At 66.1% G+C, this 55,729-nt stretch carries 53 protein-coding genes, 4 tRNA genes and 2 pseudogenes (1 of these 59 cut by a window edge); 29 read left to right on the plus strand and 30 right to left on the minus strand.

Annotated elements, in window-relative coordinates; all coding sequences use genetic code 11:
- A partial coding sequence (locus AB1346_00540; GenBank protein MEW6718919.1) for an efflux RND transporter permease subunit occupies positions 1-1,648 on the plus strand: 1,648 nt, incomplete at its 5' end.
- Between the two features lie 15 nt (positions 1,649-1,663).
- Here the strand turns inward: AB1346_00540 and AB1346_00545 are convergent.
- The 3 genes from AB1346_00545 to AB1346_00555 all read right to left on the minus strand — a co-directional run bounded on the left by AB1346_00545 (position 1,664) and on the right by AB1346_00555 (position 5,132).
- Entirely contained in the window at positions 1,664-2,095 is a 432-nt protein-coding gene (locus tag AB1346_00545; GenBank protein MEW6718920.1) for a hypothetical protein, read from the minus strand.
- Positions 2,096-2,136: 41 nt separating this feature from the next.
- Entirely contained in the window at positions 2,137-3,228 is a 1,092-nt protein-coding gene (locus AB1346_00550; GenBank protein MEW6718921.1) for a class I SAM-dependent methyltransferase, read from the minus strand.
- Positions 3,229-3,323: 95 nt separating this feature from the next.
- Entirely contained in the window at positions 3,324-5,132 is a 1,809-nt protein-coding gene (locus AB1346_00555) for a phosphoenolpyruvate carboxykinase (GenBank protein ID MEW6718922.1), read from the minus strand.
- Between the two features lie 185 nt (positions 5,133-5,317).
- On the opposite strand from AB1346_00555, the gene AB1346_00560 reads away from it, so the two are divergent.
- Genes AB1346_00560 through AB1346_00570 form a run of 3 tightly spaced genes read left to right on the plus strand, consistent with a single transcriptional unit; the run spans position 5,318 to position 7,120 of the window.
- Positions 5,318-5,965: a hypothetical protein gene (locus tag AB1346_00560; GenBank protein MEW6718923.1), complete on the plus strand. Its 648-nt coding sequence runs from the start codon at positions 5,318-5,320 to the stop codon at positions 5,963-5,965.
- Positions 5,966-6,011: 46 nt separating this feature from the next.
- On the plus strand, positions 6,012-6,605 hold the full coding sequence (locus tag AB1346_00565) for a chromate transporter (GenBank protein ID MEW6718924.1): 594 nt from the start codon (positions 6,012-6,014) through the stop codon (positions 6,603-6,605).
- Entirely contained in the window at positions 6,602-7,120 is a 519-nt protein-coding gene (locus tag AB1346_00570; protein ID MEW6718925.1) for a chromate transporter, read from the plus strand. The genes AB1346_00565 and AB1346_00570 overlap by 4 nt, the downstream gene beginning before the upstream one ends.
- On the opposite strand, the gene AB1346_00575 is transcribed toward AB1346_00570, so the two are convergent.
- The 7 genes from AB1346_00575 to AB1346_00605 form a co-directional block, all read right to left on the minus strand.
- Positions 7,080-8,798, minus strand: a complete 1,719-nt coding sequence (locus AB1346_00575; GenBank protein MEW6718926.1) for an iron ABC transporter permease — start codon at positions 8,796-8,798, stop codon at positions 7,080-7,082. The two genes, AB1346_00570 and AB1346_00575, sit on opposite strands and share 41 nt — an antisense overlap.
- 10 nt (positions 8,799-8,808) lie before the next feature.
- Positions 8,809-9,897 carry an ABC transporter ATP-binding protein gene (locus AB1346_00580; protein MEW6718927.1) on the minus strand — a complete coding sequence of 363 codons (1,089 nt, stop codon included), beginning with the start codon at positions 9,895-9,897 and terminating at the stop codon, positions 8,809-8,811.
- Position 9,898: 1 nt separating this feature from the next.
- Positions 9,899-10,888: an extracellular solute-binding protein gene (locus AB1346_00585; protein MEW6718928.1), complete on the minus strand. Its 990-nt coding sequence runs from the start codon at positions 10,886-10,888 to the stop codon at positions 9,899-9,901.
- Positions 10,889-10,925: 37 nt separating this feature from the next.
- On the minus strand, positions 10,926-12,254 hold the full coding sequence (locus AB1346_00590) for a YihY/virulence factor BrkB family protein (GenBank protein ID MEW6718929.1): 1,329 nt from the start codon (positions 12,252-12,254) through the stop codon (positions 10,926-10,928).
- Between the two features lies 1 nt (position 12,255).
- Positions 12,256-13,743, minus strand: coding sequence for a B12-binding domain-containing radical SAM protein (locus tag AB1346_00595; GenBank protein MEW6718930.1), 1,488 nt, complete (start codon positions 13,741-13,743; stop codon positions 12,256-12,258).
- A 131-nt stretch (positions 13,744-13,874) separates the two neighbouring features.
- Positions 13,875-14,408, minus strand: a complete 534-nt coding sequence (locus AB1346_00600) for a type 1 glutamine amidotransferase domain-containing protein (protein ID MEW6718931.1) — start codon at positions 14,406-14,408, stop codon at positions 13,875-13,877.
- A gap of 37 nt (positions 14,409-14,445) precedes the next feature.
- Positions 14,446-17,409, minus strand: coding sequence for a proline dehydrogenase family protein (locus tag AB1346_00605; GenBank protein ID MEW6718932.1), 2,964 nt, complete (start codon positions 17,407-17,409; stop codon positions 14,446-14,448).
- A 117-nt stretch (positions 17,410-17,526) separates the two neighbouring features.
- On the opposite strand from AB1346_00605, the gene AB1346_00610 reads away from it, so the two are divergent.
- Positions 17,527-18,669, plus strand: a complete 1,143-nt coding sequence (locus AB1346_00610; protein ID MEW6718933.1) for an RNA-guided endonuclease TnpB family protein — start codon at positions 17,527-17,529, stop codon at positions 18,667-18,669.
- 239 nt (positions 18,670-18,908) lie between these two features.
- Here the strand turns inward: AB1346_00610 and AB1346_00615 are convergent, their stop codons facing one another.
- Together AB1346_00615 and AB1346_00620 are read right to left on the minus strand one after the other, a co-directional pair.
- On the minus strand, positions 18,909-19,223 hold the full coding sequence (locus AB1346_00615) for a hypothetical protein (GenBank protein ID MEW6718934.1): 315 nt from the start codon (positions 19,221-19,223) through the stop codon (positions 18,909-18,911).
- 64 nt (positions 19,224-19,287) lie between these two features.
- Positions 19,288-19,364 (minus strand) — tRNA-Arg (locus AB1346_00620).
- A 71-nt stretch (positions 19,365-19,435) separates the two neighbouring features.
- Between AB1346_00620 and AB1346_00625 the strand changes: the two genes are divergently transcribed.
- The 5 genes from AB1346_00625 (at position 19,436) to AB1346_00645 (ending at position 24,102) form a co-directional block, all read left to right on the plus strand.
- Positions 19,436-21,943: a heavy metal translocating P-type ATPase gene (locus tag AB1346_00625; protein MEW6718935.1), complete on the plus strand. Its 2,508-nt coding sequence runs from the start codon at positions 19,436-19,438 to the stop codon at positions 21,941-21,943.
- A 72-nt stretch (positions 21,944-22,015) separates the two neighbouring features.
- A tRNA-His gene (locus tag AB1346_00630) sits at positions 22,016-22,091 on the plus strand.
- 10 nt (positions 22,092-22,101) lie between these two features.
- Positions 22,102-22,176 (plus strand) — tRNA-Arg (locus tag AB1346_00635).
- Positions 22,177-22,395: 219 nt separating this feature from the next.
- Positions 22,396-22,472 (plus strand) — tRNA-Lys (locus AB1346_00640).
- Between the two features lie 832 nt (positions 22,473-23,304).
- Positions 23,305-24,102, plus strand: coding sequence for a hypothetical protein (locus AB1346_00645; protein ID MEW6718936.1), 798 nt, complete (start codon positions 23,305-23,307; stop codon positions 24,100-24,102).
- Between the two features lie 213 nt (positions 24,103-24,315).
- On the opposite strand, the gene AB1346_00650 is transcribed toward AB1346_00645, so the two are convergent.
- The 3 genes from AB1346_00650 to AB1346_00660 form a co-directional block, all read right to left on the minus strand.
- Positions 24,316-24,585: a type II toxin-antitoxin system YafQ family toxin gene (locus AB1346_00650; protein ID MEW6718937.1), complete on the minus strand. Its 270-nt coding sequence runs from the start codon at positions 24,583-24,585 to the stop codon at positions 24,316-24,318.
- Entirely contained in the window at positions 24,585-24,845 is a 261-nt protein-coding gene (locus AB1346_00655) for a type II toxin-antitoxin system RelB/DinJ family antitoxin (protein ID MEW6718938.1), read from the minus strand. Before AB1346_00655 ends, AB1346_00650 begins: the two co-directional genes overlap by 1 nt.
- A gap of 135 nt (positions 24,846-24,980) precedes the next feature.
- Complete coding sequence (locus AB1346_00660) at positions 24,981-25,625, minus strand: Crp/Fnr family transcriptional regulator (GenBank protein ID MEW6718939.1); 645 nt, start codon at positions 25,623-25,625, stop codon at positions 24,981-24,983.
- 133 nt (positions 25,626-25,758) lie between these two features.
- On the opposite strand from AB1346_00660, the gene AB1346_00665 reads away from it, so the two are divergent.
- Positions 25,759-25,992, plus strand: coding sequence for a DUF2892 domain-containing protein (locus tag AB1346_00665; protein ID MEW6718940.1), 234 nt, complete (start codon positions 25,759-25,761; stop codon positions 25,990-25,992).
- On the plus strand, positions 25,989-27,755 hold the full coding sequence (locus tag AB1346_00670) for a hypothetical protein (GenBank protein MEW6718941.1): 1,767 nt from the start codon (positions 25,989-25,991) through the stop codon (positions 27,753-27,755). Before AB1346_00665 ends, AB1346_00670 begins: the two co-directional genes overlap by 4 nt.
- Before the next feature lie 37 nt (positions 27,756-27,792).
- On the opposite strand, the gene AB1346_00675 is transcribed toward AB1346_00670, so the two are convergent.
- The 3 genes from AB1346_00675 to AB1346_00685 form a co-directional block, all read right to left on the minus strand.
- Positions 27,793-28,044, minus strand: a complete 252-nt coding sequence (locus AB1346_00675; GenBank protein ID MEW6718942.1) for a hypothetical protein — start codon at positions 28,042-28,044, stop codon at positions 27,793-27,795.
- Positions 28,045-28,128: 84 nt separating this feature from the next.
- Positions 28,129-28,596, minus strand: coding sequence for an RT0821/Lpp0805 family surface protein (locus AB1346_00680; protein MEW6718943.1), 468 nt, complete (start codon positions 28,594-28,596; stop codon positions 28,129-28,131).
- A gap of 109 nt (positions 28,597-28,705) precedes the next feature.
- The gene (locus tag AB1346_00685; GenBank protein MEW6718944.1) at positions 28,706-29,440 is read right to left on the minus strand and encodes a sulfite exporter TauE/SafE family protein; all 735 of its coding nucleotides are present in this window, start codon (positions 29,438-29,440) and stop codon (positions 28,706-28,708) included.
- Between the two features lie 64 nt (positions 29,441-29,504).
- On the opposite strand from AB1346_00685, the gene AB1346_00690 reads away from it, so the two are divergent.
- Together AB1346_00690 and AB1346_00695 are read left to right on the plus strand one after the other, a co-directional pair.
- Entirely contained in the window at positions 29,505-30,272 is a 768-nt protein-coding gene (locus AB1346_00690) for a hypothetical protein (GenBank protein MEW6718945.1), read from the plus strand.
- Complete coding sequence (locus AB1346_00695) at positions 30,221-30,769, plus strand: mechanosensitive ion channel domain-containing protein (protein MEW6718946.1); 549 nt, start codon at positions 30,221-30,223, stop codon at positions 30,767-30,769. Before AB1346_00690 ends, AB1346_00695 begins: the two co-directional genes overlap by 52 nt.
- Here AB1346_00695 and AB1346_00700 read toward each other — a convergent pair.
- Positions 30,732-31,160 carry a PAS domain S-box protein gene (locus AB1346_00700; protein MEW6718947.1) on the minus strand — a complete coding sequence of 143 codons (429 nt, stop codon included), beginning with the start codon at positions 31,158-31,160 and terminating at the stop codon, positions 30,732-30,734. The two genes, AB1346_00695 and AB1346_00700, sit on opposite strands and share 38 nt — an antisense overlap.
- A gap of 16 nt (positions 31,161-31,176) precedes the next feature.
- The gene (locus AB1346_00705) at positions 31,177-31,389 is read right to left on the minus strand and encodes a hypothetical protein (protein ID MEW6718948.1); all 213 of its coding nucleotides are present in this window, start codon (positions 31,387-31,389) and stop codon (positions 31,177-31,179) included.
- Positions 31,390-31,547: 158 nt separating this feature from the next.
- Between AB1346_00705 and AB1346_00710 the strand changes: the two genes are divergently transcribed.
- The 4 genes and pseudogenes from AB1346_00710 to AB1346_00725 all read left to right on the plus strand — a co-directional run bounded on the left by AB1346_00710 (position 31,548) and on the right by AB1346_00725 (position 34,827).
- Positions 31,548-31,967, plus strand: a complete 420-nt coding sequence (locus tag AB1346_00710; protein ID MEW6718949.1) for a thioesterase family protein — start codon at positions 31,548-31,550, stop codon at positions 31,965-31,967.
- Between the two features lie 54 nt (positions 31,968-32,021).
- Complete coding sequence (locus AB1346_00715; GenBank protein ID MEW6718950.1) at positions 32,022-33,494, plus strand: FAD-dependent oxidoreductase; 1,473 nt, start codon at positions 32,022-32,024, stop codon at positions 33,492-33,494.
- On the plus strand, positions 33,491-34,189 hold the full coding sequence (locus AB1346_00720) for a TVP38/TMEM64 family protein (protein ID MEW6718951.1): 699 nt from the start codon (positions 33,491-33,493) through the stop codon (positions 34,187-34,189). Before AB1346_00715 ends, AB1346_00720 begins: the two co-directional genes overlap by 4 nt.
- A 110-nt stretch (positions 34,190-34,299) precedes the next feature.
- Positions 34,300-34,827 (plus strand): annotated as a pseudogene (locus tag AB1346_00725) (sodium:solute symporter).
- A gap of 49 nt (positions 34,828-34,876) precedes the next feature.
- Here AB1346_00725 and AB1346_00730 read toward each other — a convergent pair.
- A pseudogene (locus AB1346_00730) lies at positions 34,877-34,957 on the minus strand (hypothetical protein).
- A 652-nt stretch (positions 34,958-35,609) separates the two neighbouring features.
- Between AB1346_00730 and AB1346_00735 the strand changes: the two are divergent.
- Complete coding sequence (locus AB1346_00735) at positions 35,610-36,491, plus strand: radical SAM protein (GenBank protein MEW6718952.1); 882 nt, start codon at positions 35,610-35,612, stop codon at positions 36,489-36,491.
- Between the two features lie 3 nt (positions 36,492-36,494).
- Positions 36,495-37,295 (plus strand): metallophosphoesterase family protein, encoded by an 801-nt coding sequence (locus AB1346_00740; protein MEW6718953.1) that lies wholly within the window; start codon positions 36,495-36,497, stop codon positions 37,293-37,295.
- A gap of 361 nt (positions 37,296-37,656) precedes the next feature.
- Here the strand turns inward: AB1346_00740 and lhgO are convergent, their stop codons facing one another.
- Genes lhgO through AB1346_00760 form a run of 4 tightly spaced genes read right to left on the minus strand, consistent with a single transcriptional unit; the run spans position 37,657 to position 42,262 of the window.
- Positions 37,657-38,853, minus strand: a complete 1,197-nt coding sequence (gene lhgO / locus AB1346_00745) for an L-2-hydroxyglutarate oxidase (protein MEW6718954.1) — start codon at positions 38,851-38,853, stop codon at positions 37,657-37,659.
- A complete protein-coding gene (locus AB1346_00750; GenBank protein MEW6718955.1) occupies positions 38,850-39,365 on the minus strand; it encodes a hypothetical protein in 516 nt (171 codons plus the stop codon). The genes lhgO and AB1346_00750 overlap by 4 nt, the downstream gene beginning before the upstream one ends.
- A 5-nt stretch (positions 39,366-39,370) precedes the next feature.
- Positions 39,371-40,363, minus strand: coding sequence for a TAXI family TRAP transporter solute-binding subunit (locus AB1346_00755; protein MEW6718956.1), 993 nt, complete (start codon positions 40,361-40,363; stop codon positions 39,371-39,373).
- Between the two features lie 24 nt (positions 40,364-40,387).
- Complete coding sequence (locus AB1346_00760) at positions 40,388-42,262, minus strand: TRAP transporter fused permease subunit (GenBank protein MEW6718957.1); 1,875 nt, start codon at positions 42,260-42,262, stop codon at positions 40,388-40,390.
- Between the two features lie 358 nt (positions 42,263-42,620).
- Between AB1346_00760 and pyk the strand changes: the two genes are divergently transcribed.
- Positions 42,621-44,060 (plus strand): pyruvate kinase, encoded by a 1,440-nt coding sequence (gene pyk, locus AB1346_00765; protein ID MEW6718958.1) that lies wholly within the window; start codon positions 42,621-42,623, stop codon positions 44,058-44,060.
- Here the strand turns inward: pyk and AB1346_00770 are convergent.
- The gene (locus tag AB1346_00770) at positions 44,038-44,397 is read right to left on the minus strand and encodes a polymer-forming cytoskeletal protein (GenBank protein MEW6718959.1); all 360 of its coding nucleotides are present in this window, start codon (positions 44,395-44,397) and stop codon (positions 44,038-44,040) included. The genes pyk and AB1346_00770 overlap by 23 nt on opposite strands.
- Before the next feature lie 2 nt (positions 44,398-44,399).
- Positions 44,400-45,233, minus strand: a complete 834-nt coding sequence (locus AB1346_00775) for a M23 family metallopeptidase (protein ID MEW6718960.1) — start codon at positions 45,231-45,233, stop codon at positions 44,400-44,402.
- A 225-nt stretch (positions 45,234-45,458) separates the two neighbouring features.
- Between AB1346_00775 and pdhA the strand changes: the two genes are divergently transcribed.
- From pdhA to AB1346_00790, 3 genes are read left to right on the plus strand one after another with little or no spacing between them, the layout of a single operon-like run.
- Positions 45,459-46,496, plus strand: a complete 1,038-nt coding sequence (gene pdhA / locus AB1346_00780) for a pyruvate dehydrogenase (acetyl-transferring) E1 component subunit alpha (protein ID MEW6718961.1) — start codon at positions 45,459-45,461, stop codon at positions 46,494-46,496.
- Positions 46,474-47,445 (plus strand): alpha-ketoacid dehydrogenase subunit beta, encoded by a 972-nt coding sequence (locus tag AB1346_00785; protein ID MEW6718962.1) that lies wholly within the window; start codon positions 46,474-46,476, stop codon positions 47,443-47,445. The genes pdhA and AB1346_00785 overlap by 23 nt, the downstream gene beginning before the upstream one ends.
- A 36-nt stretch (positions 47,446-47,481) precedes the next feature.
- Positions 47,482-48,771, plus strand: a complete 1,290-nt coding sequence (locus AB1346_00790; protein MEW6718963.1) for a dihydrolipoamide acetyltransferase family protein — start codon at positions 47,482-47,484, stop codon at positions 48,769-48,771.
- Here the strand turns inward: AB1346_00790 and AB1346_00795 are convergent.
- Positions 48,768-49,436: a MarC family NAAT transporter gene (locus tag AB1346_00795; protein ID MEW6718964.1), complete on the minus strand. Its 669-nt coding sequence runs from the start codon at positions 49,434-49,436 to the stop codon at positions 48,768-48,770. The genes AB1346_00790 and AB1346_00795 overlap by 4 nt on opposite strands.
- 45 nt (positions 49,437-49,481) lie before the next feature.
- On the opposite strand from AB1346_00795, the gene AB1346_00800 reads away from it, so the two are divergent.
- Genes AB1346_00800 through AB1346_00810 form a run of 3 tightly spaced genes read left to right on the plus strand, consistent with a single transcriptional unit; the run spans position 49,482 to position 52,796 of the window.
- Positions 49,482-50,714, plus strand: a complete 1,233-nt coding sequence (locus AB1346_00800; protein ID MEW6718965.1) for a homoserine O-acetyltransferase — start codon at positions 49,482-49,484, stop codon at positions 50,712-50,714.
- Positions 50,715-50,739: 25 nt separating this feature from the next.
- Entirely contained in the window at positions 50,740-51,609 is an 870-nt protein-coding gene (locus AB1346_00805; protein ID MEW6718966.1) for an OmpA family protein, read from the plus strand.
- Positions 51,606-52,796 carry an HD domain-containing protein gene (locus tag AB1346_00810; GenBank protein ID MEW6718967.1) on the plus strand — a complete coding sequence of 397 codons (1,191 nt, stop codon included), beginning with the start codon at positions 51,606-51,608 and terminating at the stop codon, positions 52,794-52,796. Before AB1346_00805 ends, AB1346_00810 begins: the two co-directional genes overlap by 4 nt.
- On the opposite strand, the gene AB1346_00815 is transcribed toward AB1346_00810, so the two are convergent.
- A complete protein-coding gene (locus tag AB1346_00815; GenBank protein ID MEW6718968.1) occupies positions 52,778-52,987 on the minus strand; it encodes a hypothetical protein in 210 nt (69 codons plus the stop codon). The genes AB1346_00810 and AB1346_00815 overlap by 19 nt on opposite strands.
- A 277-nt stretch (positions 52,988-53,264) precedes the next feature.
- On the opposite strand from AB1346_00815, the gene AB1346_00820 reads away from it, so the two are divergent.
- Positions 53,265-54,023, plus strand: coding sequence for a DNRLRE domain-containing protein (locus tag AB1346_00820; GenBank protein MEW6718969.1), 759 nt, complete (start codon positions 53,265-53,267; stop codon positions 54,021-54,023).
- On the opposite strand, the gene AB1346_00825 is transcribed toward AB1346_00820, so the two are convergent.
- Positions 53,920-55,167, minus strand: coding sequence for an AmpG family muropeptide MFS transporter (locus AB1346_00825; GenBank protein ID MEW6718970.1), 1,248 nt, complete (start codon positions 55,165-55,167; stop codon positions 53,920-53,922). The two genes, AB1346_00820 and AB1346_00825, sit on opposite strands and share 104 nt — an antisense overlap.
- 68 nt (positions 55,168-55,235) lie before the next feature.
- Between AB1346_00825 and AB1346_00830 the strand changes: the two genes are divergently transcribed.
- Positions 55,236-55,729 carry the 5' end (the start) of a P-loop NTPase gene (locus tag AB1346_00830; protein ID MEW6718971.1) on the plus strand. It continues 757 nt past the right edge of the window, so 494 of the gene's 1,251 nt are visible here — the first part of the coding sequence; its start codon is at positions 55,236-55,238; its stop codon lies beyond the right edge, outside the window.

Consider the following 55,729-nt stretch of genomic DNA (forward strand, 5'->3'; position numbering starts at 1 on the left):
CGGGTTCTACCATTGGCTGGACGCGGGATATTCCCGGGCGCTCGACTACGCGTTGCGGCACCGGGCCGCGGTCGCGGCCGTCTCGGTCGGCGTCATGCTCTCGGTGTTCCCGCTGTACGGCCTGATCCGGCAGGATTATCTGCCCGCCAACGCGGACGAAGGGGAGTTCATCTTCAACGTCGCCGCTCCGCAAGGCACGAGCCTCGCCAGCATGGACGAGATCATGCAGACCGTCGCCGGGGAAGCGCGCTCCATTCCTGGCGTGCGGCTGGTGCTTTCGACCGCGGGAGGCGGGTTCCTGGGCGGCGTGAGCGAAGGGCGCGGGTATGTGCAGCTCGCGCCGCACGGGGAGCGGGTTTTTTCCCTATCCCGGCTGGGGAGGGATCTCCTGCGGGGCGATCCGCTCGCGGCGTTCCGGGGGAACGTCTCCCAGCGGGAGGTGATGCAGGAGCTCCGCCGGCGGGTGCGGAAGTACGGGGACCTCCGCGTGTCGGTCCGCAACCTCGTCGGATTCAACATCGGCGGCGGCAGCTTCGACATCGACTTCGTCCTCCGGGGGCCGGACCTGGCGGCGCTTTCCGGGTACGCCGAGCGGCTTCGGGATCGCCAGGCCGAGCTGGGGCTCCTGGACATCGACACGACGCTGAAGCTCGACAAGCCGGAGCTGCGGGTCCAGATCGACCGCGACCGCGCCGCGGACCTGCGCGTCGACCCGGAGCGGGTCGGGACGGCGGTCCGGCTGATGGTGGGGGGAGACGAGGAGGTGTCGCGGTTCCGAGATCCCGGCAACAACGAGGAATACCAGGTCCAGCTCCGGCTGCGGGAGGAGGACCGGGCCGACCCCGGGACGATCGGGACGCTGTACGTGCCGAGGGAGGACGGCGGCATCGTGCAGATCGGCAGCGTCGCGCGGGTCGAGCAGGTGCAGAGCGCCTCCCGGATCGACCGGGTCGACCGGCAGCGGGAAGTCCGCCTGCGGGGATCGGTCGCCTCCGGGTTCGCGCTGGCCGACCGTCTGGCCGCGCTGCGGGCCGCGGTGGCCGGGATGAACCTTCCCGCCGGCTACACGACGAGCGTTTCCGGGCGGGGCCGGGAGCTCGAGCGGACCTTCGGGGAGTTCGTCTGGGCGTTCGCCCTGTCGATAGTCTTCATGTACATGATCCTCGCCTCCCAATTCGAGAATCTGGTCCACCCCTTCACGATCCTGCTCTCCATACCGCTCTCCGTCCCCTTCGCGCTCCTTTCGATCTGGCTGACGGGAAACACGCTGAACCTGTACTCGGCTCTGGGGATCCTCGTCCTGTTCGGGGTGGTCAAAAAGAACGCCATCCTGCAGATCGACCACATGAACAACCTGCGGGCGGCGGGGATGGACCGGGAAACGGCGATCCGTCAGGGGAACCGGGACCGGCTGCGGCCGATCCTCATGACGACGCTCACCTTCGTGGCAGGGATGCTCCCGCTGGCCGTCGGCACCGGGCCGGGCGCCGAGGAGCGCCGCGTGATCGCCGTGGTCGTGATCGGCGGCCAGACGCTCTCGCTGCTGCTGACGCTTCTGGCCACGCCGGTCGCCTATTCGTACCTCGACGACCTGGGCACGGCCATCCGGCGCCGGCGCTCCGAGGCGTCGGCGCCGGTGCCGGAATAGACCGGGGCGGATCCGTCAGGCTTTCTTCGGGGGGGCCTCGCGCCAGCGCGCCATGATGGCATCGACCTCGGGCTCGAGGCTCTCGTCCGCGCACAGGACGATCCCCAGCCCGCTCCACGCGCTGGTATGCTCGTTACAGGCGGAAAGCAGCTTGACGACGTCTTCCCGGTCCGCGGCCCGCTTCTCGAGAAGCGCCTTGACCACCGGGAGCGCTGCGAGGACCACGGGGGTGGGCCGTTCCTTTTCGAGGATTTCGAGGATCCTCAGGTTGACTTCGGGGCTCGCGAGCGACCCGCCCTTGGCCAGCTCGTATCCGACCATCAGCGCGGCGTTGTCGGAGATCGAGCATCCGATGCGCGCCGCTTCCTCGTACTCCGGGTCGGTGTCGTAGATGAAATTGTCGTCGATCTCCTCGATGAACTCGAACTCTTCCATACCGGGCTTCATGCAAGGATCGTATCGAACCGCCGGCGGGATGACAAGGGGGTTCACTTGCCGACGATGTACCAGTTGTTCTGGATGTCGTGCTCCAGCCGGCGCATCTCGACCTTCCGGAACCCGGCCTTCCGGAGGTACTCGCGCGCCTTCTCCTCGCCCCACATCGCGCCGAGCCCCTCGCCGCCCTGGGCCAGCGACACGGTCATGCAGTGCATCGTCGATATGGTGTAGAAGAGGGTGCTGAGCGGCTGCCCGACGTTGTTGCGGACGTTGCTCGACCCGCGGATCTCCTGCATCAGGTACACGCCGTCCGGTTTCAGGGCGCGGCGGATTCCCTTCAGCACGTTGAGCGGCCTGGCCTGGTCGTGGATCGCGTCGAAAGTCGTGATGAAATCGAAGGAGTTCCTGTCTGCGGTCTCGTCGAAATCGCTCAGATCCCGGACGGCGAACTCCACGTTGTCCAGCCGCTTCCGCGATGCTTCCGCGCGCGCGGCCGCGATCGCCTCTTCCGAAAGGTCCATCCCGATGAATCGGGATTTCGGGTAGAGCTCCGCGAGGCGGTTCAGGACCCTTCCGCTTCCGCAACCGACGTCGAGGACGCGGATCCCCTCGGCGAGCCGCCCGGTCAGCCCCGGCACCGCCGGCAGGACGTGGGATTCCAGCGACGAGAGCACCGTCATCCCGCTTTCCTCCGCCATCACGGCGTGGAACCGCGGGTACTTTTCGTAGGGGACGCCTCCGCCTCTCCGGAAACACTCCACGATGTCGTCCTCGACGCACCCGAGGACGGCGATGAACTGGCAGACGAGCGCCGCGTTCTGCGCGCCGGCCGCACGCGTGAGGACCGCGGCGTGCTCCGCGGGCAGCTCGTACAGGATGCCCTTCGCGTCGACCTCCACCACCCCGGCCGAGGCCATCGCTCCCAGCCATTCGCGGACGTACCGCTCGTTCAGCCCCGCTTCCTTCGCGATCGCGCGCGCGGTCGACGGCGGCATCCCGCTCATGATGTCGAACAGCCCGGTGCGGTGGCCGATCGACGCCATCAGGCACAGCGCCCCGCGGTCGAGCGTCTCGAGGAACTTTTCGGCGAACGCCTCCGCCCGCGACTCGTCGTACGCGTATTTTTTCAGCGCCTGCGCCATGATCGGTCACCTCCTGACGTTCCGATGACGGCGCGCGCGCGGGGGTTTCCCCCGCGGGAAAGATTCCCGTGGAGGCGGGGAAGAAAGGGCCAGTTCTATTTACCGCCGGCGGTCTCCGCCGTGATCCTCTTAAGCAGCGCGGCGGCGGCCTCCCTCGGGCCGGTCATCTCGTAGCCGGGAACGGCGAGGCGGGTCCGGAGCTGGCCGACGAAGACGTTGGAATTGTAGGCGGCCTCGAAGGTTTTCCGGGCGAGGTCCTCGTGGAGGTCCGGGTATTGCGGCGGGCCGAAGATGTTGGCGAAGTAGCTGTGCACCAGCCCCGTCGCCGTCGTCGTTCCCTTCGCCATGGCCGCCCCCTCGCGGAACACGCGGAGCGCGGCGTCCGGCGTCGGCAGCGGGCTGATGAGCGCGTGGGACGCGTCGACCTGCTCGTAGTTGTTGGCGTACAGGATGTAGTCCACCGGGTTTCCCGCGAGGATCTCCCCCAGGTAGCCGACGGGCACGAGGACCCTTGCGTTGGCCTTCTGGGGGCTCATGATGATCGCGCGGTCCACCTGGCCGAAGGCGTAGCCCCGCTGCAGGTCGTCCAGCCGGATGAACGCGCCGATCTCCGTGCCGTAGCCCAGCACCCGGCCGTCTTCCCGGATCCCGAGGGAGCCCATGTCGTCGGCGATGATCGTGATCCCCCGGATGACGTCCCGGCCCAGGAGGCGCAGCGCCTCCAGCGTCTCGGACTTGCCCGTCGCGGTGTCCCCGATGACGAGGACGTTCCTCGACTGCCGGTTCCTCAGGTGGATGACGGCCATCGCGCCGTGGAACGGCATCCGGCCGCGCTTCATCATGAGGATGTTGTGCAGCGTCAGCGCCATCTTCTTCAGGTAGCCGAAGTAGCCGAACCGGTTCTCTCCCGGGACGGCAGCGACCAGGAGGCGGCTCTCCTCGTCGTCGAAAAACACCGTGGGGACATCGCCGTATCCCGACAGGCGGGCCGCGTCGACTCCGTAAAGGTAGATGGCGTCCGGGCCGGCGGCGACCTGCTCGTCCGTCGCCAGCTCGAACAGGTTGGCCAGGGAGCAGCCCAGCCCCATGAACATCTGGTGGAAGTAGATGAAGACCACCACCGGGCCCACCTGCGCCGGGTAGCACAGCCACTTCCCCTCCTCGAGCGCGAGCCCCTCGAGCGGGTTCTCGTCGATCCGGAGGAACTGGCCGGTCCGGCGGTTCTCCGGGGGATCGATGATCAGCGGCGGATTGATGAGCACCTGCCGGATGAAGGGCACGTCCTCCAGCACGCGCGCCGCGGGGGAGGCCGGGATCCATTTCTTCTGCACGGCGATCAGCCCCACGTCGGCTCCGGCGGAGACCTGCCGGTAGATGCGGCAGTGAGCGCCGGTGACGTTTTCGCAGATGTCGCGGTAGAGCCCTCTCGTCAGATCCTTGAGCCGCTCGGCGGTCACGGTGAAGGTCCGGTAAGGCCGGACGTCGTGGCTTTGGGGGCCCTGCTCGGAATGGCAGATGAGGTACCGGTCGAAGGAGCGCCAGAAATCGTAGAACTTCTCGACGAACAGGTAGAGGGGGCGGGGATTGTCGAGGTATGGCTTCGCGTCCGGGACGGCCTTGGCCGCGTGCACCAGCGGCGTCTCGGACAGGCGGCGCAGGAGGTTCAGCATCCCGGTACGCCGCTCCGGCGCCCCGATATCGGCCGGGAGGGCGTCCAGGATCGGGTCCTCCGTCTCGATGAGGTGGTCGATGAAGATGTCGAGGACCGCGCGGAACGCCCCGCTGCCGACGACCTCGGCGGTCGTCCCGCAGAGGATGCCGTCCGTGTGCAGGATGATCTGTCCGCCGTCGAAGTGCAGGTCCCTCAGGTATTGGTCGTGGATGCGGGCGCGCAGGTTTTTCATCGGGGAATCATATAATTTCCGCGGTCTTTGTGGAAGGCCCGCAATGTCCATCCATCCCTTCGCGCACCCTGAAGAATCGGGGCGTTTCTGCCGAAATACATAGGGAGAAACCGGTTACGAGAGGTTCCATCCATGACGTGCCGCCTGTCCGTCCGTGCGTCCCGCGCCTCCGGGGAGTCGCTCCGGTGAGCCGCGGCGAGAAGTTTCCCGCGATCGCCACCCTGTTCCTCCTTCTGCTGCTGCCGTTTCTGTTCCAGGATCCCGCTTCCGGAGACATGACCCGGTCGCTGTTCCGTTCCATGCCCGTTCCCGTCTCCGGGCTCGCTTCTAACGGGGAGCCGCGGGGGGAGATCCTCGTCCTCTCCGGGTCCCGTCCCGAAGGGGATCGTCCGGTGCCGGGGACGCGGATTTGCGGGCGGAAGGGGGCCCCGGGCGACTGGCTGCTCGCGGAGGGTGCGGCCGCCGTCTGGGTGACCGGCATCTCCGCTCCGGAGCCCGGCCGGCGGATCTATCTCGCCGCAAAGCCGGAGCCGGGCAGAGACGGATCGTCCCTGGTCGGGCTCGAGATCGCCTTTGCGGCCGAGCGGGAGGGGACCACCGTCATCCGCCCCGGGGAACTCGCCTATTACGAGCTGATGGATGCCGGCGGCCGCCGCTGCTCCGCGGAGGTTTCGGGGGGCGCCGCGGAGACGGCGGATGCCGGCGGCATGCGGGCCGTGCTCGTTCGCGGCATTACGCCGGGCGTCGCGAAGGTCCGGATCCTCGTTGACCGGGGAGGCCGGTCCGGGACGGAACTGTTGAGGGAAAATTCGCTGCGGGTGGAAATCCGCTAATATAACCGTCGGCACGATGCGAAATTCGAGCGGGCGGGACCTGCGTTTGGCGACTTCGGACAGCCGGCACCCCTGGAAGGACCTCTGGACCCTCTTCACGGTCTTCCTGCGCGTGGGCGCCTTCACGCTGGGCGGCGGATACGTCATGGTGCCCATGATCCAGCGGGAGATCGTCGAGCGGCGCCGCATGGTTTCCCAGGAGAAGTTCCTCGACATCATGGCGTGGGCGCAATGCGGACCCGGAGGGGTGGCCATCAACGCCTCCTCGATCGTGGGATACACGGTCGCGGGAATCCGTGGGGCGCTCGCGGCGACCGTCGGCGCCGTCATCCCGTCCTTTCTGGCCATCCTCGCCGTGGCGGCCGCTTTCCAGAAGTACCGCAGTCTCCCGGCGGTCGAGGCGTTCCTTCACGGCGCGCGCCCGTCGGTGGTGGGGCTGCTGGTCGCCGCGGTGTGGTCCCTCGGCAGGCAGATCGTGACGGACCGATGGTCGATGTGGCTGGCGGGAGCGGGTTTTGTCCTCGTGGCGCTCGCGGGGGTCCACCCGGCGCTGATGATCCTTGCCGCCGCGGTCGCGGGCTATCACTTCCTCCCGAAAGAGCGGTGGGCGCCCCCGCCGGACAAGGGGGCGGCCGGATGATGCCGCTGGTCTGGCTCCTGATCGTTTTCCTGTATATCGGGGCCTTGAGCTTCGGCGGCGGCAACGCCATGTACCCGCTGCTTTCGGAAGTGCTGGTCCGGCAGCACCGGTGGCTGGCCTCGTCCGAGATGGTGGACCTCTTCGCCCTGGCCCAGATGACGCCGGGACCGGTGGCCACCAACGCGGCCACTTTCGTGGGGTACCGGCTCGCCGGCCTGTGGGGAGCGACGGTCGCGACGGTGGCGGTATCCGTTCCCTCGATCCTGGCGATGGTGGGGCTGGTCCGGTTCGCGGAAACCCGTTCGGAGAGGCGGCTGGTGGATGGTCCGCTCTACGGGCTGCGCCCCATGGTGGTCGCGCTGATCCTGGCCTCGGCGGTGGACATCGGCCGTCAATCCATGGCGGACCCGGCGACCTGGATGATCTGCGCCGGCGCGCTCGCCGCCGCGCATTTCCGGGCGAACCCGGCGCTCATCATCCTGGCGGGCGGGATCCTGGGGCTTCTCCTGGCCTGACCGGCGTCATCCTCCCTGCGGCGATCTTCCCGAGAATCGTCGCCGCTGCGACCAGTCCCGACGAGATGAAGATCATCAATATCCCCAGGGCGGACAGCCTGCCCCACAGGCCGTCCTCGGAGAACTTCAGGATCTGCACCGCCAGCACCTCGGATCCCGGCCGGGAGAGCACCACCGAAAGGGTCAGCTCCCGGACGAACATGGTTGCCAGCAGGATCCACGCGGAGACGATCCCCGGAACGAGGAGCGGGATCACGATCCGCCGCATCGTCGCGACCGGCCCCGCGCCGCAGACCTTCGAGGATTCCTCGAGATGCCCGTGGATCTGCACGAACGCGCCGGAGAGCGGCCGGATGCCGTAGGGCAGGTACGTCGCCACGTACCCGATCAGCAGCGCCCACAGCGTGGAGTAGAGCGGGGTGCGGACGAAGAACCACATGAACCCGACCCCGATGACGATGCCCGGGAAGGAGAAGGACAAAAAGCTCAGCGACTCGAGGACGCCCGACGCGGCGGTGCGCACCTTGACGATGACGTAGGAGACGAGGATCGAGAGGACCGTCCCGATCGTCGCGCCGGCCAGCCCGAGCGTGAGGCTGTTCTTCAGCGACAGCAGCGACACCGGGTCCTTCAGCACCTCCGACCAGTTCTTCCAGCTCATGAGCGAGAACGCTTTCGGCCCCGGGGTCATGACGTAGGGCACCATCGAGGTGTAGAAGAGCACCGCGACGGGCAGAACGATGAGCACGAACGACAGCAGCCCGACCGCGCCCATCGCGGGATTCCGCCATCCCTTCAGCGCGATCAGGGCGGGCTTGAAGCCGCGCCCCGACACCGTGACGTACCGCTCGCCCTCCGAGGTCAGGTACCGGTACAGGCAGATGAGCAGGACCGCCGCGGCGAGTGCGCTCATGCCGACCGCGGCCGCCTTCCCGTAGTCCGCCGAGAACCCCGTGGAGGTGATCCGGTAGATGTGGGTCGCCAGCACGTAGATCCTGCCCGGCATGCCGATGACCGAGGGCACGGCGAAGGAGGCGAGGCACCGGACGATGACGAGGATCACGGAGGACAGGATCGCCGGCCGCAGCACCGGCAGCGTGACGCGCGCAAGCGTCCGCATCGTTCCCGCGCCCGATACCCGTGAGGACTCCTCCAGTGCAACGTCGAAGGAGCGCATGGCCGGGGCGATGATCAGGTAGGAGACGGGCATGTCCAGCAGCCCTTCGACGAGGATCATCCCCTTCAGCGTGTAGATGTCGAACGGCGCCTCTTCCAGGCCGAGGAGGCCGACGAGGTACCGGTTCAGGATCCCGTTGCTCGGGTTCAGAAGCAGGACCCAGCTGATCGCGAACAGGATGTGGGGGATCATCATCGGGATGATCGAGATGATCCCGAAGAAGAACTTGAAGGGAATGTCGGTCCGGGTGTTCATGTAGGAGAGGAACAGCGCGAGCAGGGTGGCGACCGCGGCCGAGCCCAGCGTGAAGACGGCCGTGTTCCACAGGATCTCGAGCAGCGCCGGGTCGGTGTATGCGTCGACGTACTTGGAGACCGTGAAATCACCGAATTCCCCCAGCCCCTCCGAGAAGCTGCCGATCGCGAGCATCAGGACGGGACCGATCGTCAGGAGACCGACGACCAGGATCAAAATCGGGGTGAGGCCCGGCCGGTTCCCCATGGAGGTTCCTTCAGGCCGGCAGCAGGAAGCAGTGATCGGCGTCGAAGGCGACGCTGACCTCGCTGCCTTCCGCGACGTCTGCGGTGGGGGGGATCGAGACGGTGATCCGCGCGTCGCCGATCCGTATCTCGCCCTCGTACGCCTCCCCGACGAAGAGCAGCGTCTCCACCTTTCCGGGGAAGACGTTTCCGCTCCCGGGGGTTCCGGCCTTCGCGATGCGGAGGAACTCGGGCCGGACGCACGCCAGCGCGTCGGTTCCCGGCGGAATTTCTTGGGGATTGAGTCCGACGATCCTGCCGATCGCGGTATCGATGACGGCGCGGGCCCCGTCCAGCGCCGCCACCCTGCCGCGGAGCAGGTTCGCCCGGCCGATGAAGTCGGCGACGAACCGGCTGTCGGAGCGGAAGTAGATCTTCTTCGGATCGCCCTCCTCGACGATTCGCCCCGCGCGCATGACCGCGATCCGGTCGGAGAGCGCCAGCGCCTCGACCCGGTCGTGCGTGACGTACACCGCGGTGATGCCGAGGCCGGAGAGGAAGGCGCGAAGCTCCTTGCGGGTCTCCTCCCGGAGCTTCGCGTCGAGGTTGCTGAGCGGCTCGTCGAACAGGATGACCTTGGGCTCGGCGATCAGGGCCCGCGCCAGCGCCACCCGCTGCTGCTGCCCGCCGCTGAGCTTCGTCGCGGGGCGGTTCTCGAATCCCTCGAGCCGGACGAACCTCAGGAAGCGGGCGACCCGCGCCCGGATCTCCTCCGCCGGGACCTTGCGGCACCTCAGCGGGTAGGCCACGTTGTCGAAGACGTCCATGTGGGGCCAGATGGCGTAGGTCTGGAAGACCATCCCGAGCCCCCGCTTTTCCGGGGGGACGAAGACGCCCTTCTCCTTCGACCACACGACCTCGTCCCCGATGGCGATCTCGCCGGAGTCGGGGAGCTCCAGCCCCACGATGCATCGCAGCAGCGTGGTCTTCCCGCACCCGCTCGGTCCCAGCAGTGTGAAGATCCGGTTCGCGGGTATGGTCAGGCTTACGTCGTCCAGCGCCCGGATCCGCTTGCCTTCCGGGAAGTAGTCCCGGGTCAGCCCCCGGATCCGGATCTCCATGTCATTTCGCGGCGAAGATCTTCTTGAACTTGTCGCCCCAGGCGGCGATCTCCTCGTCCGAGAGCTCCCGGATCGGGACCACCTTCGCCTTGTCGATGCCGGCGATGGGTGGATAGACGCCCGGCGCGAGCACGTACTCGCCCACCTTGTCCGCGAGCAGTCTCATGGCGTCCTTCGAGAGCCAGTAGTCCATGAAGACGCGGGCCGCGTTCGGGTGCGGCGCCTTCGCCGCGATTGCGATCCCGCGGGGCGAGCCGAGGAGGACGCCGGTGCGCGCCCAGTCGAGCGGCGCGGGCGCGTGGGTGATGATGTACTTGGGCATCGAGACGGCGATCAGCTTCTGGCCGCTCTCCACCGGGGCCGGCGTGGGGCTGAAGGAGGCGACGAACATCGGCTTGTTGGCGGCGAGCCCCTTCAGGAAATCCGTCCACTCCGCTTCGGTCGCGAAGACCTTCGCTTCCTTCAGGCCGACGAGCCAGGAGATGGTGGTGGCGTGCGTCGCCGGATCGGGCATGACGATCTTGTCGCGCCATTTCGGGTCGGCGAGCTCCTTGTAGCTGGTGGGGACGTCCTTCGCCTTGACCAGCTCCTTGTTGTAGATCAGCGCCACGTACTCGATGCCGAACTGGAGGATGGTGTCGTCGCTGCGCGCCCATTCCGGGTAGCCGGCGGCGGCGGCAGACCGGTAGGGGGCGAGCACCCCCTTCCCCTTCAGCGCCTCGAGGATCGGCAGCGGCCCCTGGAGCACGTCGGCCGAGAGCTTGCCCGCCGAGTGCTCGGTGAGGACGGTGGCGAGATATTTCGCCGTCGAGACGCGCGTGTAGACGCCTTTCACGCCCGTCGAAGCGGTGAACGCCTCCATGATCGGTTCGACCGCCGTGATGTTGGCGTAGAAGTTGGCCTGCCCCTCCTTCTTCGCCGCGGCGGGATCGGCCGCCAACGCCGGGGGGACCAGGATCAGGCACAGCAGCAGCACCGCCAGTCTTTTCATGACGACTTCTCCTTTCCGCCGGTGATTGAGATCGCGTTCAAAGTTCGAGCAGCGGCCGGTTCGCGGGAGAGGCCTCCGCCGCCGAGCCGAGGGCGTCCAGGGACTCCGCAGCCTTCCGGAAATCGTCCGTCGCCGCGAACGGCGGCTCCGCGGCGCCGCGCCGGTCGAGGGCGTCGAGGACGGCCTGGACGGTGATCCCGTGGATATCGCGGGCCGGCTGCCACGGGGCTTCCTCCCCTTTCGCGGCCTTCATCTCCCGGAAGAGCCCGGCGGCCGAGAAATCGTCGAGGATCCGGCGCACGAGCGGGGAGGGCGCCCCCAGTGACAGCGCGATGAGGGACGGCGTGGGGGGGGCGTCTCCGGCGGCGAAGCGGGCGGCCACCATGCGCGCGACGAGAAGGGAGAGGGCGCGCCGGTGGTGCGGGACGACCGTCTCCGCCTCCTCGGGGAATCCGAGCGTGTCGAGGTTCTGGAGCGCGTAGGAGATCTCCGACCCCATCAGCACGATCAGCCAGCTGACCTGAAGCCAGGCCAGGAACAGCGGGAGCGCGGCGAGGCTTCCGTAGATGGCGTTGGCGCGCGAAACGCCGACCTGGAACGCGATGTAGACCCACTGGGTGAGCTGGAAGACGGTCCCCGCCGCCACGGCGGCGATAAACCCGGGCTTGAGCTGCACTTTCGTGTTCGGCATGAGGATCAGGACGAACGCGAACAGCCCCCAGACCAGCGGGAAGGGGACGATCTCCAGCACGAAGAGGATCGCCTGCGGCGGGATCCCCCAACGGGCCGCCTGCTGGGCGACGTACTCCAGCTGCCCGGCAAGCGTGACCGTCACGCTGCCCGCCATGAGGAAGATGAACGGGCCAACCATCGCGAACGAGAGGTAGTCGCTGCACATCCTGGCGATGGAGCGCGACTTCCGGACTTTCCAGATGTGGTTGAACGCGGCCTCGATCGAGGACAGCACGCTGACGACCGTCCAGAAGAGCAGGGCGACGCCGATCCCCGCGACGATCCCCCCGCTGGTCTTCTCCAGCAGCGAGTCGGAGAAGCGGAAGACCTTCATCAGGATGTCCGAGTATTCCGAGAACTCCACCAGGAGCTCGGCCTGCAGCCGCTTCTCGAACCCGAATCCCTTGGCGATGCCGAAGACCACCGCGACGACCGGGACGATGGAAAGGAGGGAATAGAGCGTCAGCGCCGAGGCCCGCACCGTGCACTGGTCCCGCATGAAGCCGCGGGCCGACAGCAGGAGGACCTTGAGCGCGCGGACGAAGCAGGCCCTGGGCCGGGAAAGCCCCGTCTCGGGAAGCAGCCAGATTCCCGTCTTCAGGAAGGCGACGATGGAATCCAGCCGTTCCTTCATCTCACCGCGACGGCTTCGACTGCATCCGGCGGGCCAGGGTGAAGAAGTGGTGGCCCATGATGGCCAGCGTGAACGCGGCCCCCAGATGCCTCGGGGCATGGCGGAACGCCTTGCCGATGTAGCGCCAGTACGCGACGCGGTAGCGGGCGACGATCCCCTGGCGGACGAAGGAGCGGAACAGGGCGACGTAGTCCGAGAAGACCAGGCGGGTCGGCGGCCGGGAGCCGAGGCGCTTGAGAAGCGTCAGCGCGCGCTCGAAGTATTCCGACGGGCTGTAGATGGATGCCAGCACCTTCCGGTAGCCGGCAAGGAGCGCCTCGGGATTCATCCGGGGCATGTAGTTCAGCAGGGCGTCCGTGTTGTTCCCCATGCTCTGGCGGAGGATCCGCCCCTCCTCGGAGAGGCGGCGCCACAGGCGCGTGTTGGGGAGCGCGGTCAGCAGCCCGACCATGGAGACGGGGATGGCGGCGTCGCGGATGAAGTCGATCTGCCGCTCGAAGACCTCCGGGGAGTCCTGGTCGAAGCCGACGATGAATCCGCCCATCACCTCCAGTCCGCTCTCCTGGATGTGCCGGACGCTTCCCAGCAGGTCGGCCTTCACGTTCTGCATCTTGCCCGCCGCGCGGTTGCATTCCGCGGAGGGGGTCTCGATCCCGACGAACACCTTGTTGAAGCGCGCCGACCGCATCAGGGAGAGCAGCTCGTCGTCCTCGGCCAGGTTGATCGACGCCTGGGTGAACAGGTAGAAGGGATTCCCCCGGCTGCGCATCCAGTCGGTCACCCAGGGAAGGAGCGCCTTGATGGCCTGCTTGTTGCCGACGAAGTTGTCGTCCACGATGAAGACCGATCCGCGCCATCCCAGGCGGTAGAGCCGCTCGAACTCCTGGAGGACCTGGTGGGTCGTCTTGGTGCGCTGCGTGCGCCCGAAGAGCTCGATGACGTCGCAGAACTCGCAGGAGAAGGGGCATCCCCGGGAATACTGGACCGGCATCGAGCTGTACCGCCGCATCCGGGCGAGGCGGAAATCCGGAGGGGGCACCCGGGTGATATCCGCCCTGCCCGCGGCATCGTAGCTTTTGCGCGCCCGGCCGGCTTCCAGGTCGGCGACCAGCTCCTCGATCAGGTTCTCCGCTTCGCCCCGGACGACGTGGTCGGCTTCCGCCCACGCGGAGTTCTCCGCGCTCGTGATCGGCCCGCCCACCACGGTCCGCAGGCCGGCTTTCCGGCAGCGGGCGATGAGCTGTTCGAGGGAGGGGCCCTGGACCAGCATGCCGCTCAGGAACGCCACGTCGGCCCACGCGAGCTCCTTGTCGCGCAGCTTTTCCACGTTGAGGTCCACCAGCTTCCGCTTCCAGTGCGGGGGAAGCATCGCAGAGACGGTGAGCAGCCCGAGGGGAGGGAAGGCGGACCGTTTCCCGATGAACGGGAGGGCGTGGCGGAAGCTCCAGAACGTGTCGGGAAAGCGGGGGTAAAGCAGCAGGACTTTCATGATTCAGAGGCCCCTTCGTCGGAAAGCGTGTTACGGCGGGGCGAAAAGTGCCGGGCCGGTCGGATTCGCTGTTGATTATAGACGAACCGGGGGCGGAAGGGGGCCTTTTCCGGCCCCCCGCCTCTCCCGCGTCAGGACTTCCCTCCGGACGCGGCCAACGCCTCGATGATGGTCCGGCAGAAGGCCGGCAGGTCGGCGGGCTTCCTGGAGGTGATCAGGTTCCCGTCCCGGACGACCTCCCTGTCCTCGTACCCTGCCCCCGCGTGCACCAGGTCGTCCCGGATGGCGGCGTACCCTGTGACCAGCTTCCCCTTCAGGATGTTCGCCGAGGCGAGCATCCACCCGCCGTGGCAGATCGCCGCGACCACTTTTCCCTGCTCGTGCGCCTCGCGGACCAGGTCCACCATGGACTTGTAAAGCCGCATCTTGTCCGGCGCGTAGCCGCCGGGGACGATCACCGCGTCGAACTGCGCCGCCTTGACCTGGTCGGCGGCCTTGTCGGCCTTCGCCTCGTAGCCGTGCTTGGACGTGTACGTCGCCGCGGACGGCCCCACGATCGTCACCTCGGCCCCCGCCTCCCGGAACCGGTATACCGGGTACCACAGCTCAAGGTCCTCGTAGATGTTCTCCACCAGCACGGCGATCCGCTTTCCCTTCAGCTCCATTTCCATCGCCTCCGATATCCGCGCATTCGGCGGGAGGTCATCCCGCGTCTTCGGGGGTGAACCCCCGGCGCATCGTGTTCTCCGTGACCGTGCGGGGTTCGACGAACTGCTGCAGGTAGTCCGGGCCCCCCGCCTTCGACCCGACGCCCGACATCCGGAAGCCGCCGAACGGCTGGCGCCCGACGATGGCTCCCGTGATCCCCCGGTTGATGTAGAGGTTCCCCACGGCGAATTCCCGCGCGGCCTTCGCGATGTTCTCCGGGCTGCGGGAGAAGATGCCGCCGGTCAACGCGTAGATCGAGGAGTTCGCGATCGCGATCGCCTCGTCGAGGTCCTTCGCCCGGATCACCGACAGGACCGGCCCGAAGATCTCCTCGGAGAGGAGCCGCGAGCTCGCCGGCAGATCGACGAACACCGTGGGCGGAACGTAATGTCCGGTTTCGGGGACGGTTCCCTGGGCCAGCACCTTCCCCTCGCGCTTCCCTTCCTCTATGTATGCAAGGATGCTCTTTTTCGCGGCGGCGTCCACCACCGGCCCGAGGAAGTTCTTCGGGTCCGCCGGGTCGCCCGCGACGATGTCGCGCACCGCTTCCGAAAGCCGGGAGAGGAACCGGTCGTAGCATCCTTCCAGCACGATCGCCCGCGAGCAGGCGGAGCATTTCTGCCCCTGGAAGCCGAAGGCGGACTGCACCACGCCGGGGACCGCCTGGTCGAGATCGGCGTCGGCGTCGACGATGATGGCGTTCTTTCCGCCCGTCTCGATGACGACCTTCTTGATCCCGGTCTGCCCCGGCCGGGTCCTGCCCGCCTTCTCGACGATCCCCAGCCCCACCTCCCGCGATCCGGTGAAGAGGATGAAATCGGTCCCCGGGTGCTCGACGAGGAAATCGCCCACTTCGGATCCCCGCCCGGGAACGAAGTTCAGCACTCCATCGGGAATGCCGGCTTCCCTGAAAATCCGGAAAGCGAGCCAGCCGATCTTCAGCGACAGGCTGGACGGCTTGTAGAGCACCGCGTTGCCGGTCACCAGCGCCGCGGAGACCATCCCCATGGAGATCGCCAGCGGGAAGTTCCACGGGGCGACGACCAACCCCACGCCGCGGGGGCGGTAGAAATAGCGGTTCTCCTCACCGGGGGCGGTTCCCAGCTTCCGGGGCGCGCCGATGCGGATCGCCTCGCGGCCGTAATACTCGAGGAAATCGATTGCCTCGCACACGTCTGCGTCGGCTTCCGCCCAGCTCTTCCCCACGTCGACGATCTCCCATGCCGCGAGCTCCATCCGTTGCCCGCGGGCGATCTCCGCGGCTCGGAACAGCACCTGCGCCCGCTCCGCCGGGGACCGGTCGCCCCATTCCTTCCGCGCTTCCCGCGCCGCCGCGACCGCTTCGTCCGCCATGTCCCGCGTCAGCGCCGACGTCGAGCAGACGATCTCCGCAGGATCGTGCGGATTGGTCGAGACGAGACGGTCATCCGTGACGCGCTCCCGCCCGCCGATGACGACGGGATGCGCCGCCCCTAGCTCCCCGCGCACCTTCCCGATCGCTTCCCGGAACGCCGCCCGGCTCGCCTCGACGGAGAAGTCGAGCCACGGCTCGTTCCGGAAAGCGCATGGATCGGGCTCCGCGCCGGGAGACGGAGGCTGAGCGCCGCCCTCCCTTTCCGGGTCCTTCAGCAGCTCCTCCGGCGCGACGCGGGCCACGTACGTTTTCCGGAGGAACCCCTCGTTTGAGGTGTTCTCCAGGAGGCGCCGCACGAAGTACGCCATCCCCGGGATCAGCTCCCCGACCGGGGAGTACAGGCGTACGGGCAGCCCCATCTTCCGAAGCGCCCCCCGGATCGGCTCCGCCATCCCGTAAAGCATCTGGAGCTCGAACCGCTCCCGCGGTACGCCGAGCCGCTCGGCGAGCGCCAGAGTCCGGGCGATCGAGCGGACGTTGTGGGACGCCGCGGCCAGGGCGACGTTATCGTGATTGGCCAGCGCGATCTCGACGCACCGCTCGAAGTTCCAGTCGGTGTTCGTCTTGGCGAGGAACACCGGCGCCGGCCATCCCCGCTGCCCCGCGACGGTCTTCTCGTATTCCCAGTACGCGCCCTTGACCAGCCGGACGCAGACACGGCGGCCGCGCCCCTTCGCCCAGCCGATAACCCGGCCGAGATCCCGGAGGCCGGACCGCAGGTAGGTCTGGAGGGCGATTCCCGCGTGCTCCCAATCCCGGAACTCCGGCTCGTCGAGCAGGCTCGTGACGCAGTCGATGGTGAGATCCTTCAGCGCGGTCGTCTCCATGTCGACATTGACGCCGCCGCCCGCCTCCCGGACCTTCCGGAAGATGGGGCGCAGGCGGTCGCGGGCGTGTTCCAGGCTGTCTTCGTAGTTCAGCGCCCCGATCCGGGAATAGAGCGAGCTGAGCTTTACGGAGACGTTCAGGCGGGGGAAATACCGCTCGCGCTCCGGGTCCCCGGGGGGCCAGGAGGCGATCTCCTTCGAGAGGACGTCCACCAGGGAAAGGTACTGGTCCCTGTATTTTTCCGCCTCTGCCTCCGAGATGGCGGCCTCCCCGAGGAGGTCCACGGTGAAGCCCTCCCCTCCGTCGCGGATCTTCCGGAGCGCTTTAATCGCGTCGTCCGGCGATTCCCCCGCGATGAAGTTTTTCGAGAAGCCGGTGAGGTTCCATCGGATCAGTCGGGAGACGACCGGCGCGGTCAGCGGCGAGGCGGCGCCCGACAGGAGCGCCTTCGCGACTCCCGGGAGCCGCACGTCACCGCGCAGGAAATACTCGTCGATGTGCCGGGAGACCTCCTTCGCGGAGGAGAGTGACGGCAGGACGTCGACGAACCGGAACAGGGCGACCTTGAAATCCGGCCGCTCCATCGCCGCTTCCATCATCCGGCCCGCGAGGAACCTCCCGCCGAACACCGTCGGTCGCTCCGCTCCCATGAGCCGGAAGATCTCCAGTCCCTTGCGGAGGACGGCCTCGTCGGCGATCGCAGGATTTTGGCTCATAACCCCATTATCCTCTCGCGCCGTAATACCTCGATCTTCAGGCCGGGAATATAAGGCGCACCGGAAGATCCGTGATCTTGATCGAAAAGACCAGGACCAAATAAAATATAGACCGACATGAAGGTCAATAAGGCATACAAATTCCGGTTCTACCCCACGACCGAGCAAGAACGGGCGATTGCCCGGACGTTTGGCTGCTGCCGATTTGTCTACAACCACATCCTGGCATATCGGACCGAGGCGTGGGAGCAGAGGAAAGAGAGAATCGGGTACTTGAAAGCCTCGAAGCTGTTGACTGTTCTTAAGAAAGACCCGCAGCATGTTTGGCTGTCCGAGGTCAGCTCGGTGCCGCTGCAGCAGGCGGTTCGACATCAGCAGGCGGCGTTCTCTAACTTCTTTGCGGGGCGAGCCCGCTATCCGGTGTTCAAGAGCCGGAAGGGGCTGCAGTCGGCTTCCTTCATGAAAACCTCCTTTTCCTGGGACCGGGAGAAGCGGGAACTGGTGCTGGCGAAGATGGAGCAGCCACTCGATATCCGTTGGAGCCGGACGATACAGAGGAAGGCAGAGATCACCAGCGTCAACATCAGCCGCGACCCGGCGGGGCGGTACTTCATTTCCTTCCGGTGCCAGGAAGAGGTTAATCCATTCCCAGTGGCGGCAGGCGAAGTCGGGATCGATCTCGGGCTGAACAACCTGGTGGTGCTCTCCAACGGCGAGAAAGTGCCGGCTCTGAAGGTGTACCGCAGGGAAGAGGCAAGGCTGGCGAAGCTGCAACGGAAACTGGCCGGGAAGAAGAAAGGTTCGAGAAACAGAAACAAGGCCAAGGTCAAAGTCGCAAGGGTCTATGCGAAGATCGCCGACCGGCGCAGGGACGAGCTGCACAAGCTCAGCACCCGGCTGATCCGTGAAAACCAAACGGTGGCCGTGGAGAGCTTGAGAGTCGGAAACATGCTGAAGAACCGCAGGCTGGCAAAAGCAATAGCCGATGCCGGCTGGGGTGAGCTAGTGCGGATGCTGGAGTACAAAGCGCTTTGGTACGGACGGAACCTGGTGAAAGCCGATCCGTTCCTGCCCTCCAGCAAGACCTGCTCCGCCTGCGGGTACGTCGAGGAAGGCATGACTTTGGTAGTGCGGGGATGGCGATGCCCGGTCTGCGACAGCTTGCATGACCGGGACGTGAACGCTGCCCGCAATGTCCTGGCCGCCGGGCTGGCGGTATCTGCCTGTGGAGGGTCGGTAAGACCCGGAGTGCCGGTATAAATGGCGCGCCGGGCTCGGTCCTGTGAAGCAGGAACTCCAACGGCGACGTTGGGGAATCCCCTCACTTTCCGCCGGAAGGCGGCGGCCGAAGGCCGAGGGAGGGGAGGAGGTCAACAACCGATATCGATGGAATGGAACACGTCGAGCGGGCAGGAAGGAACCGGTCCCCGGATTGCGCACGCTCGGCGGGACCGCCGTTCGGAGGCGCGGGGGAACCCCGCGCCGGGGAGTCGGAGCGTTTACATGAACTCGTGGAAGCCGTGCGGGCTGATGTTGCAGGGCCCGCCCATGACGTAGGTCGGCTCCCAGCCGCAGTACTTGCAGATGTATCGCGACGACTCGCCGGTTTTCTTCGCGATGTAGACATGTTTCTTCGCCGGGCTGTTCCGGCAGTCGCCGAGCTCGCAGGTGTGCGAGGTGTAGCCGCAGTGCTGGCAGAAGTACCCTTCGGGGATCTCCTCGATGTACATGTGGTGCCTTGTCGGGGAATAGCGGCAGGACGCGTCGTCTTTCTCGAACGATTTGTAGCCGCAGACCTTGCAGATCAAGCCCATCACCGTCCTCCTCCGGTTGATGATGACCGAGTTCGAATCTCTCGTATGCGCGTTATTAAAGAACTGGCGCGCCTGGAGAGATTCGAACTCCCGACCCGCTGCTTAGAAGGCAGCTGCTCTATCCGCCTGAGCTACAGGCGCGCGTTGCCAGTATACCAACCGTGCCGCGGATTGGCACCCTTCCGCCGCGGAACTCATCATATTATTTAGTGATGGATAACCAGCCCGTCAAGGAAACGGTCGAGGCGCCGGGGCAGGCGCGGTGGACCCTCCCGGTCGAGGGGATGACCTGCGCCTCCTGCGTGGCGCGGGTGGAGAGGGCGCTCGCGCGCGTCGAGGGCGTCTCCTCGGCGTCGGTCAACCTGGCCGCCGGAAGCGCGACTGTTACGGCGGATCCGTCCAGGACCGGTCCCTCGGCGCTGGCCGTGGCGGTCCGGGACGCCGGCTACGAGGTGCCCGTCGAACGGACCACTTTCCCGGTGGAAGGGATGACGTGCGCATCGTGCGTTGCCCGGGTGGAGCGCGCGCTTCGCAGGATCCCCGGGGTGCTTTCGGCGAGCGTCAACCTGGCGGCGGGCACGGCGGGTGTCGAGTACCTGCCGGGGACGGCTTCCGCGGACGACTTCCGGGCGGCGGTGGAGGGGGCGGGCTACACGGTCCCCCGCATCGAGCCCGGCGAGGACCCGGTTGCCCGGCAGGAGAGGATGCAGAAGGAAGAGGAGGGGCGGCTCCTTTCCCGCCTGCGGGTCGGCATCGCCTGCGGCGTCCCGCTGCTGCTGCTCTCGCATGCGCACATGCTCCTCGGCCACGACATTCCGTACGTGTCCCCCTTCGCAGCGGCGATCCTGCAGTTCCTGCTGGCGACACCGATCCAGTTCTACTCCGGCTCCCGATATTACCGCGGGGCGTGGGCCGTCGGGCGTCACGGCTCCGCGGACATGAACACCCTCGTCGCGCTGGGAACGTCGGTCGCGTACTTCTACAGCGTCGTCGCGACGTTCTCTCCGCGCCTTGTCACGGCGGAAGGGCTCTCAGTCCACCTGTACTACGAGACGTCCGCCGCGATCATCGTCCTGGTGCTGCTTGGACGCTGGTTCGAGGCACGGGCGCGCGGAAGGACCTCGGAGGCGGTGAAGAAGCTGATCGGGCTGGCGCCGAAGACGGCCAGGGTGGTCCGCGACGGAGAAGAGATCGACGTCCCGATCGAATCGGTGGCGATCGGCGATCGGGTGGTCGTCCGGCCGGGGGAGAAGGTCCCCGTGGACGGCGCGGTCGAGGAGGGTCGCTCCGCCGTCGACGAGTCGATGCTTACCGGGGAGCCGATCCCCGTGGAGAAGGAGCCGGGCGGCGCCGTCACTGGCGGCACGATGAACTTGGACGGGCGGCTGATCTTCCGGGCGACGCGCGTCGGGAAGGACACCGTCCTTTCCCGGATCGTCGCGATGGTCCGGGAGGCGCAGGGGAGCAAGCCGCCGATCGGGCGGCTGGCCGACGTGATCGCATCGTATTTCGTCCCTGCGGTGATGGGCGTCGCCGCGCTCACCTTCCTCGTATGGTATTTCCTCGGACCCGAGCCCAGCGGGACCTACGCGCTGGTCAACATGATCGCCGTGCTGATCATCGCCTGCCCGTGCGCAATGGGACTTGCCACGCCCACCTCGATCATGGTCGCCACTGGAAGAGGGGCGGAGCTGGGAATCCTGGTCCGGGACGGCGCCGCGCTGGAAACGGCCCGGAAGGTGGACACGGTCGTCCTCGACAAGACGGGCACGGTGACGCGGGGGAAGCCGACTCTCACGGCGGTCCGCACGGTCCCCGGAGGGACGTTCGACGGGGAGGGGGGGGAGCGGGAGCTGCTTCGTCTCGCCGCATCCGCGGAAAGCGGCTCCGCGCATCCGCTGGCCGAGGCTGTCGTCCGGGGCGCGAAGGAGCGGGGAATCGAGGTTTCCGCTCCGTCGGATTTCCGGTCGGAGCCGGGGAAAGGGATCCGGGCCGTCGTCGGCGGGCGGGCGGTGCTGGCAGGGAACCTTTCCTGGCTCGAGGAGGCGGGCGTATCCGCGGATTCGCTTGCCGGGCCGTCCGCGGAGATCGCGGACGTCGGCGGCACTCCGGTGTGCGTCGCGGTGGACGGCGCGGCGGCGGGCATCCTCGCGGTGGCGGACGAGATCAAGGAAGGGTCGGTGGAAGCGATCCGGCGCCTCCGGGGGATGGGTCTTTCGGTGGTGATGCTCACCGGCGACAATCCGAGGACCGCGGAAAGCGTGGCTAAGGAGGCGGGGATCGGCCGGGTGGTCGCCGGAGTGCTGCCCGACCGCAAGGCGCAGGAGGTGAAAACCCTCCAGGGCGAAGGGAAGGTCGTCGCGATGGTGGGCGACGGCATCAACGACGCGCCCGCGCTGGCGCAGGCCGACGTGGGGATCGCGATCGGCACCGGCACCGACATCGCCGTGGAGTCGGGCGACCTGGTGCTGATGGGAGGAGACCTGCGCGGAGTGGTGTCCGCCATTTCCTTAAGCCGGGCGACGCTGCGCAACATAAAACAGAACCTGTTCTGGGCGTTCGCCTACAACGTGGTGCTCATCCCGGTCGCGGCCGGGGCGCTCTATCCGGCCTTTCGGCTGCTGCTCGACCCCATATTCGCGGCGGCGGCGATGGGGCTTTCCTCTGTCACAGTGGTGACCAACGCCCTCCGCCTGCGCCGTTTCCGGCCGCTCGCTTGAACGGGGTTTTTCCCGTTGACCGCGGGATTGCACAGTACGTATAATTTCCTTTCGCCTAACGGGGCGCAGGTGGTGAGTGTAGCTCAGTTGGCAGAGCACCAGACTGTGGCTCTGGGTGTCGCGGGTTCAATCCCCGTCACTCACCCCATTTTTCAAAGGCGCCTGTAGCTCAGGGGATAGAGCACCGGCCTCCGGAGCCGGGTGCGGAGGTTCGATTCCTCCCAGGCGCGCCAGCTTTCTGGTTTTGTTTTTTTTATAGAACGTGCGCTCTTTGAGGAATCGAATCCAAGGCGCCGCCGAGCGGATAGCGAGGATGAGCGGCCATGGACGGCCGCGCAAGGCGCCGCGGCCGCCGGCGGAGACCGGGCAGGGATGCCCGGGCGCGAGCCGGCGATTCCTCCCAGGCGCGCCATTTTTTGGGTATCGCGGTCTTTGAGGATCTTTTCCAACGTGGGCCATTAGCTCAACCCGGCAGAGCAGCTGACTCTTAATCAGGAGGTTGAAGGTTCGAATCCTTCATGGCCCACCACGACACCAAAAGGCCAAGCGGAATTTCCGCTTGGCCTTTTTAATTATCGACATGCCATGAAGGATTCGAAGCGTCATCGCTGCTGGCCATGGATGGCCGAATGCAGAGACGGCCATGGATGGCCACGGATCTTGTTGTCTCTGCCGACCGAACAGGGAAGAAAAGCGCGCATGGAGGCGCGCGTCAGGCGGGCGAGGGGAGAACGAATCCCCAGGTTACCGAATGGATTCGGCCTCCGGAGCGTGCGCTGAGCGAGGAGCGAAGAAGAGCGGTCAGGATGACCGCGGAAGCACGCGAAGGCGGGCGGCGCAGCGAGCACAGGAGGTGCGAGCGCGAGCCGCGCTACGCAGGGAGGGACAGGGGGGTCCCGACCGAAGTAGCCGAATCCTCAGGGCCCACCACGCCACCGACATTCCATGAAGGATTCGAAGCAACATCGCTGATGGCCATGGATGGCCGAATGCAGAGACGGCCATGGATGGCCACGGAATTTGGTGTCTCTGCCGACCGAACAAGGAAGAAAAGCCCGAACGGAGGCGCGAGGCTCCCCCGGCGGGTACCCCGGCACTACCACCTCGAATTGATGAGTTCGCGTGACTTCGAACATGCGGCGATAAATCAGACTTGACCAGAAATACATGAAAATCTTGTCTTATTGCTCTTTCCGTTCCATGAAATATATCCGTTGACATGCGAAGAGGAGAGGGATCGAATATCCGTATATTTCTATATAAGTCCGCCCCGAATTAACCAACCAAAAAGCTGTCAGGCATTCGGCAACCTTCAGGCAACCGAACTATATCGGCGATTGCCTTAACAGGAGGGACGGACCATGCGTACTCGCTCGCATGTACCTGGATTCGGAATTTTGCTGCTGATGATATTTGTTCTAAGTGCACCAAGCTGTCCGCCAGGCACGCCTTCGATAGACCGCTTCTTTGTCACTTACGATATTTTATGCGGACAGGATAAGCTGGGTGTCGACTGGGAGGTCACAAATAGCACGTCGGTAACGCTCTCGGTCGCGAAAAAAGACGGGGGAACCGTCTTCTCCCAAGCGGTCAGCAGTTCGAGCAAAGGTATGCACATTGTCGATGTATCTGCATACGCGCCGGGCTTTTACAAGGCCGTTCTTGAGGCAACCAATGCGCAAGGCGCCTCGACGCGGCAGGCCGAGTTCCTGGTCGCCGGACTTCCAGGTACCGCTGGCGAGTTATGGTACAAGTTCAACAAAACGGTCGAGAGACCTAAGGAAGGACCCTGGATGGCATTCATCACCACAGTGCCTGTCATGGTTGGCCAGGGTCAGATGGACGCGGACACCACGATCGCCGTTTCGGAGCGCGTCTACTTCCGGCAGTTCCGGTGGAATCCGAACCCGTCCAAGTGGGCAGATCGCGAGGGCTGCACGAGCAGCGGCCTCTGGCGAATGAACATCGGTCAATACTCAAAGATCCAGAGCGGGTGTGAAAAGAACAAGAACTACACATTCCGCAGCGACTGGTCTGTCGCCGGCGATTACACCTGCGCAGTCAGTTGGGCTCCCTGCAACTTCGGAGTTAAGGGATCAATGATCACCTTCACGGATGTGGAGTTCAGCCTGGAACTGCAAGCGATGTGCAAGAATTAATAGTGTATTGAATCGCTCCGGGTTTGCTGGAGACCATCATTGCTACGCAGGGAGGGACAGGGAGGTCCCGACCGAAGTAGCCGAATCCTCAGGGCCCATCAGTAATATCGTGCCTCCTGCTGCCTCCTGAAGGCGGTCCTGCAAGAGGGTTCCGGGAAGCGATAGTTGGAGCGCCGCTTGTCGGCGCGTCGGCCGATCCCTCGGAAGCCGGATCTACTCAAACAAGTCCGAATGCGTTCCTGTCCGCTCGAAGACGACAACGCCCGGTTCAAGTTTGTAGATAAGCAGCCAATCCGGTTCGATGTGACATTCGCGGCGCTCTGCGAATTCACCTTTCAATGCGTGGTCTCGAAGCCTCGGATCGAGCGGTACTTCCTGAACCAGCGCCCGCATGACCGCTCGAAGCTTCGAAACGTCTTTCCCTCGCTTTATGGATAGCTTGAAGTCTTTTTCGAAGCGCCCGGTGGTCCGGAACGCCCGCATCACGCGCCCATCTTCTTGAAGAAGTCGTCCAGGCTCGGGTACTCATGCAGGTCTTCGCCCCGGTCGGTCTTCTCGAGGGTCTTTCGCGTCGTGGCGTTCGGGATTTCGACCGGGAAGGGCAGCCCCTTCCGCAGCCCGACCTGGGCGTAGAAGAGGGTGATCGCCTCCGTGCTGGTCATCCCGAGCTTCCGGAAGACCCGCTCCGCGTCGGCCTTGATCTTCGGTTCCGTCCGCGCCCGGATGATCGCGGTTTTTCCCATCGTGTTCCACCTCCCGCGCGTCTCTTCCGACCAATGTACCCCAAATAGGGTACACGATCAACCCCCGCTCGGAAACCATGCGGGGAGAAATGCGCGCATGGATGCCCGCGGGAGACCGCCGCTATCGCAGATGCCCTACGCCTTCAGCAGCCTCACGACGTTCCGCGCCAGCGAAATCCGCCCCTCCCGCTCCATGTCCTTCAGCAGGCGGCTGACGACCTCCCGGGAGGTGCCCAGGTCGTTGGCGATCTTCTGGTGGGTGGCATGGAGGATGCCGTCGCCCGACTTCTCGATCAGGTAGTCCCACAGCCGCTCGTCCATGCGGCCGAAGGCCACTTCCTGCACCAGTTCCATGACCTCGGTCAGCCGCCGGCTCAGAAGGGAATAGACGAAGGAACGCATGGCTTCGTAGCGTCCGAGCAGGCGACGGAACTCATGTGCCGGAAGGAGGAGCATTTCCCCGGCACTGACGGTTATGGCGTTGGCCGGATAGGCGTTGTTCCCGAGGATGCATGAGGCGTTCAGGATGCAGGTCTCGCCCGGCACGATTTCGTACAGGGTGATCTCCCGGCCGCTTCCTCCGCACCGGTAGACCCTGACCTCCCCGGCCAGAAGAAAGGCGATGCCGGAACAGGCATCCCCTTCCAGGTAGAGATGGGCGGCGGGCGTGAAGGCCTGGCGGCGGGCATGGGCCAGGATTTCCCCCACGAGCTCCTCATCCCGGCGGAACCGGGGGAAGATGGAGACGAACTCTTCCATCGCTCCCATCTTCATGATCATCACGCCTCCCTTTCCATCCCATTATTCCACCCCGTACGGACGGCGGAAAGCGTGTGTGACTATGTCACGGACATGCCGAAGCGCGCTCCCCTATAGTTGCATCAAGAAGGAAACACAAATAAGGAGGTTCACCATGAAGCGCGAAGTCGGAACATTGGACCGGCTTGTCCGGATATCTGTGGGACTGATCCTGCTCTACCAGGGGCTCGTCGGCGGCCATGCCTGGGGGTATCTCGGCGTCATCCCGCTCCTGACCGGGGCGATCGGCTGGTGTCCCCTCTACAATCTCCTGGGGGTCTCCACGGTCTGTCGGACGTGCCGGGTCAGCGAATCCGTCCAGGCGAAAATGGAGGGAGAGGCGAAATGAAGCCGGCTATACGGGAATATTTCGGGAAGCGGCCGGCCGTTGCGCTCGGTGGGGCGGCGCTCGCCTTGTTGCTGGCCGCCTGTGGCGGCAACAACACCACTCCCGCGGCTCAACCGGTTATCCAGACCCAGGTTACGGCGGCCGGAGGGGGGACGTTCACCGACAACACGACCAACCCCCTTATCACGCTGATCGTTCCCGCCGGGGCGCTCAGCGCGGATGCCCGGCTGAGGGTCACGCCGCTCCTCTCTACGACGGTCCCCGGCGCCGACCAGACCCCGGGCAGTTCCGCGTTTGCGGTCTCCCTGACCAGCCTCAGCGGCGCTCCGCTGACTTTCGGCGCGGGGATCGTCCTGGAACTGGCCGCCAGCCCGGCGCCGGTCCATCCCCAGCTCGGCGAGATCGCCAGGCTCTCGGGAACCGCCTGGGAAAGACTGCCGGCCAACTTTTTCCGTTCCTCCAACAGCACGGTCGTCGCACTGGTAGCCGACCCCAACGGCACGTTCCGGGTGATGCACCGTACCCCGCAGACTGCCACCGGTCCCGGCGTCGCCGCGGGCTTCGACGTCTTCATGAACGAAACCTTCGGCAACGAAAGCTTCTTCGGCGGAGTGCTCGGCCTGCACACGGTGCTGAACAATCTCCTCCCGACCGATGCGGTGGGTTTCGGCGTCCAGATCGATCTGGCCAAGGTCCCCGCCGAAATCGTTGCGGTCATGACCGGCGCCGATAATGCGGCCAAAGACGCCGCCCTGGCCGACCCCGCCACCACCCGCGCCCTCCTCAAGGCCGGGGCGGTCGTCGGCGTCAAGGGGGTCTTCGATAATGCGGCGAATCCCGACCAGTTGACCGGCGCCGGCATCACCTGCGCCCTATGCCATCAGAACGTGACCCCGACCACCTTCGCGCTGACCGCCGGCCCGACGGCGCTGCCCATCGGACCGCTGGAGGTCGACGGCAGGCCCAACGTCGCCATGAACGCCGGCGCCATCCTCGCCGCCACCCCCTTCGTCCAGGCTGCCGGCCAGGCGACCATCGACCTGCTCAACGGCTGGGGCCCGGGCCGCTTCGACATCCGCGCCCTCCCTGACAACCCGCTCGACGACGGGGTCGACAATCCCACGGGCAATCCTCCGCTCTGGAACTTCCTCGACCTGGAGGGACAAGGTTACCTCTTCGGTTATGACGGGCTCTTCGTCGGCGGGAACGCCTTGGCCAGCCAGGCCGAGGCGGTCTACGACCTCGTGATGCACGCCAACGGCGCCTTCGGCGTCGCCGGGGGCAACCTGCCGCCGGCCCTTCGAATCGTCCCCCCGCAGACATTGATCGACAGGCTGGTGGCCGCCGAGACGGGTCAGCCGGGGAACGACATCGACACCCAGAAGCTGCTCGACCTGCAGACCTGGATGCGCAGTCTGTCCGGCGCGGCCCCGGGCGCCTTCAACGAAGCGCAGGCGGAGCAGGGCTTCAAGCTCTTCCATGGCAGGGCCAACTGCAGCGTCTGCCATAACACCGCCGACCTGACCGATTCGCAGCAGAGGCTTTTCACCTTCACTCTCGGCGCCACTCCCGGCGACCTGGCGGGCGGCATCAAGGTCCCGAGTCTGCGCGGGGTTTCCCGCTCCGCACCCTACCTGCACAACCACAGCCTGTCCACCCTGGCGGAAGTCGTCGCGGTGCTGTCAACCGTCGGCGATCCCATCCCCTTAGATCTGACCGTCGACGAGCAGGCGGCGTTAGTGGAGTTTCTGAGGAGCCTGTAACGAGGAGGGGCTGCGGCGAATGCCGCAGCCCCTTGTTTCAGTCGTGGCCGTACTCCCGCATCCAGGGTTCCTCCATCACCATTGAAGGTATCGCGCCCGTTTCCACGGGGTTCGACGGCTGCATTTCTTCGATGAAAGCGGTCGGAGCGACTCCCTGATTCTGACTTTGCCGATCCATATAGACACTGGCTCCCACGACCAGGAGCACCACGGCAAGGATCCCGATCTGCCTGTTCAGCCACTGCCGGAACGGTTCTTTCGGAGTCCACTCCTCCGGGGGTTCCGCCATTTTCATCCCCTCCGTTTCACGTGTACGATGTTTATGCCCTTTCGGGTCCTGCAAATTAGGTTCGGGCCATGAAAGGGAGTTTCATCACTTGACGATCTTCCAGGTGCCGTCCGGCTGACGGCATGCGGTGCCGTACGCCTGGCGTTCCTCTCCACCGATCAGGACAGTCTGCTGGTATTCGCGGCAGTACTCTCCTTGTTCCGTCTTGTAGGTCCGCTGCGGCGTGATGGTCCCGGAGTTCCCGCTGTCGGGGTTCCGCCAGGCCCTGGTTTCGCCCGACCGGGAGTTTTCCAGGGAATACTGGGCGGTTCTTTGCATCTCCAACTGGTCCGCCCGGTCCAGCGACCTTCCGATCTCCTGGCCGATCAATGCCCCCGCGACGGCCCCGATCGCCGTGCCGACGATCCTTCCGGAGCCGCCGCCGAACCTGGACCCGATCACGGCGCCGCTGACGCCGCCGATGACCGTTCCCGCCCCTTCCTTTGGGCCCGAGGACGCGCACCCTGCGAAAAGGAATGAAACCGCAAGCAAACCTGCGATAAATGACTTCATTTCCATCCTCCCTTCTTGTCCTTAATTGGTCCAGGCAATCATCCGCTACACACATAGGACGAACGGGAAGGGGAAATGATTTAGGGGAAATGAAAAATTTCCGGCAGGGTCATCCGAGCGCCAGCTTCATCCCCAGCGCCCCTCCCACGGTCAGGAACATCGCCCGCACCAGCCCGAATCCTTTTCCCCGCCCGATGCGGGATCCCACGTACGCCCCCATGACCGAGCCCGCGGTGGACGGGACCATCAAACGCGCGTCGGCGTGCCCGGCCGCGCTGTAGACGGCCACGGCGAAGCTGTTCAGGAAGAAGGCGATCGCGTAATACGAGCCGAGGGCGGTGAGCAGCGGCATCCCGCGGGTCTTGGCGAGAAGGATGGAGGTGAACAGGCCGTTTCCCGATCCGAAGAACGATTCGTACGCTCCGATGGGAAAGGCCAGCAGGCCGGTCTGGCGGCGCGAGAGGATCGAGCCGCTTTCCGTACGCCCCAGCGAGGGGTTGAATGCGACGATCAGGACCAGCGCGACGATGATGACGCCGATCGCGCGCTTCAGGAGCGCGGCGTCCGCGCCGCGCACAATGGTCGTCCCGACCAGCGCTCCCGCCAGCCCGACAAGGACCATGATCCGGATCAGCGCCCAGTCCACGTCCTTTCCTTTCAGGTAATTTCGGGCGGCGATCGGGGTCCATGCCGCGCCGTTGAGCTGGTTGGAGGCGATCACCGCCGGGAGCGGGAAGCCGAGGGACAGCCAGACGGGGGTCGTCAGGATCGCCGCCCCGGCGCCGCTCATGGAGCTGAGCATCGAGGCGAGGAATGCGACGGAGAAGATGATCAGGAACTGCATGACGCCGGTCGGCTTTTCATGGCCCGATTATAATGTAGCCTGATCTTCCGAAGGGAGGTGTCTCATGGGATGGCGCGGGATATTCGACAGCCTTCTGCCGGGGGCCGTTTCCGCGGCCGGTGCGACCGGGGTGCTGCTCCTCATCCTGTTCCTGTTCCACAAGTTCTTTCCGCGCATTTACTCCGGTATCCGGGAGTGGGGCGGGAGGCGGATCCGGTCCGTCCGGATCGGATCGTACGAACTTCTCCAGGCGACCCGCCTCGTCGGGGGACTTGTGGCGCTGGCCCGATGGATCCGCGTCATCGCGACCGTCGTCATCCTGTACGTCTGGCTGCTTTTCGTCCTGAGCGTCTTCCCCCGGACGCGCGGGATCTCCGAATCGATCATCGGTTATATCCTCGACCCCCTGCGGATCATCGGCGCCGCATTCCTGGCCGCCCTGCCCGACCTGTTCTTCCTTGCGGTCATCGGATTCGTCACGAGGTATGTGATCAGGCTCGCCCGCCTCATATTCGTCGAGGTGGGGAGGGGACGGATCGTCTTCCCCGGGTTCTACGCCGACTGGGCGATTCCCACGTTCAAGATCGTGCGCTTCGTCATCCTCGCCTTCGCGTTGATCGTCGCCTTCCCGTACATCCCCGGCTCCAGGTCCGAGGCGTTCAAGGGGGTCTCGATCTTCCTCGGAATCCTCTTCTCCCTCGGCTCCACCTCCGCGATCGCGAACGTCATGGCGGGCTTGAGCCTGACCTGCATGCGGGCGTTCCATGTAGGGGACCGCGGGTGCGGATCGGGGACACCGTGGGCGACGTCATCGCCAAATCGCTCCTGGTGACCCACATCCGGACCATCAAGAACGAAGATGTCACCATACCCGATTCGCTGGCCCTGAACGCCCATATCGTGAACTACAGCGCCCGGGCGAAGGAGGAGGGGCTCATCCTGCATACCGCCGTCACCATCGGATACGATGCCCCATGGCGGACGGTCCACGAGCTCCTGATCGAGGCGGCGAAGAAGACGGAGCGGATCCTCCAGGAGCCGAAGCCGTTCGTCCTCCAGACGGCCCTCAACGATTTCTACGTGACGTACGAGCTGAACGCATACACGAGCGAGCCCCGGGAGATGGTGAATATCCACTCCGACCTGCACCGGAATATCCAGGACGCCTTCAACGAGGCAGGGGTCGAGATCATGTCGCCGCATTACGCGCAACTTCGGGACGGCAACAGGACCGCGATTCCCGATGCCTATCTCCTTGCGGATTACGTGCCGGGATCGATGCGGGTGGAGGCTATTTATCGCCCTCGCAGGCCGCCAGCCGGGCCCTGAGCTCCTTCTCCTGAAGCCGGCGTTCGGTCACGTCCCGCAGGATGGAGCCGCAGCCCTGCATCGCTCCCGCCTCGTCGCGGAGCATCACCATGCTGAATTCGAGAGAGACCCTGCTTCCGTCCTTGCGGACCCCCGGCGCCGACAGCAGGCCGGTCTTGTACTTCGTTTCGCCGGTCGCCATCACGCGATGGTACCCCTCCCAATGGCGGCTGCGCTGCTTCTCCGGGATGATCAGGTCGAGGGATTGGCCGATCGCCTCCCCGGCGGTCCAACCGAAGATCCGTTCGGCCGCGGCATTCCAATAGCGTATGATCCCCTCGCGGTCGGCGACGAGGACGGCGTCCGGGGAATCCTGGACGAGCTGCAGAAGGGAACGGCCGATCGGGTCCATGCGCGCCATCCTCCGGTCAAGGTTTCGGTCCCTCGATCCCCGCGCGGAGCCGCAGCTCCCGCACGAACCAGTCGTAATATTTCTCGCCCGGCTCGCTGCTCTCGTACCACCGGGTGTTGCCGACCTGCATCTCCTCCGCGGCCCACTCCAGCGCTTCCTTCAGCCGCCGGTTTTCATCCTTCAAGGCATTGATCTCTTCGAGCATCCGATCCTTCGCCTGGTCCATCATCCTGCCTCCCCGCGGCCGGAATCGGCCGACAGCCGCCTGTATTATGAGTATTGTATTTGTTTCCTGTAATGTATATCGATCAAACCCCGTTTTCCCTGATGCGTCCGGGCGATACTTCAACGGTGGAATATCGGGAATCCGTTTCTGAGGAGGAGCCCATGAAGGAGACGTTGAAGGCCGGTCTGGAGCACGTGCACACGTATCGTGTCCCGGAAAACAGGACGGTCCCGTACCTTTACCCCGAGTCGGAGGCGTTCCGGGGTATGCCGAAAGTGTTCGCCACCGGTTTCATGGTCGGCCTGATGGAGTGGGCGTGCATGGATGCGATGGCGCCGCACATGGAGCCGGGGGAGGGGAGCGTCGGGACGCTCGTCAACATGACGCACACCGCGGCCACCCCGCCTGGGATGACGGTGACGGTCCATGTCCGTTGCATCGGCGTGGAGGGGCGGCGCACGGTCTGGGAGATCGAGGCAAAGGATGACGTCGAGGTGATCGGGAAGGGGACCCACGAGCGGTTCGCGGTCGACTTCGCGAAATTCAACGACCGCGTGGCGAAAAAAGCCGCGGGGAGGTAAGGAATCGGGAGGCCCCCCGACTGATAGGCAAACGGGACTCGAAAGGGGGACTCCATGGCGGCATACGATTTCGACCTCGGGATTCTCGGAGGTGGCGCGGCGGGATTGACGGCCGCCGCCGGAGCCGCGCAGTTCGGCGCGAAGACGGTCCTCGTCGAAAAGGCGTCGAGGCTGGGGGGCGATTGCCTCCATTTCGGGTGCGTGCCTTCCAAGACGCTGATCCGCTCGGCGGGGGTCTGGGCCCTCGCACGCCGGGCGAAGGAGTTCGGGCTTCCCGATATCGAGCTGCCGCCGGTGGACCTGGCCGCCGTCATGGCCCGCGTTCGTTCGGTGATCGACAGGATCCAGGAGCACGACTCCCCGGAGCGGTTCTGCAGGCTTGGAGCGGATGTGCGGTTCGGGGAGCCGCGATTCGCGGATGACCACACCGTGGCAGTGGACGGCGCCCGCCTGACCGCCCGCGCGTGGATCGTGGCGACCGGATCGGGCCCGGCCCTCCCGCCGGTGGACGGCCTGTCGGACGTGCCATACTGGACCAACGAAACCGTCTTCTCTCGAAAGGAGCTGCCGGGCCGCCTGGTGGTTCTCGGCGGCGGTCCGATCGGCGTGGAGATGGCGCAGGCGTTCCGCCGCCTCGGCTCGCGGGTCACCGTCATCGAGTTCATGGACCAGATCCTGGGGCCCGAGGACCCGGATATCGCTTCGATCGTGCGGAGCCGCCTCGAAGCCGAGGGGGTGAAGATCCTCACCGGCACGAAGGCCGTGAAGGCAGAGACGGTGAATTCCGGCGTCCGGCTGCGGGTCGCACCCGCAAAGGGGGAAGGGGAGCCCTGGACCATCGAGGGGGACGTTCTGCTGGTCGCTGCGGGGCGGAAACCCAATGTGGAGGGGCTGGGTCTGGGAGCGGCTGGCGTCGAATATTCTCTGCGGGGGGTTCCCGCCGACTCCCGGATGCGTACCAATGTGCCGCACATCTACTCGTGCGGAGACGTGAACGGGGTGTTCCCCTTCACCCACGTGGCGGGGTACGAGGCCGGCATCGCTCTTTCCAACGCCGTACTCCGCTTCCCGCGGAAGGCGGATTATACACAGGTCCCGTGGTGCACGTATACGGACCCCGAAGTGGCCAGCATCGGCATGAACGAGAAGCGGGCAAATGCCGCGGGGGTGGAGTACCGGGTCCTGACGACGCCTTTCCGCGAGATCGACCGGGCTCTGGCGGAAGGAGAGGAGGAAGGCAAGATCAAGGTGCTGATTTCTCCCTCGGGAGCTCTGCTGGGCTGCCAGATCGCCGGGCATCATGCCGGCGAGCTGATCCATGAATGGATCGCGGCGGTCAACGGGCGGGTGAAGCTTTCTACCCTGGCGGGCGCGGTCCACGCATACCCGACCCTGGCCGAGATTTCGAAGAAGGCCGCCGGGTCGTACTACTCCGAAAAGCTGTTCTCCGAACGGACAAAGAAGATCCTGCGGTTTCTCTTCGATCTCAAAGGGAGTGCGTGCGCGCCGGAAGGAGAGGCCGGATGAACGCGAAGAAAATCGGCATCCTGGCCGCCTTCGCCGCGGTCGCGGCGGGATATTTCTTCCTGGATCTCGGGCGGTACCTGACCCTGGAGAACCTGAAGGAGCAACGGGGGAGCCTGGAGGCGCTGCGCGCTTCGCACGCCCTGCTCTTTCCCGCCGTCTTCGTGCTGATCTACATCGTCCAGACGACTTTCTCCCTGCCGGGGGCGGCCGTCCTGTCCCTTGCCGCAGGCGCGATCTTCGGGGTCCTGCAGGGGACGATCTTCGTCGTGTCGGCCGCCACGATCGGGGCCGTCCTCGCGTTCCTCGTCAGCAGGACCCTGCTGCGCGACCGGGTCGTCAGGAAGTTCGGAGGGCGGATGGAGGGAATCGACCGGGGCTTAAGGGAAAGCGGCCTCTCCTACCTGCTCTTCCTTCGATTGGTCCCGGCCTTCCCGTTCTTCCTGGTGAACCTGGCGTGCGGCGTCACCGGCCTGCCGCTGCGCACCTATGCCTTCGGCACGCTGTTCGGGATCATGCCGGGGAGCTTCGTGTTCGTGAACGCCGGGGCAAGCCTCGCGGCCATCGAATCCGTAAGCCAGGTCGCCGGCCCGCGCGTGCTCGGATCGTTCGCGCTGCTCGGACTGTTTTCCCTCCTTCCCACCCTTCTCAAGGCCGTGAAGAAGCGCAGGGACAGGGTCGGGTTGTCGATCCTGTAACGGGGGGGAACTCGACGCGATGACCGAAGATGCGTTAAATGGATAACGGGGAGGCGCCGATGGTTTCGCACTGGATGAACTGGGGGATCCTCGCGGCCTTCGGGATCGCCATGTACGCGATATCGCCGCGGGCCGCGGGCAAGGACCCTGCGGAGCAGTTCTTCGGAGGAAAGGACGCCGCCGGGCGGGAGGCCAGCGGCTTTTTCCTCACTTCGAGCGTCCTCATCTCCTGGATCTTCGCGAAGTCCGTCCAGAACGCCGCGGACCTCGGGCAGAATTTCGGTCTGCCGGGCGGCACGGCGTACGCCGCCTACTGGCTCTCCTTCTTCGTCGCCGGGGCGGTGCTGTACCGCCTCCGGAAAGCGGGATTCCGCAGCATCCACCATTACCTGGGGGACCGGTACGGCACGGGCGCCATCTGGCTTTTCTCCCTGATCCTGCTGTTCCGACTCTGGAACGAGATCTGGAGCAACAACATCGTCATGGCGCAGTATTTCGGGCCGAGGGAGAGCGCGGCGTACTACGTCGCCTCCTGGTCCATTACCGCCTTGGTTCTCGCGTACGTGATGAAGGGGGGGCTGCGCAGCAGCATCGTGACGGACACCGTGCAGATGCTGATGGCCGCGGTCATCCTGTTCCTCATCCTGGCCTACATTTTCCCGAGCGGGAAGCCGCGGGAGATGGTCCTCAGCGGGACATGGACGCTTGCCGGCGGGGTGGATCTGATCCTCGTCGCGCTGCTCCAGATCTTTTCGTATCCGTTCCACGATCCGGTGATGACCGACCGGGCCTTCATCACCGAGCCCCGGAAAATGCTCCGATCGTTCGCGACGGCGGGGGTGCTCGGCGTGCTGTTCATCCTTCTGTTCAGTTTCGTGGGGATCTACAACCGGGTCGAGGGGATCGGAGGGAACTCCACCTTCGACACGGCGTCGGCCTTCGGCCTTCCGCTCCTTTTCCTCATGAACCTGATGATGCTGACCAGCGGCTGCTCCACGATCGACTCCACCTTCACCTCCATCGGAAAGCTGATCTCGTTCGAGGTGCTGCCGGGATGGAAGGTGGACAAGGTCGTCCTCGCGAGGGGCTCGATGGTCGTCCTGGGGCTCTTCGGAAACCTGATGCTCTACGCGAAGCCCGCCATCCTGTCGGCCACCACCGTGAGCGGCACGATGGTCATAGGCCTGACCCCCGTGTTCCTGCTGTCCGGGTGGCGCAGGGCCGGGGCGTTCTCCTACCATGCGAGCGTCCTCCTGGGGCTGCTCTTCGGCCTGGGCCTCAGCCTGAAATGGTTCGACGGGAGCATCGGGAGCGGGAAGTACGGTAACCTGTTGTGGGTGAACCTCCTCGGGATCTCCCTCTGTTTCGCCGTGTACCTGCTGGGGGCGTGGCTCCAACCGGCTCCGGTCAAGGAGGAGGGATGACCGTTCCGAACTGCCCGTTTCTGTCGCTCGACTCCCTCTGGATCCAGGTGGCCGGGTCCTCCTGCAATCTCCGGTGCGTCCACTGCTTCAACGAGTCCGGCCCGGGGAACCGGGAGATGCCGCCGCTCTCGCGCGAGGACGTGCGGACCCTCCTCGACGCGGCGGAAGCGTCGGGTGTGAGGGACGTGGTCTTCACGGGGGGGGAGCCGTTCCTCCTCCCGGACATGGCGGAAATCGCCGGCGACGCGCTGAAAAGGTTCCCGGCGACGATCCTGACCAACGGGACGCTGCTGACCGGACAGGTCGTGGAGCGGCTCTCCGCCGTCGCCCGGGACTCGCTCTACTCGCTCGAGATCCGGGTTTCGCTGGATGCGCCCTCGGAGGAAGCGAACGACCGGATCCGGGGGAAGGGCAGCTTCGAGCGGGCGCTGTCCGGGGTCGCGCGCCTGGAGGAAGCGGGTTTCCTCCCCATCGTTACCGCGGCGTGGGGCGAGGAGGGGAGCGCGCCGGAGGCGCTGGAGGCGTTCGACCGCCTGCTGCGTTCGAGGGGATTCCGGAAGCCCCGGGTGAAGTTTCTACCCGTTTTCCGCACCGGGCGGGAGAGGGAGCGGTCCGGCGGGTACGGGGAGGAGGAACGCGCCGCCGCGGAGATGCTGGATCTCCTGGGCCCGGAGCGGCTCCTGTGCTCCACGGCGAGGATTGCCACGTCCCGGGGGATCTGGGCCTGCCCGATCCTCGTGAACGAGCCGGACGCGCGCATGGGAGACGATCTCGCGGCTTCCTGCCGGCCCTTCCCCCTCGCCTACGGCGCCTGCTCCACCTGCATTCGGCACGGCGCCGTGTGCGCGAACGCCGCGACGGCGGCCAGGGAGGGGTAGCCGATGGCCGAATGCGAAGTTTCCGGGCGCGTGGCGCTTTTCGGGGGGGTCTACAACAACCACCTTGCCCTGGCCGCCATCCTGGACGACGCGCCGTCCCGCGCCGGCGGGATCTTTTGCCTCGGCGACGTAGGCGCCTTCGGTCCCCATCCCGACCTTTCCGTCGGGATCCTGAGGGAGGCCGGCATCCCGATCGTCCAGGGGAACTACGACCGATCCGTGGGCTTGCGCCGGGGGGACTGCGCGTGCGGCTACACCGATCCGCGGGACAACCGGTACGCGGCCCTGTCCTACGCCTACACGTTCCGGAACACGTCGGACCGGAACAAGGATTACCTGGCGTCGCTTCCGGAAACGATCCGCCTCCGCGGTCCCAGGGGAGAGCGGATCCTCCTGTGCCACGGTTCACCGCGGCGGCAGAACGAGTTTTTGTGGGAGTCGCTGTCCCCCGATCCGTTTCTTGCCCGGCTGCTCGACGAGGCGGGGTGCGACGTCCTCGCCGTGACGCACACGGGCATCCCCTGGAAGCGCCGCCTGCCCGGCGGCCGGCTGGTGGTCAACGTGGGGGCGATCGGGCGCCCCGCGAACGACGGCAACACCCACGTCTGGTACGCCGTGCTGGACCTGTCGGCCGGGGAGCCCGATGCGAGCTTCATCCCCTTGTCGTACGACCACGGACGCCTCGCGGCCGAGATGCGGGCGGAGCGGATCGTCGAGCCGTTCGTGGAAACGGTGGAGACGGGTTGGTGGACGACCTGCCTGGAGATCCTTCCCTCGCGGGAGCGCTTCCGCGGGAGATACTAACTCGCTTTCCTTTCCGCCGGGCGGAAATCCGTTGCCCTGCCTGCCAGGATGCAGTGGCCCTCACGCTTCTTGTCCGCTCCGACGCCGTCCCAGGACCACGCGCTGCACTCTTCGGGGCAGCAGGGTCCCGGCAGGTTTCCGTTGGGGTGCAAAAGGAAGAGAAGGCAGACGTCCCCGTGTGCTTCCTTCGCAGATCTCGACATTTCTCCACCCTCCATTCCCGGGTCGGGATCCGGCCCCCGGGAGTACCGCGGGCTCGAAAGGGATAAATGTACGGAATCCGTTCTGCCGTGTGTGATGCCTTGCGGGGGAGTTTCGATTCCGGGCGATTTCTTGCCGGCAAGTAATAGTTGGTATCGATTCAAAGCTGCTTCAGGGCCAGCTCCGCGACGGTTTTTCCGATGGCGAGGGAGCCGGTGGCCGCCGGGCTGGGGGCGTTGAGCACGTGGACCTGCCCGGGAAGCTCCCGGATGTGGAAGTCGTCCAGCAGCCCGCCGTCCCTGCCGCACGCCTGCGCCCGGACACCCGCCCCGCCGGCCGCCAGGTCGGCGACGCGGATCTCGGGGATCAGCTTCTGCAGCGCTTCGGTGAATTTCGATTTGCTGAAGGAGCGGACCATCTCTCCCAGGCCGGTCCGCCAGTATTTCCCGGCCACGATGAGGAATCCTTTCCACGTCAGCGTCTCTACGAGCTCGGGGATGCTGATCTGCCACTTCCCGTATCCTTCCCTCCGGCAGGCGAGCACCGCGTTCGGCCCGGCCTCGATCCCCCCGTCGATGCGTCGCGTGAAATGCACCCCGAGGAACGGGAAGTTCGGGTCCGGGACGGGATAGATCAGGTTCCGGACCAGGAAACGCCGTTCCGTTTTCAGGGAGTAGTATTCGCCCCGGAACGGGACGATCCGCATGTCCAGGTCGGGGACGGTGTGGGCCGCGACCTTGTCGCAGTAGAGGCCGGCGCAGTTCACGATCGCCGAGGCCTCGAACGTCTCGCCGCCCGCCTCGACGCGCACGAAGGGTCGGCCTCCCTTCACTCCGGTCACTTTCGTGTTCAGCCGGACTTCGCCGCCGAGCGCGGCGAACGCCTCGGCGTATTTCTCCGCCACCGCCTTGAAGTCGACGATCCCCGTCTGGGGGACGAGGATCCCCCTGATCCCGGCGGCATGCGGCTCGATGGCCCGGATCTCGCCGGGGCCGAGGTACCGCAGCCCTTCGAGGCCGTTCCCGATCCCTCTCCGGTAGATATTGTCGAGCGCCTGGAGCTCGGACTCCGAGGTGGCCACGATGATCTTCCCGCAGAGCTCGAACGGGATCCCGCGCTCCCGGCAGAAATCGAGGAGCATGCGGTATCCCTCCCGGCAGGTCCGGGCCTTGAGGCTTCCGGGCTTGTAGTAGATTCCGCTGTGGATGACGCCGCTGTTGTTTCCCGTCTGGTGGGCGGCGACGCGCCCCTCCTTCTCCACGACCAGCACCCGCAGTCCGGGACGCATCTTTTTCAATTGCAGGGCCGTGGCGAGCCCGACGATTCCCGCCCCGACGACGACGATGTCCGTTTTCATCCGTCCCGTCCGATCCGATTCCGGAGGATTTCAAAAAGGGCGGGGCGGGTCGCCGTGAGGACCACCTGCCCTCCGAATCCCGCCTCCCGCTTCAATTCGACGATCCGGTCCCGCACCTGCAGCTTCGGATCGCCGACCTCCCCGATGCGGTAAACGATCCGGATGAACGGCCGGGAGAGCCCCTGCGCGTCGAACGGCCCGCCGGTGTGGTAAAGGTCGTCGACGTCCCGGGGGGAGACGCGCGGCGGCGGGGAGCCGTCCGGTCGGGCGAAGGTGACCCGGTCCTGCACCAGGACGCCGCTTTCCCCGTGGAAGCCCTCCGTGACCTTGAGCCCGAATTGGGAATTGCGCCAGGAGAGAGTCACCCGCTCCCCGTCCGCGATGACGGAGGAGAGGAGGGGCCGGTCGTCGGCCCCTCCCGTCAGTTCGATCCGCGTGTAGCCCGCCGGCGCGATCCCGAGGAGCAGCCCGAAGGCGAGGAGGAACGCGCCGATCGCCGCGAGGACCTTCAACGGCCCTACTTCAGCACGCCTTTCTCCACGAAGAATTTCCGCGCCCCCGGGTGGAGGTACTTGATCGCGTCCGGGGTCACCTGCCCGACGGCCTTCTGCGGCGTGAGGGCGTTGGCCCCCTTCCACACCGCCGCCAGCTCCGCCTTGTTGTCGAAGATCGCCTTCAGGATCTGGTAGACCTTGTCCTCCGGGAAGGTGTCCATCGCCTGGAGGACGGCCGTGATGGCGATCGCATCGATGTCCTGGTCCACGCCGTTGTAGCTTCCCTTCTGGAAGACGGTCTTGTGGAACACGCCCGGGTTCGCCTTGAAGATCTTCTCCGCGGTCTCGCCGCCGATGGGCAGCAGGATCATCTTCGAGCCGGGGGTGTTGGCCATGTCGATGATGGAGGCGGTCGGGACGGCGCCGCTCCAGAAGAAGGCGTCGATCTTGCCGTCCTTCAGCGCCGCGACGGACTCGCCGGCCCCGAGCTTCTCCTTCTTGAAGTCCTTGTTCCAGTCGATGCCGAGCGCCTTGAGGACGTAGTCGGCCTGCTCCTCCGTCCCGCTGTTCGGGGCGCCGACGGAGACGCGCTTGCCCTTGAGCTGCAGGACGTTCGTGATCCCCGTCCCTTCCTTCGTCACGATGTGCAGCGGCTGCTCGTAGAAGCCCATCACCAGCCGGATGTTCTGCTTCTTCGGGATCCCGGGGACCTTGCCGTCGTTCGACCAGACGACGTGATAGTCGTAGGCGAACGCCATCCCCGCCTTCCCGGCGCCCAGCAGCTTCATGTTGTCGATCGCGGCCGTCGTCGCCTCGGAAGTCGCCTCGGTGTCGGGGACGTACTTCCCGACGATGCCGCCGATGGCGCCGCCCAGCGGATACCAGACGCCGCCGGTGCCGCCGGTGACGATGCTGAAGGAGAGCTTGGCTGCGGCGTTCGCGTCCGCCGCGATCCAGGTCGACGCGGCGAGGAACAGCACGGCAAGGACGATCGATTTGGCCCCTCTCGTTTTCACGGCATGCCTCCTTGAAGGATGAAGTTATTTTCCCCCGGCCTTCGGCCGGAGGTTGTTCGCCAGCACCAGCCCGCCCGCGGCCAGCGGCGCCAGCCCCGCGACGGACCAGCCGATCGGGAAGACCACCATGGCCAAAGCCATGAGGAACAGCAGCGCGCGCTCCGGCATGGAGATCGCCCGATGCAGGTACCCGATGATCCCAAGCGAGACGAACAGCAGGGAAACGACGGAGGTCGTAAGCGCCAGGAGGAAATCGGGCCAGTTCCCGTGCGTGATCAGGAGACTGTGGCCGACCGTGCTCGTCGAGAAGTAGAACGGCACCAGGAAGGCGGGCAGGGAATATTTCCAGGCCTGCATCATCGCGCCGAACGGATTTCCGCCGGTGACCGCCGCGGCCGCGCTGGGGGAGAGGCCGACCGGCGGGGACACCTCGGACAGGACGGCGAAGTAGAAGACGAGCAGGTGCGCCACGTGCTCCGGCACCCCGATCTTGACCAGCGCAGGCGCGACCATGACCACCGTCATGATGTAAGTAGCCGTGATGGGCAGGCTCAGCCCGATGACCATGGAGGCCAGAAGCGACAGCAGCAGGGCGGCCAGCAGGGAGCCGCCGCTCACGGACATGATGATGGAGGAGATCTTGAGCCCGAGGCCGGTCAGGGTGAAGGTCCCGACGATCAGCCCCGCCGCCGCCAGGAGCACCGCGACCGGGAGCATGTTCTTCGCTCCCTCGACCATCGCGACGGCGATCTTCCGGGGCGTCAGCCATTCGTCCCGGTTCCTGCTCAGGAAGCTGGTGGCGATCGTCGCGGCGATGGCGCCCAGCGCCGCGTACTCGGGCGACTTGTTCCATAGGACGAGGAGCGCCACCAGCACGGCGATCGACACCAGGTGGTACCCCTTGGAGCGCAACACCGCCAGTACCTTCACCGCTCCGGCCTCGGGCGGCTCGAAACGGTGCTTGCGCGCCTCCAGTTCCACGATGAACAGCGTTCCGGCGTAGTAGAGGACCGTCGGAACGGTCACCATGACGACCACGTCCCAGAAGGCGACGCCCAGGAACTGCATGATGAGGAATGCGGCGGCGCCCATCAGCGGCGGGGAAAGGACCGCGCCGATCCCTCCGGTGGCGATCAGTCCCGCGGCCATGTTGGGCGAATATCCCGCCTTCTGAAGGATCGGCCACATGATCGGAGTGACGGACATGGTGGTCGCCACCCCGCTTCCCTGGGGGCCGCCCAGCAGCGCCGAGGTGATCACGGCCCCCCGCCCGGCGCTCGACGATTTCCTCCCCATCGTCGCGAGCGAGAGGTCCAGCCAGAAGTTGCCGGCCCCGGCCACGTCCATGAAGGTGCCGTAGACGACGAACAGCATCACGAAGGAGGCGCTGACCGAAAGCGGCACGCCGAAAATCCCTTCCAGCGTCATGTACATGTGGCCGACGATCCGGTCCGGATCGTATCCCTTGTGGGAAATCATGTCCGGGAAGTATTTCCCGAAGTAGATGTAGGCCAGGAATCCCGCCACGATCAGGGTGAAGGTGGTGCCGACGATGCGGCGGGAGATCTCCAGCAGCAGGACGATGGCCGCGATGCCGAAGAGGAGGTCCGCCGGCTCCGGCAGGGTGGAGCGGCGGATGAACGAATCCATGTCGATGAGGGCGTAGCCGATGGAAGCCACGCCCAGGAGGGCCAGGAGCAGGTCCGGCCAGAAGGTCCAGCGGCCGGCGTTCGGACGGGCCGGGTAGACGAGGAAGGCGAGGCCGAAGATGAAGGACATGTGGACCATGCGGAAAAGATAGGTTTCCACGGGCACGATCGCGCCGTATAGGGACCAGCCGACGAAGGCCGTGAAGAGTGCGCCGACCGCGATGGCGGACTTTCCCTGGAATTCCCGCAACGTTTTCTCCGGTTTCGAGCTTGGGGACGGATACCGTTCCGGACAGCAGGACACTATCTAAACAAACCGCGGGGCGGGATGCAATCCGAAAACCGGTGTTCCGGTCCGTTCGATCCGTTGCGGACCGGTGGATCGCACGCCCCTTTCGCCTGCGCACCATGTACGGCGCGGGCGCCGGGCCCCGATGCCGGGGCCACGTATCGAAGAGGAAAAACGATAGTTATCAGAGATATGCGTTATTGTAAAACGATGGTTGAAAATTTCCATAATAATCCTTGACGAACGACACCCCGGAAGGGATGATCTACGGCTTACGCAATTTCGGATCTTTCACTTAGACCGGAGGGATCGCCTCGATATGAAGCTGCCCGACCGCAAGACCAAGATCGTCTGCACGATCGGCCCCGCCTCTTCGTCGCAGGAGGTCATGGAGCAGATGCTGCTCGCAGGGATGGACGTGGCCCGGCTCAATTTCTCCCACGGCGCCTTCGACAGCCACCGCAAGGTGATATCCAACCTGCGCGCGGCAGCGCGCGCCACCGGCAGGCGGCTCACGATCATGGCCGACCTGTCCGGGCCGAAGATCCGCATCGGCCGGCTGCAGGAGGAGCCGGTGATCCTGAAGACGGGCGACGCGATGACGCTCACGGCCGACGACGTCATGGGGAGCCGGGAGCGGGTGTCGGTGTCCTTCAAGCGGCTTCCCGGGGTGGTCCGGCGCGGCGACGCGCTCTACCTGAACGACGGCATCATCCAGCTCGAAGTGCTCTCGGTCGAGGGGAACGACGTCGCCTGCAAGGTGGTCGTGGGCGGGGAGCTGCGCTCGCACAAGGGGGTCAACCTCCCGGACATCGACCTGGGAATGAGCGCGTTCACGGAGCGCGACCGCGAATACCTGAAGTTCGCTGCCGTCGAAGGGCTCGACGCGGTCAGCCAGTCGTTCGTCGAGACCGGGGCCGACGTCCGCGCCGTCCGCGAGGCGGCGGAGGCGCTCGACTACCGTCCCTTCATCATCGCCAAGATCGAGCGCTCGCGGGCGCTGGAGTTCATGGACGACATCCTCGACGAGGCAGACGGCATCATGATCGCCCGGGGCGACCTGGGGGTGGAGGTTCCGGTCGAGAGGACGGCGCTGATCCAGAAGGAGCTGATGCTCAAGGCCAACCGGCGGGCGAAGCCGGTCATCACCGCGACGCAGATGCTCGAATCGATGAAGGACAGCCGGCGGCCGACCCGCGCGGAGGCCACCGACGTCGCCAACGCCATCCTCGACGGCACGGACTGCGTGATGCTTTCGGGGGAATCGGCCATGGGGAAATTCCCCGTGGACGCCGTCGCGATGCTGGCCCGGATCGCGGCGGCGGTGGAGCCGACCCGGGAGCCGCTCGCGGTGCAGCGGCTGTTCGAGGGCGTGGAGCTGAAGGGGCGGCTCAAGCCGGCGCACCTCATCGCGGTGGGGGTCGAGGCGAGCATCCGGCTGTCGTCCCCCGCGGCGGTCTTCGTGCCGACCCGCAGCGGCGCGACGGCGCGGAGCCTGGCGCTGTGCCGTTTGCCGGTCTGGGTCGTGGCGATCAGCCGGCACCACCAGACCTGCCAGGACCTCGCGTTCTCCAGCGGCGTCTATCCCGTGCACGAGCCGGACAAGCCGGAGGACTGGAACGGGTACGTCCGCGACTGGCTGGAGCGGCACGGACTGATGGGGGATATCGCCATCCTGACGGAAGGTCCCTCGACCCGGCACCCCGAGGCGCACAACCGGATGGAGATCATCGACCTCAGGCGTCCGCAGAAACCGTAACGGCGTCCCCTTTCATCCGGGCGTGCCCCTCGAACACCGCACCCTCGGCGATCGTCAGCTTCGGCGTGAGGATCTCCCCGGCCGTCGAGGATTTCGCGGCAAGCTCCACCGTCTCTGCCGCATGGAGGTTCCCCTCGACCGATCCGCCCACCAGGATCCCCCGGGCCGCGATGTTCCCCCGGACCTTCCCGGGCTCGCCCACGACCACCCAGTCGGCCTGGATATCCCCCTCCACGGTCCCGTCGACGCGGACCGTCCCCTTCACGGTCAGCCGTCCCGCGACGAGCGTGCCGTCGCCCACGATCGTCTCCAGCGCACGGGACCCTTTCCCGAACACGCTCATTCCCCGAGGTAGCCGGCCGGGTCGGCGGGGCGGCCGTTCCTCCAGACCTCGTAATGCACGTGCGGCCCGGTGGACAGCCCCGTGGACCCGGAAAAAGCGATCGTCTCCCGCCGGGCGACGCGCTGCCCGACCCGCACCGTCGCCTCCCGGTTGTGCGCGTACGCCGTCCGGAACCCGCGCCCGTGCTCCAGCACCACCACGGTGCCGCCGTTCTCCGTCCAGCCGGCGAAGCTGACGATCCCGTCGGCCGTCGCCTTCACTTCGGTGCCGGCCGGGACGGAGATGTCCACCCCGGTGTGGAGCCGGCTCTCTTCGCTCACCGGATGGCGGCGGATCCCGTAGGAGGAGGAGACCGGGCCGGGAGCCGGCGGTCCCGACGGCGTGGCGCGGTACAGGTCCCTCTGGTCGCGGAGGTAGGTGCGGATGTCCGCGACCGACCGCATCGCGCCGTCGATCCGCCCCCGGAGCGTCTCCAGGTCGAAGGAGCCGGAATCCGGGAGATCCTCCGACTCGAGAACGGCGGTCTTCGATTTCAGGCCGAACAGCTTCCGGAAATCCCGCTCCGCCTGCCGCAGGGAAATCACGACATGCTCCATTTCCCGGAACCGGGAAGAGAGGTACGAGACCCTCTCCTGCATCCGGCGATACTCCGCCGCATGGACCGCCACCGACAGGACGTAAGAGGTTCCGGCGAGGAAAAGAAATACGGAAGCGAGGACCGCCAGCGCGGGCACCCGTATGCTGACGGGCTTTTCCCCGGCGTGGGGGACCATCAGGATGGTGACGGGGGTGAGCAGCCGCTTGAGGAACGCTTCCGAACGGTTCTTCATGGCGGTTTCCTCCCTGACGAACCGATCGTTCTCCCGCAATTTGCATACCAGGGAAAAGAAGCGGACAACTCCCTGATATTCAAGGAGCCGGCGATCCGCCGGGCCGCGGACGGCTTCCAATTTCGAAACCGCCCCCGCCTCGATGACGATATTGAAGCGCGCGGCTTCCGAACGAATTCCGGCAAAAGCGCATCATAATGGGCGAATGGGCATAGGAGGCAGCGAATGAACGCGACGACAGGAACGGTTCGGCCCGCGCCGGCCCGTAAGGAAAGCGCCCCCGACCGGCCGGAATCGATGGACATGTACCGGAAGATGCTCCTCATCCGGCGGTTCGAGGAGCGGGCGGAGGAAGCGTACGGGCGGGGGAAGATCGGCGGCTTCCTCCACCTGTACATCGGGGAGGAGGCGATCGCCGTCGGCGCCATGGCGGCGCTGCGTCCCGACGACGACGTGATCACGCATTACCGCGACCACGGCTACGTGCTTGCGCGCGGCGTCGACCCGAAGGCGATCATGGCGGAACTGTACGGGAAGTCGACCGGCGTCTCGAAGGGGAAGGGCGGCTCGATGCACCTGGCGGACCTCGAGCGCCACGTCTGGGGCGGGTACGCCATCGTCGGCGGGCACGTTCCGATGGCGGCCGGCTTGGCGCTGGCGAATCAGTACCGGAACGAGCCGCGCGTCGTGGCCTGCTTCATGGGCGAAGGCGCGACCAACATCGGGGCGTTCTTCGCAGGCCTCAACATGGCCGCGGTCTGGAAGGTGCCGATGATCGCGATCGTCGAGAACAACCGGTACGGCATGGGGACCCCGGTAGAGCGGGCCTCCGCGGTCGTGGAGATTCATCAGAAGGCGGCTGCGTTCGGCATCCCCGGCCTGCGGATCGACGGGAACGACCTCCTGGCCGTGCGCGACGCCGTGCGGGAGGCTGCCGATGCCGCGCGCGCCGGGGGCGGGCCGCGCCTGCTCGAGATGACGACGTACAGGTTGCGGGGCCACTCGATGGGCGACCCGCAGCGGTACCGGACGAAGGAGGAGGTCGAGGAGGCGAAGCCGCGCGACCCGATCCTGCGCTGGCGGAAGGTCCTGCTGGAGACCGGCGCCGCGAAGGAGGATGAACTGGAGGGGATCGCGGAGGAGATCGAGGCCGTCGTCGAAGAGTCGATCCGTTTCGCGGAGGAAAGCCCCGATCCCGATCCGTCCGCGCTGTGCGCCGACGTGCTGGCGGAGGAGAGCCATGGCCCTGAAAACGTATCGTGACGCGGTGCGGGAAGCTCTCCGGGAGGAGATGGCGCGCGACCCCAACGTCATCATCTTAGGGGAGGAGGTCGGCGTGTGGGGAGGGACCTACGCGGTCACGCGCGGCCTCCACGAGGAGTTCGGCGCGAAGCGGGTCATCGACACGCCGATCGCGGAGGCGGCCATCGTCGGCGCGGCGGTGGGAGCGGCGATGGGCGGCCTGCGGCCGGTGGCCGAGCTGATGACGGTCAACTTCAGCCTGGTGGCGATGGACCAGATCGTCAACAGCGCGGCGAAGATCCGCTACATGTTCGGGGGGCAGGCGAAGGTGCCGCTGGTCATCCGCACTCCCGCGGGGTGGGGGCAGCTCGCGGCGACCCACTCGCAGTTCTTCGAGGCCTGGTTCGCCCACGTTCCCGGACTTACCGTCGTGATGCCTGCGACGCCGTACGACGCCAAGGGGCTGCTCAAGAGCGCGATCCGTTCGGAGAATCCGGTAATGTTCATCGAGCACTTCCGTCTGTATGGCGTGAAGGGGGAGGTGCCGGACGGCGAGTATACCCTGCCGATAGGCGTATCGGAGGTCAAGCGCGCCGGGAAGGACGTCACGATCGTCACGTATTCCCGGATGCTCCACACGTCGCTGGCGGCGGCGGAGACGCTGTCGAAGGATGGGATCGAGTGCGAGGTGGTCGACCTGCGCACGCTGCGCCCCCTCGACATGCGGGCGGTGTACGAATCGGTGAAGAAGACGCACCGGGCGCTGATCGTCGAGGAGGACTGGACGACGCTCGGCATGGGCGCGGAGATCGCCGCGCGGATCGGCCGCGACCGGTTCGACGACCTCGACGCGCCGGTGGAGCGGCTCGGCCAGGTCGAGGTGCCGATGCCGTACGCGAAGAACCTCGAGGAGATGATGTTCCCCGACGAGAAGCTGGTGATCGACAGGGTGAAAACGATGTTGGCTTGATCTCAAAATCTCTGAAAACGCATGGGGAGGTGGCGCATGCCGATCGACGTGATCATGCCCTCGCTGGGATTCGACATGAAGGAAGGCACCCTGTCGCGATGGCTGGTCAAGGAAGGGGAGCGGGTCGAGAAGGGGCAGGCCATCGCCGAGATCGAGACGGAGAAGGCGACCGTGGAGATCGAGGCGGCCGTGTCGGGAGCGATCACCCGGATCGCCGTCGAGGCCGGACGGACCGTCCCGGTGGGGACGGTGATCGGGACGATCGGCGCCGCGGGCGAGAAGGCCCCGGAGAAGAAAGCGCCCCCGCCTGCGTCCCCGGATTCCGGGGCGCCTGCAGAGGCGCCTCCGGCGGAAGCACCTCCCGCGGCATCTGCCGCGCCTCCCGCGCCCGAGGCTCCCTCCGAAAAGCCGCCCGCAGCCCCTCCGGCCGCGGAGCCCGCCCCCGCCGGGGAGCGGGTGAAGGCGTCTCCGGTGGCGAGAAAGAAGGCCGAGGAATCCGGAATCGACCTGTCCGGGGTCAAGGGCTCCGGCCCCGGCGGCCGCATATTGGAGCGCGACGTCGAGGCGGCGATCGCGGCGGAGGGAACGGCGGCTCCGGCCGCGCCGCCCGCGGCGGACTCCGCGGCGCCCGCCGTCCAGGCGGGGGAGACCGTCGCCCTCAACCGGATCCGCCAGGCGACCGCCCGCCGGATGGTCGAGAGCAAGACGACGGCCCCCCATTTCTACGTCACCGTCGAGATCGACATGGACGAGGCGACCCGGATGCGGGAGCAGCTCAACCGCATCGCCCCCGCGGACGGGAAGGTGTCGGTCAACGACTTCGTCGTCGCGGCGGCCGCCCGTGCGCTGGCGCGGTACCCGTCCCTGAACGCCTCCTGGCGCGACGGCTCCGTCGAGATCCATCCCCGCGTCAACATCGGCATCGCGGTGGCGCTGGAGGACGGACTCATCACCCCGGTGCTGCGCGACGCGGACGGGAAAACGCTGAAGGCGATCGCGGCGGAGTCGAAGGCGCTGGCCGAACGGGCCCGTTCGGGAAAGCTTCGCCCGGAAGACGTCGGGTTCGGCACGTTCACCGTGTCGAACCTGGGCATGTTCGACGTGGACGAGTTCACCGCCATCATCAACCCGCCCGAGGCGGCGATCCTGGCGGTGGGGGCGGTGGTACGGCGCCCCGTCGCGGCGGGGGACGGGGTGCGGGTCGCGGCGGTCATGAAGGCCACGCTGTCGGTCGACCACCGGGTGGCGGACGGCGCCCAGGCGGGCCGCTTCCTGCAGGAGCTCCGGAAGCTCCTGGAGAACCCGGTCAACCTGCTGACCGGCTAGGCCGGCAGGAAGAACTGCTGGATCCCGGAGGCGATGTACTGCACTCCGATGCAGATCAGCAGGAACCCCATGAACCGCTTGATCGACTCGATCCCGTGGTCCCCCAAAAGCCGCGCGATCCGGTTGGAGGAGCGCAGGACGAGCCAGCAGATCAACCCCACCGTCGCGATCGAGGCGACGGCGGTACCGATGCCAAGGGCCTTAACGGCGATGCCGCGGATGGCGAAGAGCTTCGTCGATTCGGTGATGACGAGGGCGATCGACCCGGGGCCGCTCAAGGAGGGCATGGCCAGCGGGATCAGGGCGATGTCCATCGTCCCCTGCCCGCCGAGCGGGTCGGACACGGTGCTCGCCTCCGGCCCGGGGAAGAGCATGCGCAGCCCGATGATGGAGATGACCAGCCCTCCGGCGATGCGCAGCGCCTCGAGGGAGATCCCGAAGAATTCGATGACCAGGCTTCCCACGAGCAGCGACCCGATGAGGATCGTCGCGGCGTAGAACGACGACCTGCGCGCCTCCCGCGCCCTCGTTTCCGGGCTCCCCCCCGGCGTCAAAGCGAGCAACAGCGGGATCGTGCTGAACGGATTGACGATCGGCAGGATCTTCACGACGCCGAGGAAATACATCTCCAGGAAATACCGGATCGACAAAGCCGTCTGCTCCATGCCCGCCCCTCCCGTTCCCCTCATCATACTGGTATCATGGGCTTCATGAAACCGCCCGTTCCTCCCGGCTCCGTGGGATTCGTGGAGCCGAAGCGCTTCACGTTCGCCGAGCCTCCCCGCGAGATGCCGCTCGACGTCGGCGGAAAGCTCGGCCCCGTCACCCTCGCCTACGAGACCTACGGAAAGCTCAACCGCGACAGGAGCAACGCCGTCCTCGTGCTGCACGCCTTCTCGGGGAGCGCCCACGCGGCGGGGTACCACGCGGGGCAGGACCCGAAGAAGGACAAGCCGGGGTGGTGGGACTTCCTCATCGGGCCGGGGAAGGCGCTCGACACCGATAAGCACTTCGTGATCTGCCCGAACGTGATCGGAAGCTGCTACGGCAGCACCGGACCCTCCTCGACCGACCCGGAGACCGGCCGCCCCTACGGCCTGGCCTTTCCCGTCGTCACCATCGGCGACATGGTGAGGGCGCAGCGCCACCTCGTCGACCACCTCGGCATCCGGAAGCTGCTCTCGGTCGTCGGGGGATCGATGGGCGGGATGCAGGCGCTCCAGTGGGCGATCGCCTATCCGGACCGGGTGGCCTCCGCCATCCCCATCGCCACCACGGCGCGGCACTCGCCGCAGCAGATCGCCTTCAACCACGTCGGGCGGGCGGCGATCCTGTCGGACCGCGACTTCCACGCCGGCGACTACTACGACCAGGGGGTCGTCCCCGAGCGGGGGCTGGCCGTGGCGCGGATGGTGGGGTTCATCACCTATCTGTCGGACCGGAAGATGCAAGAGAAGTTCGGGAGGGCGCGGCAGCTCCGGACCCGCGGGCCGGGGAAGATCCGGCACTGGGAGCCGTGGACGATCGGATACCACTCCGCGGTCGAGTTCCAGGTGGAGAGCTACCTGAAGCACCAGGGCGACGTGTTCGTCTTCGACCGGAAGTTCGACGCGAACTCATACCTGAGCATCACCAAGGCGATCGACATCTTCGACCTGCACGGCCCGTCGGGCGGCCTGGAGGAGGCGTTTTCCGGCGTGAAGGCGAAGTTCCTGATCGTCTCGTTCGACACCGACTGGCTGTACCCGACGTACCAGTCCCACGAGATCCGCAACGCCCTGATGCGGAACGGGCTCGCCGTGGCCTGCATCGAGCTCGAAACGATCCACGGGCACGACGCGTTCCTGCTGGAATACGAGAAGCCGCCGGAGGGAGGAAAGCCCGGCGTGAAGAACAAGATCGCCGGGGTGGTCCGGGATTTCCTGGCGAATGTCGCTCCCTGATTCGGGGGGAGCCGGGAGGCCGACGATGAAGCGAAATGCCGCTCTGACGGTCCTGGCCGCGGTCCTGGCCGCGGCGCTGTCTTCCTGCACCGTGATGAAGAGCACCTACCAGAAGAAGTCGGACGAGGTGGACGCGCTCGCGCGCCGGTACGCCGACCTGGAGGCCCGGTACGCGGAGCTTTCCGCGGAGAACGCCGCCCTCAAGACGAAGGGCGACCGGCTGGCGGCCGATCTTGCATACGTCACCGATCAGCGGGATAAGGTGGCGCGCGACAAGGAGGAGCTGAATGCGCTCCTCAAGGCGCGCTCGGACGCCCTCTCGCAGAACGTCTACGAGCTGCGCGGGAAGGTGGAGGCCCTCGAGGCCGAGAACGCGCGGCTCGAAAAGGAGAACGCGCAGCTCGCGAAGGCGAAGGAGGAGCAGGTCCGCAAGGTCAGCACCACCTACGAGGACCTCCTCGAGAAGATGAAGACCGAGATCGCGCAGGGGCAGGTGACCATCTCGGAGCTGAAAGGGAAGCTCACGGTGAACATGGTCGACTCCATCCTCTTCGAATCGGGCCGGGCCGAGGTGAAGAAGGCGGGCGGGGAGATCCTGCGGAAGGTCGTCCCTGCCCTCAAGGGGGTCGAGGACAAGTCCATCCGCATCGAGGGGCACACCGACAACGTGCAGATCTCCGCCGCCCTGGCGAGCCGCTACCCGACGAACTGGGAGCTGTCCGCGGCCCGGGCGATCAACGTGACCCGGTTCCTGCAGGAACAGGGGCTGGACCCCGCCCGGCTTTCGGCGGTCGGCTACGGCGAATGGAAGCCGGTGGCCGACAACTCCACTCCCGAGGGGAGGGCGAAGAACCGCCGGATCGAGATCAACCTGGTGGAGCGCGACCAGCGATGATCCGCAAGGCGCTGCTGCTGAAGCTGCTGGACGCCGCCTACATGCAGCGGTGGAACGACAAGATCCGCCCGGTCGAGCTGATCGAGCTCGACAAGCAGGCCCACAAGATGATCATCGCCCATTTCCTCGCCCGCTTCGAGGAGGAGGGAGGAAGCCCCGTCTCCTGGCAGAAGCTGATCGAGGCGGGGATCTTCGAGCTGCTCCAGCGGATCGTCATCACCGACCTGAAACCCCAGATCTACTACAAGATCAAGGCGGACGCGAAGAAGTACAAGCAGCTCAACGACTGGGTGTACGGGGAGCTGCGCCCGGTCATCTCCCCCCTCGGGAAGCCGTTCTGCCGACGGTACCAGGACCACTTCGGCGACGGGGATGAAGGGATCGAGCGGCGGATCCTGAGCGCGGCGCACTTCTATGCCACCCGCTGGGAGTTCCGGATCGTCGAGCGGGCCAATCCCGGCGGGTACGAGATCGACGACATCCGGGCCGAGCTCGACCGGAAGGTCGGAGGGTTCGGCGACCTGAAGGGGATCGCGCTCCTGTCGGAGGAGCGGCGCTACCGCAACTTCATCGACCTGTGCGGGCAGCTACGGTTCCAGACCCGCTGGGCCCACCTCCACAGGATTCCGAAGACCTCGGTCCTCGGGCACTCCCTGTACGTGGCGATCCTTTCCTACCTGTTCTCGCTCGAGATCAAGGCGTGCGCGCGGCGCTGCGTGAACAACTTCCTCACGGGGCTGTTCCACGACCTTCCGGAGGTCCTCACGCGCGACATCATCTCCCCCGTGAAGCGTTCCGTGGAGGGGCTGTCCGAGCTGATCAAGGGATACGAGAAGGAGATGCTCGACAAGGAGGTGTACGGGCTGCTGCCGGAAAGCTGGCACGCCGACTTCCGGATGTTCGCCGAGCACGAGTTCGACAACTTCGTCACCGTGGACGGGAAGGTGACGCCTGCGGCGGCGGCCGAGATCCACGAGAAGTACAACGACGACGCCTTCAACCCGAAGGACGGGGAGCTCGTCAAGCGGGCCGACCACCTGGCCGCATTCGTCGAGGCGTACGCGGGGATCCGCAACGGCAGCATCAGCCAGGACCTGCAGTACGCCAAGGGGAACATCCTCCGCCAGGAGCAGGACGCGCAGTACCTCGGGCTCAACTTCGGGGAGATCTACTCCGACTTCGACTGACCCGGCGCGAACACGCCGCGGCCCGACAGCGCGTCGACGGTATCGACCGCGTTTCTTCCCCACAAGGCGTCCACCGGGACGATCTCCTGCACGACGGGGGTGACGATCGGTGCGACGGGCTTCGGGTTCTTCCCCTCGACGAGGTTCGCGAGGAGCCCCGCCGCACACAGGCGGCACGAAGGCGATCGCACTTCCGAAGGGCGCGATTTCCTCGCCCGGGCGGCCTTTCCGGGGACATTACACGATGCGGAAGGGTTGTTGTCGGTGGCGTCTTATTGTGGGAAAAACATTACCGATCATGGCGCATCCTGTTCACAGTCAAAACGGTACTCCGAAAAGGTCCTGTCGATTAATGCATTAGATTCATAAGGATTTTATTTTGGCTATCGGTCGGCGTGAAAATTGCTTTTTCCTTTTAATAACTGGACATTTGGGGTGGTAGGATTTCTCGATAAAGGGGGGCCGGGAATGGGGAACTCCAAGGCGCTTGTCGTGCTCGCGACGATCCTGTCGATGGCGGCAATCGGGCTGGCCGGGCCGGGCGAAGGCGAGGCGGCCCTGCTGATGCCGTCCGATGATGCGATGGCATGGGAGTTTCATTCAAACCAGGTCACCGGAGCATACAACTGGCACGGCGTCGGATATGATTACGCAACAGGATATCAGGAACACACCTATTTCAAGTTCGACCTGGCGGACTACGCGGGACAGGCCATCGTCGGAGCCTCGCTGCGCGTTTACATAGTCGATCTATACAATTCCAATTTCAATATCTCGCTCCACCACGTGGCGTCGGACGCCTGGAACGAGGAAACGCTCACCTGGAGCAACAGGCCCGCATACGACAGCCCGGTCCTCGACCGCAAGGCCGCGACCGTCGAGGGGGGATGGTATGAATGGAACCTGTTTGCGGAGTCCGCATGGAGCCCGGCGGCCGACGTGAGCGACGGCTATCTGTCCCTTCTCCTGAGGTGCGAAACGGAATCGGGACCCGGTTCGTGGTCCGCGATCTCCTGGAGCAAGGAGCAGGCGGGTTCCGCGCCTTATCTGTCGATCGAGGCGTCCGTGGTGCCGCTTCCGCCGTCGATCCTGCTGTTCGGCTCGGGACTGCTGGGCACGATCTTCATCGCCCGCCGGAGGCCCCGCAGGCAGGACTGGGCGACCTCCACCGGTCGTACATCAGCAGGAGCAGCAGTCCCGGGATCGCGGCCAGCGCCGAGACGATGAAGTAGGCCGGCCACCCGTACGTCCCGGCGAGGACGCCCGTGGGCGCGCCGACGACCACGCGGGTGACCGCCATCAGGCTGGTCAGCAGCGCGTACTGCGTGGCCGTGAACCGCCGGTCGCACAGGCTCATCAGGAAAGCGGCGTACGCCGCCGTCCCCATCCCGCTGCACAGGTTCTCGATTCCGATCGCCGCCACCATCATCGGGTAGTGGTACCCCAGCTTCGCCAGCGCGTAGAAGGTCAGCGTCGACACGGACTGCAGAATCCCGAAGATCCAAAGCGACGCCTTCATCCCCTCCTTCGCCACGACGGCGCCGCCCGCCAGGGTGCCGAGGATCGTGGCGGCCATGCCGAGCCCCTTCGTAACGGCCCCGATGTCGGTCTTCGTGAACCCCAGCTCGAGAAGGAACGGCGTGGTCAGCGCGGTGGCCATCACGACGTCGAGCTTGTAGAAGACGATGAACGACAGGATCCCGACGGCGCCCGGGCGGCCGAAGAACTCGAGGAACGGCTCGACGACCGCCTCCCGCAGCGACCGTGGCCGTTTCGGCGGAAGCTCCGGCTCGGGGGAGAGCAGCGACGCGGCCATCCCGACGGCCAGCGATCCCGCCATGAGGAGGTAGACGAGCCGCCAGGGCATCCGGTCGGCGAGGATCAGCGCGACCGCTCCCGAAGTGAGCATCGCGATCCGGTAGCCGAGGATGTGCACCCCCGCCCCCGGTCCCAGCTCCTCCGGGAGGAGGATCTCCGTGCGGTAGGCGTCCACGACGATGTCCTGGCTTGCAGAGCAGAAGGCGACGAGGAAGGCGAGCAGCGCCAGGATCCCCGGGTGCGCCTTCGGCTGGGAGAACGCCATCGCGGCGACGGCGGCGAAGAGGGCCGCCTGCGTCAACAGCATCCACCCGCGCCGCCGGCCCAGGAACGGCGGGACGAAGCGGTCCATGAGAGGGGACCACAGGAACTTGACGGCATACGGCAGCCCAACGAGCGAGAAGACGCCGATCACGGCCAGGTCGACCTTCTCCGTCGCCATCCACGCCTGGAGGGTGGTCCCGGTCAGCGCGAGCGGGATCCCGGAGGAGAATCCGAGGAGAAGGACGAAGAAGATGCGCCGGTTGGCGAACGAATCCAGGAGCGCGGACATGGGATGTATCCTATCACCGCGTCGCGGCGATTCTTGTCTGGAATCCCTTCCGGTATTACCATCAACGGATGGAGAATTTCCACGGCGTCATCTGCGCGGTCGGCGGCGGGAAGGGGGGCGTGGGCAAGAGCCTGGTCGCCGCCAACACCGCCTGCGCGCTCGCGCTCGAAGGGTACGAGGTCATCCTCCTCGACGCCGACCTCGCGGGCGCCAACGTCCACACACTCTTCGGGATCAAGCACCCGCCGCTGACGCTGAACGAGTTCGTCGGGAGGACGGTCGGGACGATCGATGACGTGCTGGTCCCGACCGCGGTGAAGAACCTGCACCTCGTCTGCGGCGCCACCGATTTCATCGACCTCGCCAACCCGGGGCACGCCCGCAAGCAGCGGATCCTTCGGGCGGTCGGCAGGCTGCCGGCCGATTACATCGTGGTCGACATCGGCGCCGGCGCCACCTTCAACAACCTCGATTTCTTCAACATGGCGGACATCGGCATCCTGGTGACCACGCCGGAGCCTACCGCCATCCTGAGCGGGTACGAGTTCCTGAAGCTGGCCGT

It is taken from the genome of Thermodesulfobacteriota bacterium (assembly GCA_040758155.1).
Lineage (GTDB): Bacteria > Desulfobacterota > Deferrimicrobia > Deferrimicrobiales > Deferrimicrobiaceae > UBA2219.

Excerpts from the sequence above, each read along its gene's own strand:
- AB1346_00545 (MEW6718920.1), bottom strand. The coding sequence starts at position 2,095 with ATGAAGCCCGGTATGGAAGAGTTCGAGTTCATCGAGGAGATCGACGAC.
- AB1346_00550 (MEW6718921.1), bottom strand. The coding sequence starts at position 3,228 with ATGGCGCAGGCGCTGAAAAAATACGCGTACGACGAGTCGCGGGCGGAG.
- AB1346_00555 (MEW6718922.1), bottom strand. The coding sequence starts at position 5,132 with ATGAAAAACCTGCGCGCCCGCATCCACGACCAATACCTGAGGGACCTG.
- AB1346_00570 (MEW6718925.1), top strand. The coding sequence starts at position 6,602 with ATGATGCCGCTGGTCTGGCTCCTGATCGTTTTCCTGTATATCGGGGCC.
- AB1346_00575 (MEW6718926.1), bottom strand. The coding sequence starts at position 8,798 with ATGGGGAACCGGCCGGGCCTCACCCCGATTTTGATCCTGGTCGTCGGT.
- AB1346_00580 (MEW6718927.1), bottom strand. The coding sequence starts at position 9,897 with ATGGAGATCCGGATCCGGGGGCTGACCCGGGACTACTTCCCGGAAGGC.
- AB1346_00585 (MEW6718928.1), bottom strand. The coding sequence starts at position 10,888 with ATGAAAAGACTGGCGGTGCTGCTGCTGTGCCTGATCCTGGTCCCCCCG.
- AB1346_00590 (MEW6718929.1), bottom strand. The coding sequence starts at position 12,254 with ATGAAGGAACGGCTGGATTCCATCGTCGCCTTCCTGAAGACGGGAATC.
- AB1346_00595 (MEW6718930.1), bottom strand. The coding sequence starts at position 13,743 with ATGAAAGTCCTGCTGCTTTACCCCCGCTTTCCCGACACGTTCTGGAGC.
- AB1346_00600 (MEW6718931.1), bottom strand. The coding sequence starts at position 14,408 with ATGGAGCTGAAGGGAAAGCGGATCGCCGTGCTGGTGGAGAACATCTAC.
- AB1346_00605 (MEW6718932.1), bottom strand. The coding sequence starts at position 17,409 with ATGAGCCAAAATCCTGCGATCGCCGACGAGGCCGTCCTCCGCAAGGGA.
- AB1346_00610 (MEW6718933.1), top strand. The coding sequence starts at position 17,527 with ATGAAGGTCAATAAGGCATACAAATTCCGGTTCTACCCCACGACCGAG.
- AB1346_00615 (MEW6718934.1), bottom strand. The coding sequence starts at position 19,223 with ATGGGCTTGATCTGCAAGGTCTGCGGCTACAAATCGTTCGAGAAAGAC.
- AB1346_00625 (MEW6718935.1), top strand. The coding sequence starts at position 19,436 with ATGGATAACCAGCCCGTCAAGGAAACGGTCGAGGCGCCGGGGCAGGCG.
- AB1346_00645 (MEW6718936.1), top strand. The coding sequence starts at position 23,305 with ATGCGTACTCGCTCGCATGTACCTGGATTCGGAATTTTGCTGCTGATG.
- AB1346_00650 (MEW6718937.1), bottom strand. The coding sequence starts at position 24,585 with ATGCGGGCGTTCCGGACCACCGGGCGCTTCGAAAAAGACTTCAAGCTA.
- AB1346_00655 (MEW6718938.1), bottom strand. The coding sequence starts at position 24,845 with ATGGGAAAAACCGCGATCATCCGGGCGCGGACGGAACCGAAGATCAAG.
- AB1346_00660 (MEW6718939.1), bottom strand. The coding sequence starts at position 25,625 with ATGATCATGAAGATGGGAGCGATGGAAGAGTTCGTCTCCATCTTCCCC.
- AB1346_00665 (MEW6718940.1), top strand. The coding sequence starts at position 25,759 with ATGAAGCGCGAAGTCGGAACATTGGACCGGCTTGTCCGGATATCTGTG.
- AB1346_00670 (MEW6718941.1), top strand. The coding sequence starts at position 25,989 with ATGAAGCCGGCTATACGGGAATATTTCGGGAAGCGGCCGGCCGTTGCG.
- AB1346_00675 (MEW6718942.1), bottom strand. The coding sequence starts at position 28,044 with ATGGCGGAACCCCCGGAGGAGTGGACTCCGAAAGAACCGTTCCGGCAG.
- AB1346_00680 (MEW6718943.1), bottom strand. The coding sequence starts at position 28,596 with ATGAAGTCATTTATCGCAGGTTTGCTTGCGGTTTCATTCCTTTTCGCA.
- AB1346_00685 (MEW6718944.1), bottom strand. The coding sequence starts at position 29,440 with ATGCAGTTCCTGATCATCTTCTCCGTCGCATTCCTCGCCTCGATGCTC.
- AB1346_00690 (MEW6718945.1), top strand. The coding sequence starts at position 29,505 with ATGGGATGGCGCGGGATATTCGACAGCCTTCTGCCGGGGGCCGTTTCC.
- AB1346_00700 (MEW6718947.1), bottom strand. The coding sequence starts at position 31,160 with ATGGACCCGATCGGCCGTTCCCTTCTGCAGCTCGTCCAGGATTCCCCG.
- AB1346_00705 (MEW6718948.1), bottom strand. The coding sequence starts at position 31,389 with ATGATGGACCAGGCGAAGGATCGGATGCTCGAAGAGATCAATGCCTTG.
- AB1346_00710 (MEW6718949.1), top strand. The coding sequence starts at position 31,548 with ATGAAGGAGACGTTGAAGGCCGGTCTGGAGCACGTGCACACGTATCGT.
- AB1346_00715 (MEW6718950.1), top strand. The coding sequence starts at position 32,022 with ATGGCGGCATACGATTTCGACCTCGGGATTCTCGGAGGTGGCGCGGCG.
- AB1346_00720 (MEW6718951.1), top strand. The coding sequence starts at position 33,491 with ATGAACGCGAAGAAAATCGGCATCCTGGCCGCCTTCGCCGCGGTCGCG.
- AB1346_00735 (MEW6718952.1), top strand. The coding sequence starts at position 35,610 with ATGACCGTTCCGAACTGCCCGTTTCTGTCGCTCGACTCCCTCTGGATC.
- AB1346_00740 (MEW6718953.1), top strand. The coding sequence starts at position 36,495 with ATGGCCGAATGCGAAGTTTCCGGGCGCGTGGCGCTTTTCGGGGGGGTC.
- lhgO (MEW6718954.1), bottom strand. The coding sequence starts at position 38,853 with ATGAAAACGGACATCGTCGTCGTCGGGGCGGGAATCGTCGGGCTCGCC.
- pyk (MEW6718958.1), top strand. The coding sequence starts at position 42,621 with ATGAAGCTGCCCGACCGCAAGACCAAGATCGTCTGCACGATCGGCCCC.
- AB1346_00775 (MEW6718960.1), bottom strand. The coding sequence starts at position 45,233 with ATGAAGAACCGTTCGGAAGCGTTCCTCAAGCGGCTGCTCACCCCCGTC.
- pdhA (MEW6718961.1), top strand. The coding sequence starts at position 45,459 with ATGAACGCGACGACAGGAACGGTTCGGCCCGCGCCGGCCCGTAAGGAA.
- AB1346_00785 (MEW6718962.1), top strand. The coding sequence starts at position 46,474 with ATGGCCCTGAAAACGTATCGTGACGCGGTGCGGGAAGCTCTCCGGGAG.
- AB1346_00790 (MEW6718963.1), top strand. The coding sequence starts at position 47,482 with ATGCCGATCGACGTGATCATGCCCTCGCTGGGATTCGACATGAAGGAA.
- AB1346_00795 (MEW6718964.1), bottom strand. The coding sequence starts at position 49,436 with ATGGAGCAGACGGCTTTGTCGATCCGGTATTTCCTGGAGATGTATTTC.
- AB1346_00800 (MEW6718965.1), top strand. The coding sequence starts at position 49,482 with ATGAAACCGCCCGTTCCTCCCGGCTCCGTGGGATTCGTGGAGCCGAAG.
- AB1346_00805 (MEW6718966.1), top strand. The coding sequence starts at position 50,740 with ATGAAGCGAAATGCCGCTCTGACGGTCCTGGCCGCGGTCCTGGCCGCG.
- AB1346_00810 (MEW6718967.1), top strand. The coding sequence starts at position 51,606 with ATGATCCGCAAGGCGCTGCTGCTGAAGCTGCTGGACGCCGCCTACATG.
- AB1346_00820 (MEW6718969.1), top strand. The coding sequence starts at position 53,265 with ATGGGGAACTCCAAGGCGCTTGTCGTGCTCGCGACGATCCTGTCGATG.
- AB1346_00825 (MEW6718970.1), bottom strand. The coding sequence starts at position 55,167 with ATGTCCGCGCTCCTGGATTCGTTCGCCAACCGGCGCATCTTCTTCGTC.